We start from the raw sequence: 57,671 nt of genomic DNA, 5'->3' as shown, positions 1-57,671 counted from the left end.
CGATGGTCGGCGCCGGTCTCGGCGTGGCCCTGCGCTTCGGAGTGAAACTTCATGGATAAGCTCATCGTCGACGATCTGCACCTCAGCTACGGCGCCAACCCGATCCTCAAGGGCGTGTCGTTCGAACTGAAGGCCGGCGAAGTCGTGTGCCTGCTCGGCGCGTCGGGCAGCGGCAAGACCACGCTGCTGCGCGCGGTGGCCGGCCTCGAACAGCCGTCCGACGGGCGCATCCAGCTCGACGAGCGCGTGTTCTTCGACGGTGCGCAGCGCATCGACCTGCCCGTCGAACAACGTTCGCTCGGCCTCGTGTTCCAGTCGTACGCGCTGTGGCCGCACCGCACCGTCGCCGACAACGTCGGCTACGGCCTCAAGCTGCGCCGCGTGGCGCCGGCCGAACAGAAGCGCCGCGTGCAGACCGCGCTCGATCAGTTGGGCCTCGGCCATCTCGCCGAACGCTTTCCGCATCAGCTGTCGGGCGGCCAGCAGCAGCGTGTCGCGATCGCCCGCGCGCTCGTCTACAACCCGCCGGTGATCCTGCTCGACGAGCCGCTGTCGAACCTCGACGCGAAGCTGCGCGAGGAAGCGCGTGCGTGGCTGCGCGAGCTGATCGTGTCGCTCGGGCTGTCGGCGCTGTGCGTGACGCACGACCAGACCGAGGCGATGGCGATGTCCGATCGCATCCTGCTGCTGCGCAACGGCCGCATCGAGCAGGAAGGCACGCCGGCCGAGCTGTACGGCGCGCCGCGCTCGCTGTACACCGCCGAATTCATGGGCAGCAACAACCGGATCGACGCGCGCGTCGCCGCGATCGACGGCGAATGCGTGACGCTCGCCGGCGACGGCTGGGAGCTGCGCGCCGTCGCCCGCGACACGCTCGCGCCGGGCCAGGACGCCCAGGCCGTGATTCGTCTCGAACGCGTGCAGGTCGCCGACGGCCCGGGCGCGAACCGGCTGCAGGCCGACCTCGTCACGTCGATGTATCTCGGCGACCGCTGGGAATACCTGTTCCATTGCGGCGACATGCGCCTGCGCGCGTTCGGCCATGTGCCGCGCGCGGCCGGCAAGCACTGGATCGAATTCCCGACCAACGACTGCTGGGCGTTCGCGAAAGCGGGCTGACCCGATCGCGGCGGCTCGTGTGCCGCCGCGCAGGCAGTCGAGCGCGCCTCCCTTTTCGACCTTTGCAGCTCGCATCGGCGGACGCTTGATGGCGTCCGCCGATGGCGCGCCGCATACCCGTTTTCTGTTTCAACCCGCCTAAAACAACCAAGGAGACACCGTCAACATGAAGTCACGCACAGAACGTTCTATTCGAGCAGTAGTCCTCACCGGTTCGGCTGCAGCCGTCTGTATCGCCGTGCCGGTCGCGCACGCGCAGTCGTCGGTCACGATATACGGGATCATGGACGCCGGCATCGAATACGCGAACCATGCGGCGCCGGATGGCGGCAATTCGTTCAAGCTGAAGTCGGGCAACAAGAACACGTCGCGCTGGGGCTTGCGCGGCGTCGAGGATCTCGGCGGCGGATTGAAGGCGGTGTTCCGCCTCGAAAGCGGGATCGATCTCGCGAACGGCGCGTCCGACGACGGCCCCGACTCGATCTTCGCGCGCCGTGCGACGGTGGGCCTGAAAGGCAAATGGGGCGAGCTGACGCTGGGCCGCAACTTCACCGTCACGTACGACTACATGCTGCCGTTCGACCCGATGGGTTACGCGCAGAACTACTCGTGGGCGACCTCGTCGATGGCGACCGGCGGCCGCAAGGACGGCCTGTTCACGCGCTCGTCGAACGCGGTGCGCTACGACGGCGAATTCAGCGGCTTCAAGTTCGGCGCGCTGTACGGTTTCGGCAACGTGCCGGGCAGCGTGAAGACCAGCTCCAAGTACGATTTCGCGATCGGTTACGAAACGGGGCCGTTCGCCGCCGTCGTCACGTTCGACCGGCAGAACGGCGCGGCCGACAGCGTCACGCCGGCCGATACCGTCAACTACATTCAGGGCATCCATGCGGGCCTGAGCTACGACTTCGGCAACCTGAAAACGATGGCCGGATACCGCAATTACAAGCGCACGTTCCGCACCACGGCGGCGAACCAGTTGAGCGACATGGTCTGGCTCGGCGGGTCGTACCAGTTCACGCCGACGTTCTCGCTGATCGCGGCCGTCTATCACCAGAACATCAAGGGCGGCACGGACGCCGATCCGACGCTGGTGTCGGTGCGTGCGCAGTACGCGCTGTCGAAGCGCACGGTGCTGTACGCGGCAGGGGCGTTCGCGATCGCGAAGCACGATCAGAAGGTCGGCGTGTCGCGCGATTTCAATGGGTACGGCACCACGCAGGTCGGGGTCACGGCGGGGATTCAGCAGCGGTTTTGATCGTTGCGTGGCCCGGGCGGCGGCGCGCGGTCGGCCGCCCGACCGACCGCTCTCACGCCACACGCGACGGCACGACAGCAAACGGCCAGCCGCCGCTGAGCGACTCGATCTTCACATCGCATCCGGTCCGCCGTCTGGCGATGCGCCGCTCACTAGCCGCGCATCGTGAACACCAACCGCACGGCGCTGCTCGTATCGCTCCAATGTTCACCGACCGCCGACAGCGGCACCGTGCGCGTGTCGATCGTCAGGCCCGCCGGCGCAGCGGCATCGAACACACCACGGATGGCACCCAGCAAGCGCGGCAGCGACACGCTGCCGATCCCGCTGCCCATCAGCTCGATCGCCGTCGCCCGCAGCACGGCGCCGGGCACCAGCAAGTCCGCGCCGCCGATCGAGCCGATCTGCACGAAACGCAGCCGCCGCCCGTTGGGTGTCGCTTTCGCGGCCGCGCCCAGCAGCGTCTGCGCGCTGGCGCCCCACACATAATCGAGCACGACATCCACGCCCACACGGAAATGCGGTTCGAGCGCCCGCGCCAGATCGGCGTCGTCCTGCTGCAGCGACACGACGGCGTCCGCGCCGGCCTTCAGCAGCGCCTGCAACGCGGTCGCGTTGCGGCCCGTCGCGATCACCTTCGCCGCACCGAGATGCTTCGCGATCCGCACCGCGAGCCGCCCCGACGTGCCCGTTGCGCCGTTGACGAGCACCGTCTCGCCCGCGACGAACCGCGCGCGTTCGGTCAGCGCCGCCCACGACGACATCCCGGGAATCGCGATCGCCGCGGCGGTGACATCGTCAAGCGTGTCCGGCAGCGGCACGCACTGTGTATCGGGCACGATCGTGCGTTCGGCCATCGCGCCGAACGGCGCGGGCGCACCGAAGAAGTAGACGCGCCGACCGTCGTCGAGACGCCCCACGCCGTCGACACCGACGACGAACGGATAACCGCCAACGGAGGAGTAATGCGTGCCCGCCGCGCGCCCCTGCGCGATGCGGCTCAGCGCGGACGCCGTCACGTCAATCAGGCTGTGGCCCGGCATCGCGCGAGGCGGTTCGAACTCCGTATAAATCGGGCGCTGTCCAGCGCCTTCAACGACTGCTGCTTTCATGGTGGTTCCTTCAATCCTGGACGGTTGACCTTTACCGGGCATCGAGCCACGCGCGCAGCGCGGGATCGCGGACTTCCAGCACGTCGAACAGGCCGAGCGCGCGCAATGCAGGCAACGCATCGATCGCATCGGCCTCCGCGCGCGCCCTTTCGGCCGGCGCGGCGTTCGGATCGGTCAACACACGCGCGTTGACCAGAAACGCGCCAACGGTCCCCTTGCGGATCGTCGTTCCGCCGGCATCGATTTGATTGGCATGGTCGGGAAGCATCTGTTCGGCTCGCATCGCGTCTTACTCCGGTTGTCATCGATGGACGCAGTGTAGGCGTGCGAAATCGGCCAATCTCCGGTATAACGGCCATTCGATACCGACATCCGGCCATGTCCGATCCGCTCCTGCCCGCCCGCTTCGTCACATCCGACGACGGCCCGTTCGTGGTCGCCGCCGTCCTGTCGCAACGCGACCCGCGCATCACCGCGCCGCATTCGCATGCGCGCGGCCAGCTCGTCGGCGCGCTGAGCGGGCTGGTGACGATCGGCCTCGACGACCAGGAATGGGTCGTGCCGGCGATCCACGCGATCTGGATTCCGCCGCACTGCCGGCATTCGCTGCGCTCGTTCGGGCCGATTTCGGGCTGGTCGGCGTTCGTCGCCGAAGCCCGCTGCGCGGCGCTGCCGGCGACGCCGCGCGCGATCCGCACGACGCCGCTGCTGCGCGAAGCCGTGCAGCGCGCCGCAAGCTGGGACGACTCGGAACTGGATGCCGCGCAAGCCCGGATCGCCGACGTGATCCTCGATGAAATCGCGGCATCGGAAGCCGAGGCGCTGGGGCTGGTCCGGCCGCGCGACCCGCGGCTCGTGAAGATCACCGATGCGCTGGCCGCGGATCTCGCGAACGACCGGCGGCTGGAGGAATGGGCCGAATGGGCCGGCATCGGCGCACGGACGATGAGCCGCCGCTTCGTCGCCGAGACGGGGCTGACGTTCGCTCAGTGGCGTCAGCAGGCCAGGCTGCTGCGAGCTCTGGAGCGTATCGCCGACGGCGTGCCGGTGACGACGATCGCGCTCGATCTCGGGTACGACAACGTGAGCGCGTTCATCGATATGTTCCGGCGTGCGCTGGGGACGACGCCGGGGAAGTATATGGAGACGGGAAGGCGAGCGGAGGAATAGATACGGCCATGCGCGTGCATGAAGCAGCACGGCGAACGGCCGGCGGTCAGCAGACAAAAACCGCCCGCCACTACGTCAATACGTGCCGTCGCCCTTCTTCAAGACATCGCCGCCGTTCCCCTTGAACTGCGCGGCAAGCCGCTCCGCGCTCCGTGCCAGCAGCGTCGTATCGACGCCGACCGCGACGAACAACGCGCCCGCTTCCAGATAGCGCCGCGCGGCCGCTTCATCCGCGCTCAGGATGCCCGGCGCCTTGCCGGCCGCCTTGATCGCGCGGATCGCGCCGTCGATCGCGGCCTGCACGTCCGGGTGCCCGGGGTGGCCGAGATGACCGAGATCGGCCGCGAGATCGGCCGGGCCAATGAACACGCCATCGACGCCGTCGACCCGCGCAATCGCATCGATCGCTTCCAGCCCCGCGCGCGTCTCGACCTGCACGAGCACGGCCATCTCGTCGTTCGCGCGATGCAGGTACTCGCCGACGCGATTCCACCGCGACGCGCGCGCGAGCGCACTGCCGACGCCGCGCATCCCGTGCGGCGGGTAACGCGTCGCGGCCACCGCCGCACGCGCTTCGTCGGCGCTCTGCACCATCGGCACGAGCAGCGTCTGCGCGCCGAGATCGAGCACCTGCTTGACGATCACCGGATCGTTCCACGGCACGCGCACGACCGGATGCGACGGATACGGCGCGATGGCCTGCAATTGCGCGAGGATCGTCGGCACCGTATTCGGCGCATGTTCGCCGTCGATCAGCAGCCAGTCGAAACCGGCGCCCGCGACCACCTCGGCGCTGTACGGATTCGCGAGGCCGAGCCACAGGCCGACCTGCGCGTCGCCGCGTGCGAGCGCGGCCTTGAAGACATTCGACGGAATCTGCATCGTTCGCTCACCTCACTCGAAGTAGCACTGGATCGTCCCGAGCGGGCCGTAGTCGACGCTGAACGTATCGCCCGGACGCGCCGCGCACGGCCGCGTAAACGACCCGCCGAGCACGATCTGCCCCGGCTCCAGCGCGACGTCGAAGCGCGACAACCGGTTCGCGAGCCATGCGACGCCGTTCGCCGGATGGTTCAGCACGCCGGCCGCAACCCCGGTTTCCTCGACCACGCCGTTGCGCGACATGATCGCCGCGACCCAGCGCAAATCGACGTCCTGTGGGCGCACCGGCCGGCCGCCGATCACGACGCCCGCGTTCGCCGCGTTGTCGGCGATCGTGTCGAACACCTTGCGCGGTCGTTTCGTGTCGGGGTCGATCGACTGGCTGCGCGCGTCGATGATCTCGAGCGCCGGCACGACGTAATCGACCGCGTCGTACACGTCGAAGATCGTGCAGTTCGGGCCGGTGAGCCGCTTGCCGAGCACGAACGCGAGCTCGACCTCGACGCGCGGCACGATGAAGCGGCCGGTCGGGATCGTGCCGCCGTCTTCGAAGAACATGTCGTCGAGCAGCGCGCCGTAGTCGGGTTCGTCGATCTGCGACGTGTTCTGCATCGCCTTCGACGTCAGGCCGATCTTGTGCCCCTTCAGCGTACGGCCTTCCGCGAGCTTGAGGGTCACCCACGCGCGCTGGATCGCATACGCGTCGTCGATCGTGATGTCGGGATGGTCGAGCGAGATCTGGCGGATCTGCGTGCGTGCGCGCTCGGCGTCGTGCAGACGGTGCGCGAGCTGGTCGATGATGGCGGGTTCGAGCATGGTCGGATCGGGAATGGGGTTCAGCCGGCCCGCTTGTAGCGGGCGTGGATGTTGTTGTGCTTGTACGAGCCGCTTTCGCTGAACTCGGTCAGTTCCATCGACAGCGCGAGATAGCGTTTCGCGTACAACTCGGCGAAATGGGCCTTGATCGCGTCGAACAGTGCGTCGCACGCGGCTTTCTTCGTTTCGTCGCTGCGGCCCGCGCCGATCTTCAGCGTCACGTGGACGAACGCGTCGTCCTCCGTGCCGTCGGCGACGCAGTAGTCGTGCAGCTCGATCGCGCGCGAACGGATGCCGCCGGTCGGGAACACGCCGCCCTGCGCGATCAGCGTCGCGTTGATCGTGCGCAGCAGCGCGGGAATGCGCGCGTCGTCGCGGATGTTCGCGGTGTATTCGACGACGATGTGTGGCATGGCAACGCTCCAGTCGGTTTCGAAGGCATGGTGAACGGCAAACGCTCAGGGCAACGGGAAGATCGCGTTGATCTGCCCGGTGCCCGAGCTCGCGAAATAGTCGGTGACGATCTCGACGGGCTGGTCGTAACGATCCCAGCCGAGCAGCCCGAGCAGCATCGCCGTGTCGTGCATCCCGCCTTCGCCGTGGCAATGCACGTTGTACTCGGGCAGCATCGCGCAGAAGGTCTTGAAATCGCCCTGCTTCCACAGCTCGACCACGCGCAGGTCGACCTGCCGGAAGAATTCGCGGCTGATCTGGTGGATCGATTCCTCGGGGCTGCCGTTGTCGTTGAAACGATGCGACAGCGACCCGCTCGCGAGGAACGCGACGTTCGAATCGCTCTTCTCGATCGCCTCGAGCAGCGCCTCGCCGAAGCGCCGGCTTTCGTCGAGCTGATGCCACATGCACCAGCCGGCGATCGACACGACCTTGAAGTGCTGGTCGCCGTTCATGTAGCGCATCGGCACGAGCGTGCCGTATTCGAGTTCGAGGCTGTCGATCTCGTGCGCACGCGTCGCGACGCCGCGCTCGGTGGCCGTTTCCGCGATCAGCCGGCCGAGCGCCGGGTTGCCCGGATACGCGTACTGCATGTCGCGGATGAAATGCGGCAGCTCGTTGCTCGTATAGGTGCCCGCGAACCGCGCATTGCAGTTCACGTGATAGCCCGCGTTGACGAGCCAGTGCACGTCCGACACGACGATCGTGTCGACGCCGAGCGCACGGCAGCGCTCGCCGATCAGCCGGTGGCCGCGGATCGCCGCTTCACGGCAGCCGTGATGCTTGCCGGGCAATTCCGACAGGTACATCGACGGCACGTGCGTGATCTTCGCGGCGAGGGACAGTTTGCCCATCGTTCAAGTCTCCGTATGGTTCTTTGCGGCGCAACGACCCGCTCCGGTTACACGCCCCAGCGCGGAACGTGATGCGAACCCATCGAGATGCACACGTTCTTGATCTCCGCGAACACCTCGAAACTGTACTCGCCGCCCTCGCGCCCGGTGCCCGACTCCTTCACGCCGCCGAACGGCTGGCGCAGGTCGCGCACGTTCTGGCTGTTCACGAACACCATCCCGGCCTCGATGCCGCGCGCGAGCCGATGCACCTTGCCGACGTCCTGCGTCCAGATGTACGACGCGAGGCCGTACGCCGTATCGTTCGCGAGCCGCAGCCCGTCGTCTTCGTCGTCGAACGGGATGATGCACGCGACCGGCCCGAAGATCTCTTCCTGCGCGATGCGCATCCGGTTGTCGACGTCGGCGAACACGGTCGGCCGCACGAAGTTGCCGTTGCGCAGATGATCGGGCAGCCCGGCCGGCTTGTCCGCGCCGCCCGCGACCACGCGCGCGCCTTCCTGCTCGCCGATGCGGATATAGCCCGTCACCTTCTCCCAGTGCTGGCGCGTGATCATCGCGCCGAGGTTGGTGCCCGGATCGGTCGGATCGCCGACCACCAGGTTGTTCGCACGGCGCGCGAATTCCTGCACGAAGCGATCGTAGATCGTGCGCTGCACGAAGATCCGCGAGCCCGCGGTGCAGCGTTCGCCGTTGATCGAGAAGATCGTGAACAGCGACGCGTCGAGCGCGCGGTCGAAATCGGCGTCGTCGAAGATCAGCACCGGCGACTTGCCGCCAAGTTCCATCGAATACTTCTTGAGGCCCGCGCGCTCCATGATCCGCTTGCCGGTGACGGTGCCGCCGGTAAACGACACCGCGCGCACGTCAGGATGCCGCACGAGCGCGTCGCCGGCCGTCGCGCCGTAACCCTGCACGACGTTCAGCACACCGGGCGGGATGCCGGCTTCGAGCGCGAGCCGGCCGAGCTGGTCGGCCGTCAGCGGCGACAGCTCGGACATCTTCAGCACAGCCGTGTTGCCGAGCGCGAGACACGGCGCCGTTTTCCACGTGGCCGTCATGAACGGCACGTTCCACGGCGACACCAGTGCGCACACGCCGACCGGCTGGTACAGCGTGTAGTTCAGCATCTGGTCGTCGACCGGATAGGTGCGGCCGTTCATCTGCACGCACACTTCCGCGAAGAAGTTGAAGTTCTCGGACGCGCGCGGAATCAGCTGCTTGCTCGTCTGCGCGATCGGCAGGCCGGTGTCCTGCGTCTCCAGCGCCGCGAGCATCGGCACGTTCTTCTCGATCAGCTCGCCGAGCTTGCGCATCAGCTTCGCGCGCGCCTTCGCCGGCGTGTTCGCCCATTTCGGGAACGCGTCCTTCGCCGCGCGCACGGCCGCGTCGACCTCGGCCTCGCCGCCCGATGCGACGTCGGTGATGACGTCGCCCGTCGCCGGGTTCAGCGTCGTGAAAGTGTCGCGGCTCTCCACTTCGCGGCCGCCGATCCAGTGCTTGATGGTCATGTGCTCTCCTTCCTTGGCGACGGCCTCAGCCGGCGCGATAGTAGTCCGCTTCGCCGACGATCGTGTTCACGAGCCGGCCGATTCCTTCGATTTCGGTCACGACCTCGTCGCCCGGCTGCGTGTCCGCCAGCCCCTCGGGCGTGCCGGTCAGGATCAGGTCGCCCGGCAAGAGCGTCATGAAGCTGCTGATGTGCTCGATCAGCGCCGGCACGTCGAACACCATGTCGCGCGTGCTGCCGCGTTGCGTCTCGCGACCGTTCACGGTCGTGCGCAGCGTCAGGTCGGCCGCGTCGCCGATCTCGTCGCGACTCACGAACCACGGCCCGAGCGGCGTGCAGGTGTCGCGGTTCTTCACGCGCAGGTTCGGGCGGTAGTAGTTTTCGAGGTAATCGCGGATCGCGTAGTCGTTCGCGACCGTATAGCCGGCCACGTAGTCGATCGCCTGCGCGCGGCTCACGTGGCGCGCGGGCCGGCCGATCACGACGGCCAGTTCGCACTCGTAGTGCATGTGCGTGGCGTCCGCCGGGCGCACCGTGAGCGAGCGGTGGCCGACGAACGTGTTCGGCCCCTTCAGGAAGATCAGCGGTTCGCTCGGCGCGTTGAACGCGAGTTCCTTCGCATGGTCGGCGTAGTTCAGGCCGAGCGCGAACGTCGTGCGCGGCGCGACGGGCGGCAGCCACGCCACCGCGTCCTCGGCCACCACGCGCCCCGTATCGAGGCGGATCGCGCCGTCGCCGGCCGGTTCGGCCGCATGCGGTGCGCCGTTGTAGATCACGCGCGCCGTCTTCATGAAAATGTACTCCGAGAAGCCCCACCATTTCCCTGAACGGGACTTCCTTTGGAGCGGATGGCTGGAAGGAAAGGAGTACTGTTGACAGGCAGCTTCTTCCACGGGTTAGGATCACCTGCATGATCCTTGTCTACCGCTACCGGGTGAAATCGCTCAACGGACTGCTCAACAAGCAGAGCCGTGCGGTGAACTACGTCTGGAACTTCTGCAACGACACGCAGAAGCACGCGCTCAAGTGGGGCAAGAAGTGGCCGACGGGATTCGATCTGAACGTGCTGACGACGGGGAGCAGCAAGGAACTCGGCATCCACTCCGGTACGGTCAACGCAGCCTGTGAGCAATACGCGAAGTCGCGCAGCCAGCACCGACGCCCCTACCTGCGCTATCGCGGCAGGAAATCGCTGGGCTGGGTGCCGCTGAAGGGGCGTGACCTGAAGCGCGAGGGTGACGCGTTCCGTTTCGCCGGCAACACGTTTCGCGTGTTCAACAGCCGACCGCTTCCCGAAGGCAAGATCAAGGACGGGACCAACTTTGCGCAGGATGCACGCGGCAACTGGTTTCTCAACATCGTGATCGAGATGCCGGATGTTCCGGCCCGCCCGATTCGTTCCGGTGTCGGCATCGATCTCGGCCTGAAAGACTTCGCCACACTTTCGACGGGCGAGAAACTGCCGAACGACCGATTCGGCCGACGCGCGGCAGACAAGCTGGCGAAAGCGCAACGGGCGCGAAAGCACAAGCGGCATATCGCGAAGCTGCACGCCAAGGTGGCGAATGCCCGCGCCGACTTCCAGCACAAGCTCGCGCTCGATCTGGTGCGGCGCTTCGATTACATCGCGGTCGGCAATGTATCTGCCGTCAAACTCGCCAGAACCAGGATGGCGAAGAGCGTCTACGACGCATCCTGGTCGTCCTTCCGAGACAAGCTCCGCTACAAAGCGATCGCGCACGGAGTCACGTTCGAGGAAGTCGACGAAAGCGGTTCCACCCAGTCCTGTTCGTCGTGCGGGTCGAAAGGCAGCACGACGCGGCCGAAAGGTATCGCGGGACTGCGAGTAAGAGAGTGGGCCTGCAGTGGATGTGGTGTCGTGCATGATCGTGATATCAACGCTGCTCTAAACATTCTCCGATGCGGACGTGCATCGCCAGCTGTGGGAATCGCCTCCCTTTAGGGTGGCGAGGACGTCAACGTGCTTCCTCCGCCATCAGCGTATGCCGCAGCCTGCCGATGCCGGCCGCGGCGATCTCGATCGTACTGCCCGCGCGGGCAAGCGGTGCGCCGCCCGCAACGCCGAGCAGCAGCACGTCGCCCGCGTCGAACGACATGAAGGCCGTCACGTCGGCGATCAGCTCGCGCACCGGGCAAATCAGCGTCGCGGTCGACGCGGATGCGGCCACCTTGCCGTCGATCCGCACCGTCAGCCCGATCGCGTCGACATCGGCGAGCGCGGCGGCCGGCACGATCGCCGGGCCGAGCGGGCAGAAGCCGTCACGGCACTTGAAGCGCACGGCCGGACGGTAGTAATCGGGATGCGGCACCGACACGTCGCTCGCGAGCGTGAAGCCGTGCACGTAGTCGAGCGCGCGCGCGGCCGCCACGCGCGTCGCGCGCCGCGCGAACACGACGGCCACCGACGCACCGATTTCCAGCGCGTCGACGCCGGCCGGCACGACGACGACGGCGCCATCGGCCGCATGCGTGTTGGCCGATTTGATGTACAGGACCGGCGCCTGCGGCGGACGGCCGTAAGGCGGTGCGTTCACGGCGTCGCCGAGTGCGGCGAGCGCCGCGCGCTCGTTGAGCAGCGCGCCGTAGACGGTACCGATGGCGACCGGCAACGGCGGCGCCGCGGCGGTCGTGCAAGACAGCTCCATGCGTCATTCCCCTGCCGCGCGTCGCGGCGCATCGTCAATAGTTAATATCTTAAGTAAACAATCGGGCGCTGACAACCTCGATTACCCTGATACGCGAAATTCATCAGCTTCGGCTGTTAAGATTGATGCGTCCCCGTCCTCTGCTCACCCCGATGAACCGTACGCTCGACCATCGCAACCTGGCCATGCTGCTGCTCGAGGCCCGCGAAACGCTGATGGGCCTGTTTCGCCCCATTCTCAAGGAATTCTCGCTGACCGAACAGCAATGGCGGATCATCCGCGTGCTCGACGGCGAACCGGCGCAGGCGCTCGAAGCCGGGCAGATCGCGAAACGCTGCTGCATCCTGAGCCCGAGCCTGACCGGCGTGCTGGAGCGGATGGAGCGCGACGGCCTGATCACGCGCACGCGCGCGCAGGAGGATCAGCGCCGGCTGCTGGTCAGCCTGACGCCGCAAAGCAGGAAACTGGTGACGGAAATCGGTCCGCGCATCGACGAGCAATATCGTCAGCTCGAAGCGCGATTCGGCGAGGACGGCCTCGACGACATCTACCGCGCGCTCGACCGGCTCATCGAGCTCGGCAACCAGGCATGAAGACGGCGCCCGCGCCCGCCATGGGCGGGAACGGGCGCCGGGGCGATGCGGCCGGTTAGTGGACCGCGCCGCGCATCAGCTCGGTCACCGCCACGCCGCGCGACGTGCGCATGCACTCCTCGACGTAATCGATGAACGGCAGCGGCTCGAAATCGATTTCGTCGCGCACGCGGCGGTTGTCGAACACGCGATCGACCGTCGCGAATTCGCCGCAGCGCTGCAGCGCCCGGCCGATCACGCGCTCGAGCGCCGGATCGGGCCGCCCGAGCACGTCGCGCACGACGAGCGGCAGCTCGGCCGGCGCGCATGCCGCGTAGCGCGGCGCGCCGGTCATGCCCGCCGCCTCGTCCATCGCGCGCACGATCTGCGCGACCTGCGGCGCCTCGTCGCCGGCCGACACATGATAGACGTCGTGCGCGAGCGTCGGCTTGACGGCCAGCAGCATCGTCGCGCGCGCCACGTCGTCCACCGACACGATGTCGATGCGCGTCATCGGCCGCGCGGTGAAGCGGCGCGCCGCATGCGCGAGCCGGAACATCCAGAACGAATTCGGCGCGGGCCGCGTACCGAGCACCGTATGGCCGACGACGTGCGACGGCCGCACGACGACGAGCGGCAGCCCGAGCGCGCGCAGGCGCTGCTCCGTCTCCGCCTTCGCGTGCAGATAGTCGGCCGCGAGCACCGCGCCCGGCAGGCCGTCGTCGGCCCGCGGCGCGATGTCGTTCCCGTTCCCCGCGCGCTCCCCCTCTTCCTGCACGATCCCGCCGCGGCCCGCATGCGCGTAGGCCGTGCCGACGTACACGAAGCGTTGCAGGCGCGGCGCGCGCGCAAAGCGTTCGGCGAAGCGCACCGCATCGGCGATGTCGGCCCGCAGGTGCGCGCCGTCGGCCGGCGACGCATGGCCCGCGCAATGAATCACGTGCGTCGCGCCGGCCAGGCGCGATGCATCGGCGCCGTGCCACACATCGCCGAGCGCGCCGACGATCACGTTCGCGTCGGTCAGGCGCGACGCCCAGTACGGCGTGAGCCCCGCGCGCAACGCGGCTTCACGCAGCCGCGCGACCGCATGGCCGCGGTCCTGCGCGCGCACGACGCAGACGATGCGTTCGAGCAGCCCTGCATTGACGAGCGCCGTCAGCACGGTACTGCCGATGAAGCCGGTGGCGCCGGTCAGCACCAGCCGTCCGACGTTCGCCGCCGCGACCGGTGCGCTGGCCGGCGACACGAGGCTCGTCCGCCAGTTGAGCGACAACGCGGTTTTCCAGATCAGCACGATAGTCTCCTTCGAAGAATCGGCCGGGGCGGCGCGGCGCCCGCGGTTGCGGGCGCCGCCCGGCTCGCCGGCCGGGCCGGGGCCGACGCGGGCCCCGGCGGCTCCCGATCGGGCGTGCGGCCTGCGATCGCGTCGATCGCGCTCTGGCACGAGGCGGCGGCAGCCGGCGCGGACGGGCGTCCGCGGCACAGGATCGGGAAGTTCCCAGTGTGGGGCCCGACCGCATGCAAGTCTGTCCCGAAAGTTTCGTGAAAGTGTGCCGATTTGTACGCGATTGTCGGAGTGTGTCGTGCCGGTCGTCGGATCAAAACGACGAAACGTTCGGTCGGCTGCATTCGACCGGTGCCGAAACGCGCGATCGACCCGGTCGTGATGGCAGCCGGTGCGCGACAGATCGACGCGGCCGGCGGCCCTGTCATCCCATGTCTGGACCGCGGCGCGTGCCCGAGCGGCCACGGCTATCGCCGGTATCGCGCGCCTGTGCTGACGCGTCGGGAATGACCATGAATCGTCAGACGTCCTTTCATCTGGAATCGAAATGGGCTCTATATAAATTTATTGCGGATTATCACTTGCGTTTCACACCAGTCTATCTAGACTGTTCAAGTTCAAACGGTCGAATGTGTCTTTTTTTAAGGAGACGATGCAATGCGCCTCACCATTCGGATTAATGGCAGCGAATCGGCAACCCGGCATTCCTTCGCAGTCTTGTGGGTCGATACCGACGAGGGTCTGTGGTCGCGCGAGGCACATCAGGGCATCGACCTTCCGACCTGGGGCAAGGTCCGCGACATCGAGGGTGCGATGGCGCTCTGTGCAGCCGACAGCGGCCATGCCGTCTGTCAACTGAAGGGGCTGTCGTTCGACGCGATGCGCCGCGAACAGGGCCCCGCGGTGCTCGCCGGCGATCATCCCGACGGCGCATGGCGCCTGCAGGCGGTCGATACCTGCACGACCCAGCCGGAATACCGGGAATTTATTTCCGTTGCCCGCTAGGTATTATTGACATGAATCGTCTGCGGTTTTCGGGTTTATTCCGGTAGTAGTGATATTCATTTCGATATTCAGCATGAATGGCGCCTCCGTTCGAGGCGCTTTTTATTTTCGAGATTAAAGAAATAATCGTCGTGCGGGCAATTGATCGCGCGTCGGAACGGTCGCGATCGCGCGATGGCGGAGACCGCGTGTCCGGCTCCGCTCGCGACGGATCGCCCGTGTTTCATCCTCCGCAGCCGCCGCGGCATCCTACGTCGCCCCGCCTTGCTGCGCTTTCCTCCGTTTTCCAGACGACCGACCCTTCGTCTTTTTGCGGGGCCGGATCATACTTTCCTCACACGGTGTTTACTCATTTATTACAATCGCATTATTCAGACTGACCCGCCGCCGTCCGGCGGCCCCACCCGGCCATTGCATGAGCGTGAAAAAGAAGACCCACCCTGCCGATCCGTATGCAGCGGCGACCAAGAATCCAATGCTCGCCGCGCGCCTGCCGATGTGGCGCTCGCGGCTGATCGTGGTCGTCGTGTTCCTCGCATTCGCCGCGCTGATCGCGCGCGCGTTCTGGGTGCAGGTCGCGAACCAGGATTTCTACGTCGGCCAGGGCCAGAAGCGCTATCAGCGCACGATCGAGCTCGACGCGATGCGCGGACGCATCGTCGACCGCAACGGCGCGATGCTCGCGGTCAGCCTGTCGACCTATGAAATCTGGGCGAACCCGAAACAGGTCGCCGACACCGATTACCCGCAGCTCGCGAAGCTGCTCGACCTGCCGCTCGCCGAGGTGAAGCGGCGTCTCGGCAACGACAAGACGTTCGTGCTGCTCAAGCGGCAGGTCGACGCGGACACCGCCAGCCGGCTCGACAAGCTCGCGATCGACGGCATCACTCAGATCGCCGACTCGAAACGCTTCTACCCGGAAGGCGAATCGGCCGCACACGTGGTCGGCTTCACGAACGTCGAGGACAAGGGCCAGGAAGGCGTCGAACTCGCGGCGAATGCGCGCCTGCAGGGCACGTCCGGCCAGCGCGAGGTGATCCGCGACCGGCTCGGCCGCATCGTGTCGGACACACGCCCGCTCGTCCCCGCGCAGCACGGCGCGACGATCGAACTGACGATCGACCGCCGCATCCAGCAACTCGCGTTCAGCCAGCTCAAGGCGGCCGTGATCGAGAACAATGCGCTGGCCGGCAGCGTCGTCGTGCTCGACGCGCAGAACGGCGAGATCCTCGCGCTCGCGAACTATCCGACCTTCGACCCGAACGACCGCGCCCGCCTCACCGGCCAGCAACTGCGCAACCGCGCGGTGATCGACACGTTCGAACCGGGCTCGACGATCAAGCCGCTCGTCGTCGCGCTGTCGATCGACGAGCGCAAGGTCACGCCGAACACGATCATCAACACGTCGCCGGGCACCTACAAGATCGGCCCGGCGGTGATCCACGACACGTCGAACCACGGGTCGCTGACGGTATCGCAAGCGCTGCAGAAGTCGAGCAACGTCGCGCTCGCGAAACTGGCGCTGAACCTGCCCGCCGAAACGATCTGGAACAAATACCAGGAGTACGGGATCGGCCGCGCGCCGGAACTGACGTTCCCGGGCGTCGCGTCGGGCCGGCTGCGCGGCTACAAGCGCTGGCGGCCGATCGAGCAGGCGACGATGGCGTACGGCTACGGGTTGTCGATGTCGCTGCTGCAGATCGCGCAGACCTACACGGCCTATGCGGGCGACGGCACGCTGCACCCGGTATCGCTGCTGAAGAACGGCACCGACCAGCAGACGATCGACGCGCACCGCGGCCATCGCGTGACGTCGCCGCAAACGGCCGCCGCGATCCGCTCGATGCTCGAGATGGCGGTCGGCGAAGGCGGCACGGGGCGCCGCGCGCGCGTCGACGGCTACCGGATCGGCGGCAAGACGGGGACCGCGCGCAAGCAGGTCGGCGCGAGTTATGCGAAGGGCAAGTACCGCGCGCTGTTCGCGGGGATGGCGCCGATGAGCAACCCGCGCCTGATCGTCGCGGTGATGATCGACGAGCCGCGCGGCAAGGGCTACTACGGCGGCACGGTGGCCGGCCCGGTGTTCGCGTCGGTCACGAGCGGCTCGCTGCAGTTGCTCGGCGTGCCGCCCGACGCGCCGGTCGAACCGGAAAAGAATGCGCCGGCGCAGGCCGCCGCGGCGCAGAAAACGGTCGCGGCGCCGAAAGCTGCGGCATCGTTGAAGACGACCGCGCAATCCGGCACTCCCGCGCCCGCGAAGACCGCTACCGCAGGCTGACGATGCGAGGCGCGATGCCGCGCGCCGTCAATGCGCGGCCGCGACCGGCTTCGCCATCCGGCCGAGCACGTGCTCGGTCATCCCGCGCGCGAGTTCGGTCTCGCCCATGAACACGGTGCCGATGCCCTCGCTCGACAGCAGCGCGGCCTCGTCCCCGCTGTTCGTGCACAGCACGACCTCGAGCGTCGGGTTGAGCGTGCGCGAGATCTCGACGATCTGCCGCACGTCGAACACGTCGGGCAGCGTGACGACCAGCATCCCGGCGCGCGCGATATGCGCCTGCACGAGCACGATCGGCTCGATCGCGTCGCCCGACACGGCCGCGGTGCCGTCCGCGCGCAGCTTCTCGACGAGCTCGCGATTCTGCTCGACGACGACATAGGCGATCCCGCGCTCGTCCAGCGCATGCGCGATCCGCGTGCCGACCTTGCCGTAGCCGACGATCACGACCTGCCCGGTCAGATGCGTCTGCGGCGTCGACATCGGCAGCGCGGCGAGCGGATCGTCGCGCGCCTCGAGCTTGCGCGCGAACGCCGAATGCTTGCGGATCCACGCGAGCGCCGGATCGATCATCGCGAACAGCAGCGTGTTCATCGCGATCGAGATCAGCGCGACCGCGAGAATCAGGCTCTGCCCCTCGGCCGACAGCAGCCCGAGCGCACGGCCGAGCCCCGCGAGGATGAACGAGAATTCGCCGATCTGCGCAAGGCCCGCGCCGACCGTCAGCGCGGTATTCAGCGGATAGCGGAACGCGATCACGAGCGCGACGGCCGCGAGCGTCTTGCCGACCAGCACGATCGCCGCGACCTCGATCACGTGCAGCGGCTCTTCGATCAGCACCTTCGGGTCGAACAGCATGCCGACCGAGATGAAGAACAGCACCGAGAACGCGTCGCGCAACGGCAGCGTCTCGTCGGCCGCGCGCCGGCTGAACTCCGACTCGCGCATCATCATCCCCGCGAAGAACGCGCCGAGCGCGAACGACACGTCGAACAGCTTCGCCGCGCCGAACGCGATGCCGACCGCCGCGGCAATCATGCAAAGCGTAAACAATTCGCGCGAACCCGTGCGCGCGACGAGCCACAGAATGCGCGGGAACACGCGCTTGCCGACCACCAGCATCAGCGCGATGAACGCGGCGACCTTCAGCATCGTGACGCCGAGTGTGCCCCACACGCTGCTGCCGGCCGCATGCGCGTCGCCGGGCGGCGTGCCGCCGAGCAGCCCCGCCACCGGCGGCAGCAGCACCAGCACGAGCACCATCACGAGATCCTCGACGACCAGCCAGCCCACCGCGATGCGCCCGTTGACCGTCTCGACGAGCCCGCGCCCTTCGAGCGCGCGCAGCAGCACGACGGTACTCGCGACCGACAGCGCGAGCCCGAACACGAGCGCCGCACCGAGGCTCCAGCCCCAGGTGAGCGCGAGCCCGCCGCCGAGCAGCGTCGCGACGGTAATCTGGACGATCGCCCCCGGCAGCGCGATCTTGCGCACCGCGAGGAGATCGCCGAGCGAGAAATGCAGGCCGACGCCGAACATCAGCAGCATCACGCCGACTTCGGCGAGCTGCTGCGCGAGCGACAGATCGCCGACGAAACCGGGCGTGCCGGGGCCGATCACGATCCCGGCGAGCAGATAGCCGACGAGCGGCGGCATTTTCAGCAGCGACGCGAGGTAACCGAAGATCATCGCGAGACCGAAACCGGCCGCGAGCAACGCAATCAGGCTGACGTCATGAGGCATCCCCCCTCCCAAGCTCTTGTAACTATTTAGTAAGGTTCAAGAGTGAAAGGATAAGGGATGAGGCGGAAGAATGGCGCGCAGCCGCGAAAATTTCACGCCGCTGCGCGCGGTGCGGGGTACAACCCCGGCGAAGGGAAAGGCGTCGCGCGGACCCGCCGCGCGTGGGCGCCAACACAGCAGCAGGCGGGGGCTCGCGCCCCGCCGCTCGGGTCAGCGCGACGCTTGCGGGAACCGCGCGCCCGGCGGCGGCTCGGGCCGCGTCGACGGCACGCTCTTGCGTACTTTCGCGACCTGCGCGGCCGTCACCGGCGCGCCCGTGTTGCCCCAGCTCGTGCGCACGAAGTTCGACACGTCCGCGACTTCCTGGTCCGACAGCCGCCAGCCGAACGGCGGCATCGTGAAGGTCGACGGCGCGGTGCGCGTGCCCTGCAGCGCGCTGCCTTCCAGCACGACGTGGATCAGCGACGTCGGATCGTCGCCCTGCACGACCGGGTTGCCGGCGAGCGCCGGAAACACGCGCGTGTAGCCGTGGCCGTCGCTGCGGTGGCAGGCCATGCAGTTGTCGCGATAGACGGCCGCGCCCGGCTTGCTCGCGTCGCCGGTCTGCAGCGCCTTCGCCGCGGCCGCGTCGTACACGTGCGGCTGCTCGCCCTGCACGCGCGGCGGCAACGTCTTCAGGTAGCGCGCGATCGCGTTCAGGTCGTCGTCGGTCATGTGCTGCATGCTGTGGCCGACCACGTCCGTCATCCCGCCGAACGCGGCCGTGCGCAGCGTGCGGCCGGTTTTCAGGAACTGCACGATCTCGGTTTCGTTCCACGCGCCCAGGCCAGTGCGCGGCTCGCCGCGCAGGCTCGTCGGCACCCAGCCGTCGATCGCCGCACCGCCGGCCAGGAAGTCGAGGCCATCGGCGTCGGTCAGCCCGCGCTCCTGCATCGTCGGCGCGCGCGGCGTGTGGCATGCGCCGCAGTGGCCGAGCCCCTGCACCAGATACGCGCCGCGCGCGACCACCGGGTCGGGGTACGACGCCGCGTCGAACGGCTTCGGCGACGGCGCGAACAGCTTGCGCCAGATGCCGAGCGGCCAGCGCATCGACAGCGGCCACACGATGTCGACCTTGCGGTTCTCGTGCTCGACCGGCGCGACGCCGTGCATGAAGTACGCGTACAGCGCCTTCATGTCGTCGTCGGTCAGCCGCGCGTACGACGGGAACGGCATCGCCGGATACATCGTGTCGCCGTTCTTGCGCACGCCTTCGCGTACTGCACGGGTAAAGTCCTCGTAGGTCCAGCCGCCGAGGCCCGTCTTCGCGTCCGGCGTGATGTTCGTCGAGTAGATCGCGCCGATCGGCGTGTCGAACTTCAGCCCGCCCGCGAACGGCTTGCCGCCGCTCGCGGTGTGGCAGGCGATGCAGTCGCCGGCGCGCGCAAGATATTCGCCGCGCTTGATGAGGGTCGCGTCGGCCGACTGGGCGGCAGGTGCTGCCGCCGGGCCCGAAGCCGCGGTCGGCGCGGACGCCGGCTGTGCGAACGCGGTTCCGCCCGCGAGGCCGAATGCCGCCCATGCCGAGCCGATCGCCAGCGCGCGCTGCAGCGGAGAAACGCGGCGCGCGGCGTTGTGGTGGTTCATCGTCCTCTTCATACGGTCACCAGCGGGGCGGGATTTTTCAGGTATTGCTCGCGAATCGCGCGGGCCGACCAGTAGGCCAGCGCCGCGATGATCCCGGTCGGGTTGTAGCCGATGCCCTGCGGCAGCGCCGATGCGCCCATCACGAACACGTTGTGCACGTCCCAGCACTGCAGGTAGCGGTTCAGCACGCTCGTCTTCGGGTCGGTGCCCATGATCGCGCCGCCGACGAGGTGGGTCGTCTGGTACTGGCGCGAGTCGAAGTGCTTGCCGAACTCGCGCGTCGACACGCCGATCGCCTTCGGCCCCATCGCTTCCGCGATCTTCTTCATCTGGCCGGTCACGTACTGCGCCATCTTGATGTCGTTGTCCTTCCAGTCGAACGTCATCCGCAACAGCGGCTGGCCGTACGAATCGCGATAGGTCGGATCGAGGTCGAGATACACGTCGCGGTACGACATGTTGGTGCCGTGCGCATCCATCGAGATCGTGTGCGCGTAGTTGTCCTTGACGGCCTTCTTCCACGCCGAGCCCCACTGCGGCGTGCCGGGCGGCGTCGCGATGCCGCTGATCGGCTTCACGCCGGCCTGGTTCACCCACAGCGGCGAGCCGCCGACGAAACCGAGCGGGCCGTGGTCGAAGTTGTCCGCGTTGAAGTCGTCCACCGCGACGCCGTTGCCACCCGCGCCGATGAACGGATTCGTGTAGGTGTCCTTGTCGAAGAACGCCTTGATCGTCGACAGGTTCTGGTACGCGAAATTGCGGCCGACCACGCCTTCGCCCGAGATCGGGTCGTACGGCTTGCCGATGCCCGACAGCAGCAGCAGGTGCACGTTGTGATACTGGAACGCGGCCACGATCACGAGATCGGCCGGCTGGTGCACCTCGCGCCCGGCCGGATCGACGTAGGTCACGCCGGTCGCGCGCTTCTTCGTGTCGTCGAGGTCGACGCGCAGCACGTGGCACTTCGAGCGCAGCTCGAAGTTCGGCGCCTGCTTCAGCGCGGGCAGGATGTTCAGGTTCGGCGACGCCTTCGAATACATGTAGCACGCGTAGCCGCTGCAGTAGCCGCAGAAGTTGCACGGGCCCATCTGCACGCCGTACGGGTTCGTGTACGGGCCCGACGTGTTGGCCGACGGCAGCCGGTACGGATGCAGCCCGAGCGAGTGCGCGGCATCGAAGAAGCGCTGCGCCGAATACGTATTGAGCTGCGCGGGCAGCGGGAAATTGTCGCTGCGGTTCGCCTCGAACACGTTGCCGTCGCCGACCACCTTGCCGCCGACCTTGTACGCCTGCCCTGACGTGCCGAACACCTTCTCGGCGAAATCGAAATGCGGCTCGAGCTCGTCGTACGTGACGCCCGTATCCTGGATCGTCATCCCTTCGGGGATGAACTTCTTGCCGTAGCGCTCTTCATAGTGGCTGCGCAGGCGCAGCTCTTCCGGCGTGATCCGGAAGTGCACGCCCGACCAGTGCAGCCCCGCGCCGCCGACGCCTTCGCCCGGCAGGAACGCGGCGAGCTGCCGGTACGGCAGCGCGGTGTCCTGCAGGCCGTGGCGGATCGACACGGTCGTCTTCGACAGGTCGAGGAACAGCTTCTTGCGGATGTTGTAGGTCAGCTCGTCGATCGTGTTCGGATACGCGCCGTCCGGGTAGGTGTCGCGATATTCGCCGCGCTCGAGCGCGACGACGTTCAGGCCCGCTTCGGTCAGTTCCTTCGCGAGAATCGCGCCGGTCCAGCCGAAGCCGACGATTACCGCATCGACATGCGGCTTCTTGTCTGCGGCCATCAGCTGCGCTCCCCGTTGATCGAGACGGGGCCGTACGGATAGGGCTTGCCGCTCTGGTTGACGAAATCCATGAAGTCCGCGCGCGCGCCCGGGAAGCCGATCATTTTCCACGCGGCCATGTCGCGATTGCCGCCATGCACCGGATCGCAGAAGTAGCCTTCGCGCGTGTTCTGCAGCAACTGGCCGAGGAACACGCCGGGCGGGACGTCGTCGATCTGCGCGCCGCCTTTCTCCAGCGCGCCGAGCACGGTGTCGCGCGTCGGTGCGTCGAGATCCGCGAACGCCTTGCCGTGTGCCTTTTCGCAATAGCGGTTGACCGCCGCGATGCCGAGCCGGTAGATGTCGCGCGGCACCAGTTTCAACTGGTAGCCAAGCTCGGGCACGCCCTGCTGGAACGGCCCCTGCATGTACCACGTCGCGCCGTGCGCATACGGCGTCTCCATCTGGCGATCGATGAATTCGGGCACGCCCGCTTCGAGCGCGCCGGGGCCTTCGGCGTCGGCCGGAATCAGCCGGTCGACCGCGGCCTGGACGAACGCCCATTCCTTCGCATCGAAAAAGGTCGGCTTGTACGGCGCGCGGTCGGCGCTGGCCGACGCAGCGGACGCGTTGCCGGCCGTCGTCGCGGACGGCGACGACGACGAGCGCAGGTCGCAACCGGCGACCGACGCGATCGGCACGAGCGCGACCGATGTGCGCAGGAAACGGCGACGCGAATTGGGTTTGTCAGGTGGCGTGGACATGGTCGGATGTTGATCGTTGGGGATCGGGGTTCGGACGCGCGCATTCCGCATGCAGCGTACCCGGCAGGCAGCCGTGCCGCAGGCGGCCGGTCGCCCTGTTCTTTCGTGTGTTGCGCACAACCTCGATGCTGGCGGCCAGCCGGGATTCGGGGGGACGCCCTCGTTGCGGCCGCGCGGCGCCGCGGATGCCGGCGGCGCGCTGCGCGGATCGACCTCTTCCGGGCCTATCGTCGGACAAATACCGGCATCGGCTTGCATCTGCCCGTCATCGCCCATGACCCTTGTTCAACTTAGACGTCGCGTCTGCCCACGGCAAGCGCAACGCGCACGACCTCTTTCGGATCCGGCGACGAGTGCGGCCGAATTATAGCTGGAACCGGTTCCATTGCCAGGGGGTTCAATGCAATTCAGTGCATCGAAATTAGCAACAATGGGAAATTCGGAAGCCGGAATGTGCAAGGATGGCGAGATAGCGGACAGCGTCGCCGGCCGGCGGACGATCAGCTGCGGCGCGCGCGTGTCGCTTTCCGGCGACGTCCGGACAGATGACGGTATCGAGTTGCAGCGCGCTCTGGTAGCCTCCGCATCTCATGAATACCCAGAAAAACAAACAGCCGGCGCCCGATGCGACCGGCATCAGCAAATATCTGAGCTACCTGCTGCGCCACGAGCCGCAGGCCATCGGTCTCCAACTGGACGCCGAAGGCTGGGCCGACATCGACGAACTGATCGCCGGCGCCGCCCGTCACGGACGCCAGCTCGATCGCGCGACGATCGAAAGCGTGTGCGCAACCAGCGACAAGCAGCGCTTCGCGCTGTCGGATGACGGTCAACGCATCCGCGCGGTGCAAGGCCATTCGACGGCCGCCGTGCAGCGCCAATATCCGGCCGCGCAACCGCCCGAGCGCCTCTATCACGGCACGGCGACGCGCTTCCTCGATTCGATTCGCGCGCAAGGGCTGAAACCCGGCGCCCGTCATCACGTACACCTGTCGGCGGACGTCCGCACGGCGCTGGCCGTCGGCGCGCGCTACGGCGTGCCCGCGATCCTCGCAGTCGATGCGCGGCGCATGCATCGGCAGGGCCATACGTTCTTCGTCGCCGAAAACGGCGTCTGGCTGACCGATGCCGTGCCGGCCGAATACCTAGCGTTGATCGACGATACGCGCACGGAGTGAGCCGTGCGCCGGCCGCCGCTCACCACGGCCAGAACATCGACGCGATCGACAACGCCAGCGCCGCGCACAGCGGCGAGTAATACAGCGTGTCCATCCGCGCGAAACGCGACCCGCGAATCCGCTTGAAGAAGCCGACGTAGCGGAAATCGCCGACGGCCCGCACCGCGAAGATCAATGCGAGCGCAACGACCGCGAACGCGATCGTGCAGGGATACGCGTTGCGCCCGAGCCAGCCGGCACGCGCGGCGACCACGCCTGCGCCGCCCAGCAGTGCCGCCGCGACGGCAAGCGTGCCGACGGCAGTCGGCCGCAACAGCGGTACGCCGTCCTGCTCGGGAATCGCCGCGCGCTTGCCCAGCCGCCCGCCGAACCCCCAGTAGACGTGCACGAGCGCGATGGCGCAAAGCGTCGGCACGCTGAAATACGCACTGGTCATGTCGATCGATGTCCTCGTCTCGTTGTGTTGCCGAAAGGATTCGGCACGCGGCCCCGGCCCGCGCCACGCACGACGATACCGAAACCCGGCCACGCGCGCATTGCGACGTCCGGTCGCAACCGGTCGCCGCGCCTGCTGCGCTGCAGTGCGGACGCGTCGTCGCGCAAGCCTGCGGCTTGACTTCCCTCCGCGCGCCACTACGCTGTTATTCCAGTACTGCGATCGGCACGCCGCTGTGCAACCGGCTGCCCGCACGCCGACGATAACGAAGGCCATGGAGGCGACTCATGCTGATCGGTGTGCCGAAAGAGATCAAGAACCACGAATACCGCGTCGGCCTCACGCCGGCCGGCGCGCGCGAACTCACGCGGCACGGCCATCGCGTGCTCGTGCAGCGCGGTGCGGGCACGGCGATCGGCCTGCTCGACGACGACTACACGGCCGCGGGCGCATTGCTCAGCGACGGCGCGGACGAAATCTTCGCGCGCGCCGACATGATCATCAAGGTCAAGGAGCCGCAGCCGGCCGAATGCGCGATGCTGCGGCGCGGCCAGATCCTCTACACGTATCTGCATCTCGCGCCCGATCCCGATCAGGCCGCCGCGCTCGTGAAATCCGGCGCGGTCTGCATCGCCTACGAAACCGTGACGGGCCCCGGCGGCGGCCTGCCGTTGCTCGCACCGATGAGCGAAGTCGCGGGGCGCATGTCGATCCAGGTCGCGGCGACCCACCTCGAAAGCCCGCGCGGTGGCCGCGGCGTGCTGACGGCCGGCGTGCCGGGCGTGCCGGCCGCGCACGTCGTCGTGCTCGGCGCGGGTGTGGTGGGCACCGGCGCGCTGCAGATGGCGGTGGGCCTGGGTGCGCGCGTCACCGTGCTCGACACCAACGTGAACCGGCTGCGCCAGCTCGATCTCGTGTTCGCCAACCGGATCGCGACCGTCTGCTCGAATGCGCATACGGTCGACGAAGCCGTGCGCGATGCCGACGTCGTGATCGGCGCCGTGCTCGTGCCGGGCGCATCGGCGCCGCGGCTCGTCACGCGCGACATGATCGCGACGATGCGCAAGGGGGCGGTCGTCGTCGACGTCGCGATCGACCAGGGCGGATGCTTCGAGACTTCGCATGCGACCACGCATGCTGCGCCGACCTTCGTCGTCGACGGGGTAGTCCACTACTGTGTCGCGAACATGCCCGGCGCGGTCGCGCGCACGTCGACCTTTGCGCTGAACAATGCAACACTCGGCCATGCGCTCGCGCTCGCCGACAAGGGCTGGAAACAGGCGATGCTCGACGATCCGCATCTGCGCGCGGGCCTGAACGTGTGCGACGGCCACATCACGTATGAAGCGGTCGCGCTGGCGCTCGGGCGGCCCTACGTCCCGGCGACCGGCGTACTCGGATGACCTTGCCGGCATGAGTCGAACGCGTCGCGTGCGGCCGCGCCGCGTTCACGCGCCCGTCGACCGACTCCGCTTCGTGCCGCCGCCGGCGCTCGCCTGCAGCGGCCGCAGTTGGGCGAGCGTGCGCGTGTCCAGCACATGATGCCGCGTCAGCCAGCCGTGCCGCGCCCGATCGTCGGAATCTTCCCGGGATCGTCGCCGTTCGCACTCATCGTCGGGATGACGAGGCCATAGCCGGCGATCGTACGCACGCACGACGTCAGAGCGATGCGCGCGGTGTCGTCGCGTAGCGACGCTCGTAGAGCGACTGACAATGCGTGCAGCGTTCGGCGGTCGGGCGCGCCAGCAGGCGCTCGTAGCCGACCGAGCCGTCGCAGTCGATGCATTCGCCGTAACTGCCGTCGCGCATCCGCTGCTGCGCGCGGCCGACCGCGCGCAGCTCGGTCAGCTTCATGCCGATCAACGCATGGTCGACGTCGACGAAGAGGTCCGCGTTCGCCTCGTCGCCCTCGTCCGGCGCCGCGCCGGCAAGCTCCGCATAGGATTCCGACGCGCGCTGGTCTTCGCTCGCGCGGATCTCCGCACGCAACGCCTGCTCGCTCTCGTTCAGCCGCTGCTTCAGCGTCTGCCGTTGTTGTGGGTCGAGCGACATGGCCGTCTCTCCTGTTCCGGGTTCCGCGCGAAACAAGAGCGGCGCGCGGTATCGCACCGGTGCGCGGCGCGCAGGCATGACCTGCGCGGTCGCATCCGGATGGGCGGCCGGACGCGAAACGCCGGACGCATTCGACGCAGGATAAACCCATTGAACACGCGTGTGTTGACCGGAATCAGCGTGCCGTTCACGCAGCGGCAGCGGTGCGGAAACTGGGGACGGACGCGCAATCTCCGCCTTGCGGCGCGTGCGGCGCAGCGCGTCGGCACAACCGCAGCGCAGCAATTTCCCGTGCGGTCGCCGCGGTTCTTTCCGCGCCCGCGGACCGGCATCGCGCGGTCGATACGATCGCTCGCGCAGCGCTGCTGCAATCATTCGGGATCCTCAGAACGCGTTGCGCCCGATGAAGCCGCGCACCACCGTCAGCAGGATGATCTTGATGTCGAACCAGAAGCTCCAGTTCTGCATGTAGAACAGATCGAACTTCACGCGCGCCGCCATCGCCTCGACCTTGCGCGTTTCACCGCGATAGCCGTTCACCTGCGCCCATCCGGTGATGCCGGGCCGCACGCGGTAGCGGTACATGTAGCAGTCGATCAGTTGCCGATACAAGTCGTCGTGTTCGATCGCGTGCGGACGCGGGCCGACCACCGACATCTGCCCGAACAGCACGTTGAAGAACTGCGGCAACTCGTCGAGCGACGTGCGCCGCAGGAATGCGCCGACGCGCGTGATGCGCGAATCGTTGCGCGACGCCTGCCGCACGATGCCCGGCTGCGCGCGATGCACGCGCATCGTCCGGAACTTCAGGATGTCGAACTCGCGGCCGTCGACGCCCTTGCGGCGCTGCCTGAACAGCACGGGCCCCGGCGACGACAACTTGACCGCGATCGCGAGCATCGTCAGCAGCGGCAGCAACGGAATCAGCACGCCGAACGCGAACAGCCGGTCGAACGCGAACTTGGCCCACAGCTCAGGCGCGGAGCGCGGCGTGGTCGCGAGATTGATCGCCGGCATGCCGAGCACGTCGGTCGCGGAGCGATCGACGACCGCCATCTGCCGCACGTCGGGCAACAGCCGCAACTCGACGAACTCGTCGCGCAACTCGCGCACGATGCGCTGGATTCGCCACTCGTGCGACATCGGCAGCGTGAGCCATACCTCGTCGATGTCGCCGCCGCGAATCCGCTCGCGCAACGCGTTCCAGTCGTCGATCACCGGTACGCCGCCGATGCCGCCCGCGGCGGCCGGCGCATCGTCGTCGAATACGCACGCGGCCGCGAACGGGCCGTTCGGCGCGAGCTGCATCCGCTCGATCGCCACGCGCCCGTATGCCGTCGCGCCGACGATGGCGACGCGGCGCTGCCGCGCACGCGGGTCGCCGCGTGTCAGCGCGAGCGCCAGCAGCGCCGCGCGGCCGAGCAGCAGCGCCGTGTCGCCGGCCAGCACCGTGCGCGCGATCCAGCGGGTCGTCACCGTGCCGCCGCGATTCATGATCCACATCGTGCCGGCCACCGTCAGCACGCTCGCACACACCACGGCCACCAGCGTGTGTGTCAACACATGCGCACCGCCCTGCACCGCCACGCCGCCGCGCACGGTGCGCAGGTAGCGCGGCAGCAGCGCCACCGTCAGCACGCACAGCAGCGCGATCGCGCCGCGCTGCGCGTCGGACAGCGCATGCCAACCGAGCCCCGACGCCGCCTGCGCGGCGAGCGCCCCGGCCAGCACGAGCACGGCGTCGGCCGCCGCGATCGCGGCACGCCGGATCGCATTCGTTCCACCGGACATCGACTGCATCGTCACGCACCATGTGCGGGGAATCCGCGGTACGCGTCCGGCATGCGCGGGCGAATCGTCGCCGGCCTCGCATGCTCGCGCGTGCCGAGCAACCGCCGATAGTCGGCGCGAATCAGGCTGTAGCATTCGCACGCGTGATGTTCGAGGCCGTCGCGGTCGAGCACCGTGATGCGGCCGCGGCGTTGCCGGATCAGCCCGGCTTCCTGCAGGTTCCCGGCCGCTTCCGTCACGCCTTCGCGCCGCACGCCGAGCATGTTCGCGATCGTCTGCTGCGTGACGGCCAGCTCGTCGCCGTCGATCCGGTCGTGCGCGAGCAGCAGCCAGCGGCTGAGCTGCTCGCTGACCGAGTGATGCCGGTTGCACAGCGCGCTGCGCGAGATCTGCGCCATCGTCGCCTGGCAGATGTTGAGCAACAGCCGGTAGGTCTGCGCCGACCGCTCGAATTCGGCGCGCATCACGCAACTCGGCACGCGATAGGCCATTCCGCCGATGCGCACTTCGACCCGGCTCGACGCGGCGATACCGCCGACCAGCGTCCCCAGCCCGACCACACCCTCGCGGCCGACCACCGCCACCTCGACCATCGCACCGTCCTCCATCAGGTGCTGCACCGACATCATCGCCGTCGTCGGAAAATGCAGATGACGCATCGGCTCGCCGACCCGGTCGAGCATCCCGACCTTGATCCTGACCAGTTCGAGATGCGGGGCGATGGCGCGGATGCTGTCCTCCGGGAGGGCAGCAAGAATGGCGTTCGCCGAATAGCTCGAGTGAAGATGAAGCATGTCTGTATCCCTTTTATCGTCCGCGCCGCCAGCGGCAAGCACGGAACTCGTTATCGCGATGCGCGCCAGGACATTGACAGCGGTTGCGGCCCACAACCCTGAATCCGACTGATCATCGGCTTGTCAACGCCGAATTGAGTCGACTGCCCCGTTTCGACACGCCAGCCCGAATAAGCGATTTACGTGCCAATAGCCGCCCGTCCTTAATATATGAATCACATCCGATTTAGAGCCCCCGAATAACCGACCCCAAAACCAAAAAAACGTCTCATTTCCGGACACTCCCCCATACGGCGGACACAGCACGCATTCGACTGATCAATTCCCGCGCGCCGGCTCGGGACGCCGGCGTTGCGGTCGCGATGCTTATCGTTCAAATACTTACAGCCGATTTTCAATTGTTTCCGTGATGTGCAGCGCAGCATTTCCCGGCCTCGCCGCACCGCACACGCTCGTTTCAAACTGTCTCAAATTTGAATCGGCACACTAATTCCCGGCTCTGTCCACCACCGCACATATCGCCCGCAAGCAGTTGATATAAATACAAAATCTGGCTGACCCCATTTATTTGTCAAATAATGTTCAATGTCTTCCCGCCACTTTCGCTGTAGGATTCGTCACGTTGTCCGATTGATTCCGGTCGACATAGAATGACAAGCAGGTTCACGATTCCATTTCCGGATGATTAATTCCGGAGAAAGGAATTCTTAAATCGACATAACGTTTGCGCGTAGTCGAAATCGTCAAACTTTGTGAAATGGCAAAAGGGCGAATTGGCCGAATTCAATTGCGTGCTAGCCTTTTTCGCGAGTATCGTCATTCCGTTTTTTGATCAACAAAGTCCGCACGATCGTGCGATTTCCATTCCGGATTCGCCGCAACGACGCGCGACCGCCCACCTGCGAGGATGCGCCGTGACTCATCAGGCCACCGACGCCGTCGCTTATGCGAACGGCATGATCGAGCTTTCCCACAGCTTCGACGCCAACCGGTTTCTCGCGGCCATCGACCGCGACGAACTCGCCACGCTGACGCCCCACCTGCAACTCGTTCACCTGAAATCCGGGCAAGTGCTGTGCGAACCCGGCGAAATGCTCGCCGCCGTCTACCTGCCGGTCACGACCGCGATTTCGCTGCAGTACGTGTCGTCCGGCGGCATGACACTGGAAGTCGCGGAGATCGGCAGCGAAAGCGTGGTCTGCGACGACGTGATCGGTGGCAGCGGCCGGATGCCCTGCCGCGCGGTCGCGTGCCGCGACGGCTTCGTCTACCGGCTCGACCGGCGCGTCTTCGCGACCGCGTTCGAGGCGTCGCCGGTGATCCGCCATCTCGTGTTCGTCTGCGTGCGGCTGCTGATGGCGCAGGTCGCGCAGATCACGTTCTGCAGCCGTCATCACGTGCTCAAACATCAGTTATGCAGATGGTTCCTGCTCGCGTTCGACCGCACGCGCAGCATCGAGATCCAGGTGACGCACAGCATGCTCGCGCAAATGCTCGGCGTACGACGCGAAACGGTCACGGACGCCGCCGGCGAAATCCAGAAGCTCGGCCTGATCCGGCAATACCGCAGCTCGATCGAGCTCGCGGACCTCGACGGCCTCGAAAAAATGTCGTGCGGCTGCCGCGCGATCGTGCGCGACGAGATGAAGCGCATCCTGTCGGCCGACTCCGGCGTGCCGGCCGCGTCGCGCGCGTGATCGGCGCGCCGGCTCGGGGCGGCGCTTCGGCGTCGCCCGCGTGCCGGGTCAGCCGTTTGTAGGGTGGCGAACAGAACGCCGGGGCTGCCGATGGTCTACTGATGCCGGACTGCCGGGGGGATGTCAGCGCTTATCGCGCGTCTGCCCGAGCGGACGACACCACGCACGCCGGAGCAGCACGTGAAAAACGAAATCAGAACCATCCTGAAGCACGTCGCCCACCTCGAAGCCGCGATCGACTCGATCGGCGACGGGGACGACCTCTACGAAGCGGGCCTCTCCTCGCTCGATACGATCCAGCTGATGCTCGCGATCGAAAAGCAGTTCAACATCGAGATTCCCGACGAGATGCTGAACCGCAACCTGTTCCGCAGCATCGACGCGCTCGCGGACACGATCGCCACGCTGCAACGCACCGAGCACTCCGCATGAGCGCGCTGCTTCCCGAACTCGCGTCCGACAGCGATTCGCATCGGCTCGACGAGGCCGCGCATGCCGTCGCGCAGATCGCCGCGCAGCATGCCGATGCGGTCGATCGCGACGCGCGCTGCCCCGTCGAGGCAATCGAGGCGATGCGCGCGCGCCGGCTGCTCGGCGCGATGGTGCCGGCCCATCTCGGCGGCGCTGGCGCGTCGCTGGAAGACATCGCGTCGGCCTGCTCGATCCTCGGCCAGGCGTGCGCGTCGTCGGCGATGGTGTTCGCGATGCACCAGATCCAGGTGGCGTGCATCGTCGACCATGCCGCCGACCAGGGCTGGCACAAGCTGTTCCTGCAGCAGCTCGTGCGTCACCAGTGGCTGCTCGCGTCGGCCACGTCGGAAGACGGCGTCGGCGGCAACCTGCGCGCGAGCCAGTGCGCGCTCGAAATCGACGGCGGCGGGTTCCGGCTGCACAAATCCGCGCCGACGATCTCGTACGGCGACTACGCGGACGGCATTCTCGCCACCGCGCGACGCGATGCGGACGCGCCGGCTTCCGAGCAGGTGCTCGTCACGCTGCTGCGCGACGGCTACACGCTCACGCGCCGCGGCGAATGGGACACGCTCGGCATGCGAGGCACGTGCAGCAACGGCTTCGTGCTCGACGCGCAGGGCGCCGCCGTGCAATGCCTGCCGGTGCCGTTCGCGAAGATCGCCGAGGAAACGATGGTGCCGGTCTCGCACATCCTGTGGGCCGCGGTGTGGATCGGCGTGGCCGGCGACGCGTTCCATCGCGCGCACCAGTTCTTCCGCACGCAGGCGCGCCAGACCGATGGCGCGCCGTCGCCCGCCGCGCGGCGCATCGCCGAATCGCTCGCGCTGATGCAGGCGATGCAGGCGCGCGTCGACAACGTGCTGCGCCTCCACGCGAACGCGTCGGCCCGCTCGTGGTCGGCCGGCATGGCGTGGGCCGCCGAGATCAATACGCTGAAGACCTACGTGTCGGCGACCGCGCTCGAGGTCGCGCACCAGGCGATGATGATCTGCGGGATGGCCGGCTACAAGCAAGGCACGCCGTTCAGCATCGGCCGCCACATTCGCGACCTGCACGCGGCGCCGCTGATGATCAGCAACGACCGCATTGCCGCCAACACTGCGAGCCTGTTGCTCGCGCTGCGTCCCGCGACGCTGGAGAAACATACGTGAACGATCGCCTCGCCGTGCCCACCGCCCCCTCCGTTCCCGCCGACGCACCGCTCGACCGCGCGGGCTTCAATCCGCTGCGCGACGCGCTGATCGATGCGGGCCTGCTGGTCTCGACCGGCATCCAGGGCCTGTTCGGCCGCAGCGAACGATTCGAGCGCGTGGTCGAAGCGCTCGACGCGTTCGTCACGCGCCTCGGCGCCGACCAGCAGGCCGAAGTGCTGCGCTTCCCGCCGGCGATGAGCCGCACCGAGTTCGAGCGCAGCGAATACATGAAGAGCTTTCCGCAACTGGCGGGCAGCGTGCATGCGTTCTGCGGCGACGAACGCCAGCATCAGCGCGTGCTGCAATGCCTCGATCGCGGCGACGACTGGACCGAAAACCAGAAGCCGACCTACGTCGTGATGACGCCGGCCGCGTGCTATCCCGTGTATCCCGTCGTCGCGCGCGCCGGCGCGCTGCCCGCCGACGGCCGGATCGTCGACGTGTTCTCGTACTGCTTCCGTCACGAACCGTCGCTCGACCCGACCCGCATGCAGTTGTTCCGGATGCGCGAGTACGTGCGGATCGGCACGCCCGAGCAGATCGTCTCGTTCCGCGAGACATGGATCGAACGCGGCACGCGGATGATCGACGCGCTGCGCCTGCCGAATGCGATCGATCTCGCGAACGACCCGTTCTTCGGGCGCGGCGGCAAGATCGTCGCGGACAGCCAGCGCGAGCAGAACCTGAAGTTCGAGCTGCTGATTCCGATCGAGCACGACGACCGGCAGACCGCGTGCCTGAGCTTCAACTACCACATGGACCACTTCGGGCTGCTGTGGGACATCCGCACCGCGACCGGCGACGTCGCGCACACGGGCTGCGTCGGCTTCGGCCTCGAGCGGCTCACGCTCGCGCTGTTCCGCCACCACGGCTTCGACATCGACGCATGGCCGAGCGACGTGCGCGACGTGCTGTGGGGCGCGCGATGAGGTTCGTCTCCCGCGACGGCGAAGACGCGTCGTTCGAGGGCGTGCGCCACCGCGCGCGCCACTACCGGCCGCACCCGCTGCACAGTCAGGAGATGGTCTGGAAGCAGACCAACTGCTACGTCGACATGTGGCTCGAGGTGCTCCGCTGGTGGGGCCTCAATCCGTATGCGGCGCTGCCGTTTACGATCGCGCTCGATTTCGAGGGCGACCAGTTCACGTTCTTCAAGTTTCCGCACGACGAACTGGAGCGGCTCTACGGGATCGTCGTGCAGGAGCATTCGATCTACGAGCCGCTCGACCAGCACATCGAGACGCAGGTCGCGCGTGGCCACCTGATGATCGTCGAGGTCGACGCGTGGTTCCTGCCCGATACGCGCGGCACCAGCTACCGCACGCAGCATACGAAGACGACGATCGGCATCGACGCGATCGACCGCGAGAAGCACCAGATCGGCTACTTCCACAACAGCGGCTATTACGTTGCCGAGGATTTCGACTACAACGGGCTCATCGGCGCGAGTTCGCCGATGATGCTGCCGCCGTACGTCGAATGCGCGAAGCGACGCTTTGCGCCGCTCGACGAGCGCGCGCTGTGCGAAGCCTCGCTCGCCGCGTTGCAGCGCCACCTGCGGCGCCTGCCGGTCGTCGATCCGATCGCGGCGTTCCGCCGGCAGTTGCAGACCGATGCGCAGATCCTCGCGGAAGCGCCGCTCGAACGCTTCCACGCATACTCGTTCAATTCGGTGCGGCAGCTCGGCGCGAATTTCGAACTGTTCGGCCACTATGCGCGCTGGCTGCACGCGAGCGGCTGCACCGGGCCGTTCGCCGAGATCCGCGCCGCGTGCGATCGCATCGCGTCCGAAGCGATGGTGCTCGAATTTCGGCTCGCGCGCGCGTGCGCACGCGGCAAGGAAGAACGCGGCGATGCGACGCTCGAAGCGATCGAGGCCGCGTACGCCGACCTCGTCGCGTGCGCGCGGCAGATCGGCGCGCCGCTGCGGCACGTGACGCCCGTGCGCGCCGACGCGGCGCCCGTGCCGGCCATGCGGTGACGCGCGCGCGCACGCTGCCCGCGTGGTCGATGCGGGCGACGGTCGCGGGCGCCGTGCGCGAGCCGCGCGACCTCCCGGCCGACCACGACGGCTGGATCGCGGCGCCGGTGCCCGGCACGGTCGCGCAGGCGCTTGCGCTGGCCGGCCGGCTCGACGAAGCCGCATCGCTCGACGAGCGCGACCACTGGTATCGGCTCGAGCTGCGCGGGCGCGGGCCGCGCATCCTGCGCTTTCACGGCCTCGCGACGCTCGCGCAGGCCTGGCTCGACGACACGCCGATCCACTGCTCGGACAGCATGTTCATCGCGCACGACGTGCCCGTGTCGCTCGACGGCACGCACCGGCTAACCGTCTGTTTCCGCGCGCTCGCGCCGCACCTGCGCGACGCGCGCGCGACGCGCCGTGCACGCTGGCGCACGCGGCTGGCCGAACCGGCCACGCTGCGCACGATCCGCACGTCGCTGTTCGGCCATATGCCGGGCTGGTTCCCGCCGTATGTGCCCACCGGCCCATGGCGGCCCATCGACGTGCTCGATCCGTCCGACGGGCCCATTCTTACCGATTGCAAACTGCATGCACGCGTCGAAGGCGACACGGGCTGGCTCGATGCGGAACTGACGTTCGCCGCGCCGCTGCCCGACATGTTCGCGGCGCGGCTGTCGTGCGGCGAACATCACGCGACGCTCGAACGCGCCGGCGCCGACCGGCTGCGCACGAGCGTCGCGATACCGAACGTGCGCCGCTGGTGGCCGCATACGCACGGTGAACCGGCGCTCTACGAGATCGCGCTGCATATCGGCGATGCGCGCCGGTCGCTGGGCTCGACGGGTTTTCGCACGATCGACGTCGACGCCGGCGCGGACGGCAAGGGTTTCGGACTGCGCATCAACGGCGTGCCCGTATTCGCGCGCGGCGCATGCTGGAGCAGCGCCGCGCCGCTCGCGCTGCACGCGGACGACGCGACCTACGGCCGCCTGCTGGGGCTCGCGCGCGACGCCGGCTTCAACATGATTCGCGTCGGCGGCACGATGACCTACGAGGCCGACGCGTTCCACGCATGGTGCGACCGGCTCGGGCTGCTGGTCTGGCAGGACTTCGGTTTCGCGAACTTCGATTACGCGCTCGACGACCCCGCGTTCGCAGCCAACGTCGATCGCGAAGCGAGCCAGTTCCTGTCGCGTCACGGCGCTTCGCCGTCGCTTGCGGTGCTGTGCGGCGGCAGCGAGATCGCGCAGCAGGCCGCGATGTCGGGGCTCGGGCCGAAGCAGCGCTTCCTCGAGCTGACCGCCGACCGGCTGGCCGGCCACGCGGCCGCGCACCGCCCCGACGTCCCGTACGTGCCCGATTCGCCCGACGGCGGCGTGCTGCCGTTCATGCCGCGCGAACGCGTGTCGCACTACTACGGCGTCGGCGCGTATCTGCGCCCGCTCGACGACGCGCGCCGCGCGGACGTGCGCTTTGCGAGCGAATGCCTCGCGTTCGCGAACGTGCCGGGCGATGCGACGCTCGCGGAGCTCGGCTGGCCGGGCGTGCACGAACCGCGCTGGAAGGCGGCCGTGCCGCGCGACCCCGGCACGTCGTGGGATTTCGACGATATCCGCGACCATTATCTGCAGACGCTGTACGACGTCGTGCCCGACCGGCTGCGGCGCGAGGACCCGGCGCGCTACCTCGAGCTGTCGCGTGCGGTGATCGCGGACGTGATGCGCGAGACGTTTTCCGAATGGCGGCGCACCGGTTCGCGTTGCGCGGGCGCGCTCGTGTGGCAGTTCCAGGACGTGATGCCGGGCGCCGGATGGGGCGTGATCGACGCCGCGCACCGGCCGAAATCGGCGTGGTATGCGCTGCGTCAGGTACTGCAGCCGATCCAGGTGCTGCTCGTCGACGAAGGCTTGAACGGGCTCGACGTGCATGTGGTCAACGAACGCCCGGCGCCGCTGTCGGCCGCGATCGAGCTGGTCGCGCTGCGCGACGGCCGCACGCCGGTCGCGCGGGCCGGCTGCCCGGTGCGGATCGCCGCGCACGACACGGTACGGCTCGGCTCGGCCGAGCTGCTCGGCCGCTTCTTCGACTGGACCTACGCGTACCGCTTCGGCCCCTGCGAACACGATACGGTCGTAGCGACCTTACGCGCCGACGACGGCACGCTACTGTCGCAGGCGTTCCATTTTCCGTCCCGCACGCATCCGGCCGTGCTGGCGCGTCGCGAACCGGGGATCGAGGCATGCGTGTCGCGCACCGGCGCGACCTGGCACGTCGACATCGACACGCGACACGTCGCCCGCCACGTGCAGATCGACGCGCCGGGCTTCATGCCGAGCGACGACTGGTTCCATCTCGCGCCCGGCACGCCGGCACGCATCGCGCTCATTCCTTTGCGAACCGACGGGAAGCCTGCGATGGATGACGACAACGTGCCGCCCACGGTCGAAATCCGGGCCGTCAACGCCGCGCGCGCGGTGCGGGCCACGCAGGCCGGCTGACACGACGCTCGCGGCCGGCGCGAGCGTCATGCTGGCGCATATCAGTCGGACGAGCCCGTTCCGCGCGGTCGCTCGATGCCGTACGCCTCCATCCAGCGATACAGCGTCGCGCGCGACACGCCGAGCTCGCGCGCCGAAGCGGCGACGCGTCCGCGCGTCCGCAATAACGCGGTTTCGATCGCCTCGCGCTCGATCGACTTGCGGATGTCGGCGACCGACGGCGATGCCGCATCGAGACAGTATTCGAGCTCGAGATCCTGCGCGGTGATCAGGCGCCCCTCCGTCATCACGACCGCACGGCGCACGCGGTTGATCAGTTCGCGGACATTGCCCGGCCAGTCGTGCTTGTAGAGCGCCGTGATCGCGTCCGTCGAAAAGCCGCGCACGCGATGGCGCGCATCGCCGCGGAAGCGTTCGAGCATGTGGTGTGCGAGCAGTTCGATATCCTTGCCGCGCGCGCGCAGCGGCGGCTGGTCGATGCGCATCACGCACAGCCGGTGGAACAGGTCGGCGCGGAAACGCCCTTCCTCCATCGCGTCGCGCAGGTCGACGTGCGTCGCCGACACGATCCGGACATCGACCGGCACCGGATCGCTGCCGCCAAGACGATGAATCGAACGTTCCTGCAGAAACCGCAGCAGACTCGCCTGGCTTTCATGCGGCAGATCGCCGATTTCGTCGAGCAGCAGCGTGCCGCCGTTCGCGGCCTCGACGTAGCCGATCTTGCGCGCGTTCGCGCCGGTAAACGCACCGCGCTCATAGCCGAACAGTTCGGACTGCAGCAGATGCGGCGGAATCGCGCCGCAGTTGACCGCGACGAACGGGCCGTTGCGCCGCTCCGAATGACGGTGGATCGCGACGGCCGTGAGTTCCTTGCCGGTTCCCGTTTCGCCGAACACGAACACCGGTGCGTCGGTGCGCGCGAAACGCCGCACCGTATCGAACAGCCGCAGCATCGCGCTGCAGGTGCCGACGATGCCCTTTTCCTCCGATTCGAGCTGTTCGCGATCGCGCGCGAACAGGCACTCCATGCCGTACGCATGGCCGACCGTATCGGCGATCCGCTGGTGCGACGCCGGCAGCGTCACGTAGTCGAAGCAGTAGTCGCGCAACAGCGCGCGCACGTTCGGCGACGCCGTCTGGCCGACGTCCACGAGCGCGACCCAGACGACGTCGCGCATCGACGCGCAGGTCGACGCGATGCTGCCGATCGCATCGGCATGGCCGCCGCTCAGATCGAGAATGCCGCAGGTAATTTCGCCGGACGTGTCGCGCAGGTCGTTCGCATGCGCGACGACCGTCACTTTCCAGTCGCGGCGCGACAATTCCTTTCGCAGCATCACGGACGGCGACTGCGTCCAGTAAATCAGCGGACGCTGCCCGTTACCGCTCCCCGCGCCGGCGCTCTTATCGCGCGTTATTGGCATATTCATAACGAACCGTCACTCTCTGCACTCCGCGAACCGTCCGCGTGCGCTGCGGCCGGCGGCGCATGGCCGCCCTTCCGCGCTGCGTTTCCGCAGCCTTGGCGAAGATCGAAACTGCACACGGCGAAAACCCCCGGAGGTCGAGCCGGATGTCATCCGGCCTCGTTGTCATCGAACTCGAACGGAATGCGCGGCTGCGGGAGCCATGACATTCCGGCTTTGAAGCGACCCGCCGTCAGGCGGGGCACGCCGGCAAACGGACATTCCGTCCGCATGTGCGTCGCGTCGTACACGACAGTCGCGCCCGATGCTGAACCAGAGAGCGGCCAAACCGCGCCCGGATTGACCGCCCCATTTCATCCGCACCTGAATCTACACCCCGTTTCGAGATGACCTTGTTACCAAAAGATAATCCTGAATCAGTCGGTTACGCTGCCCGTGGCTCCGCGCTGCGCGCTTTTGACCACTGAGATTTGATTATCTCCGACCATTCCCGTCAATCAGTGGCAAATACTACTTTTCCGCAAGATTGATACGATTGATTACCCGCGATTTTCACCGAAATCTCCCAAAAGTGCGTGGGACCGCGCGTCCGGACCGCATAATCGCGCGCGCCGACGGGTCGCCGCATCGCCTTGCGCCGGCGCGCGGGCCGCCCGGCCGTTACACGTCGTAATCACGGACATCGCGCCGCGCAGCCTCTTTTCGGCGAATTCCCCGCCGACAGGCTCGGGTGCCGGGCACCGGGCATCGGACGCACGCCCGCGCGCCGTGCGGTGCAGCATGACGGCCCTCCCGGCGCGATCGGCCACCGCGCACGTCTCGACCGGAAGCAAACGCACCGGCCGATCACCACGACGGTGCAAGCGCGCGACCGGCCGGTCGCGAACCACCGCAATCTTCGGTCCCGCGTCCCGGTGACCCGGTGACCCGTTTTGCGCGCGATGTCGGCCGCGCTTCATTGCAGGCCGCCACGATGAAGCAATTATGAAAAGGCACCGGCCGCGACGGTGTGTGCTACCGCACATTGCGACGCTCCGGTGACGCGCACGTCGCGTCGTATCCCGCGCCGGGCATGCAAATCCGGAGCGTGAGTACGCTTTCGAACAGACCGCCACACCCCGCATCCGGATGATGAAGATCGCCGCGCCGCACGGAACGATCGCGTCCGTGCGGCGCGGCGTGCCGAAGGCATCACGCGAGGACCGCATCATGGAATGGCATTGTTGTGAATTCGAACACCTGAGCGCCGTCGATCTCTACGCAATCCTGCGCGCGCGCAACGCCGTGCTGGTGGTCGAGGATGCGCACACGCATCTCGACATCGACGGCAAGGACGCGGGCGCGCTGCACGTCTATGCGAGCGTGCGCAACGGCGACACGACGGAAGTCGCCGCGTACGCGCGCATCCTGCCCGGCGACGACATCGATCCGGACGTCGTGATCGACAAGGTGCTGACGAGCGAAAGCTGCCGCGACGACGACACGCTCGAACGCCTGATCGGGCGCGCGCTCACCGCCGCACAGGCCGCATGGCCGGACACCGCGGTGCGCACGCACGTCCCCGCGCCGCGTCAGGCGTTCTACAAACAGTTCGGATTCCGCAAGGCCTACGGCCCGTATCTCGAACAGGGTGCGCCGTTCGTCGGCCTGGTACGGTCGGCCGACCGTGCAGCCGGCGCGCTGCGTCACCTGCTGTCGCGGGCCGTTTCGGTCTCGCGCAACGACGACGCGCGCGCCGACGGCCGCGCGCGCGCCCGGCTACCCGCCGATACCGGAGCGAACCGATGACCCCTACCCTTCGCCCGGTTCCAGAGCCCGATCTGCCGAGCATCCTGCCGGTGATTCTCGCCGGCGGCTCCGGCACGCGGCTGTGGCCGCTGTCGCGCGAGCAGTATCCGAAGCAACTGATCGAGCTGGTCTCGAACGAGTCGCCACTGTCGGCGACGGCGCGCCGCCTGAACGGCATCGCGAACGCGTCGCTCGGCGATACGCTGCTGCTCGTCTGCGGCGAACAGCATCGCTTCATGAGCGCCGAGCAGGTGCACGGCCGCTCGGCGCCCGCCCGCATCCTGCTGGAGCCGGCCGCGCGCAACACCGCGCCCGCGCTGACGCTGGCCGCGTTCGACGCGAGCGCGCTCGCGGACGACCCCGTGCTCGCCGTGATGCCGGCCGATCACGTCATCGTCGACGTCGGCGCGTTCCAGGACGCGATCGCACGCGCGGCGCGCTATGCGCAGGAAGGCGCGATCGTCACGCTCGGCGTGCTGCCGCGCCGCGCGGAGACGGGCTACGGCTACATCCAGGTGGGCGAGCCGCGCTCGGGCCGCCACGGCAGCCAGGGCGGCTACGCGATTGGGCGTTTCGTCGAAAAACCCGATGCGGCGCTGGCCGAACGCTATCTGCAATCGGGCGATTACTGGTGGAACAGCGGGATCTTCGTCACGCGCGCATCGGTCTGGCTGAAGGCGATCGGCGCGCTCGCGCCGGACATCCACGCCGCCTGCGAGAACGCATGGCGCGCGGGCGTCGCCGACGATCCGTTCTTCCGGATCGATGCGGCGGCCTTCGACGCGTGCCCGTCGGATTCGATCGACTATGCGGTGATGGAGCGCCTCGCGCAACACGGCGAGCTCGGCATCGAAGGCATCGTGGTGCCGCTCGCGGCCGGCTGGTCGGACGTCGGCACGTGGGACGCGATCTGGGAAATCATGCCGAAGGACGATCAGGGCAACGTCGCGCGCGGGCCGATCGTGTTCGAGGATACGCAGGACAGCCTCGTGCGCTCCGAAGGCCGCCTCATCGCGTGCGTCGGGATGAAGGACGTCGTCGTGATCGAGACGGCCGATGCGGTGCTGGTCGCGAACAAGCACGACGTGCAGCGCGTGAAGAACATCGTCGCGCGCCTGAAGACCGACCAGCGCCCGCAAGCGAGCGAGCACCGCAAGGTGCAGCGGCCGTGGGGCCATTACGATTCGATCGATTTCGGCGAGCGCTTCCAGGTGAAACGGATCGTCGTCGAACCCGGCAGGCAGTTGTCGTTGCAGATGCATTATCACCGTGCCGAGCACTGGATCGTCGTGCGCGGCACCGCGAAGGTCACGCGCGGCGCCGAGACGTTCCTGCTGTGCGAGAACGAATCGACGTATATCGCCGTCGGCGAAGTGCATCGACTCGAGAATCCCGGTCGGATTCCGCTCGAAATCATCGAGGTGCAATCGGGCAACTATCTCGGCGAGGACGATATCGTGCGGTTCGACGATCAGTACGGGCGGGCGGTCGTCGGGACGGTTCAGCCATCGTCAAGGACGACTTCCGCGCAACCCGCGCCGGTCGTATCGCTCTCGGCCGGAGAACCAGGTTAGCCCGACGAGCGTCGGACAGGTGCATGCGAATCGCGCCGGCGCGTTGGCCGCGCCCCGCACGATCAATCGGCGCCGCGTTGGGACCAGCGCGCCCGTCTGACGGATTCGCGCACGCGTGGCAGCAGTGACGTATCGGCGCCGACGGCGTCGGGCGCGCCCGGCCGAGACAGGCGCGTGCTCGTGCACGGCGCGCCCCTTGCCCGATGGTTCGCGGCCGGGCCCGCGGACGCGCCGGCTGCGCAATCCGGTTCAGGTCCGACCCGCACCGGCATGCCGCCGATCCCCGACAGCTGATTGTCCGCCAGCCGTATGTCCGACACGTTGCCCCACAACCGAATGCCATCGAATCGCGCATTCGAAACGCGATTGCCGATCACGGTCACGCGCGACACCGAACCGGACCACGTGCTGACCTCGATCGCCGCTTGCTGCGTGAGCGGACGCGAATCGGTCCGACCTGTCGCCGTCTGGATATCGGCAATCACGTTGCGCTCGATCCGGACGTCAGACGAGCCGACCGTGCGGTTGCTGTCTTCCTGCGCGACGAGAATCCCGGCGCTGACCTGCACGTTGCGCACGATGTTGTCTGAAATCGTCACGTTCGCGCCGCCGACGACGGTGATGCCACGGCCCCACGGGTTGCCCTCCAGGGAGTTGCCGGTAATCATCACGTTGCGGGTCAGCACGCCTTCCGCCTGGTAGCTCACCACGGCGATCATGTCGTCGCCCGTCCCACGCACGACGTTGCCCTGCACCAGCACGTTGTGCGAACCGTGCGTCATGTGAATGCCGTCCGCCAGCGTCGACAGCACCTCGTTGCCGACGATCGCGACATCCGCACCGCCGAACACGAAAATGCCCGCGCCCGCGCCGCCGTCGACGATGTTGTCGAGCACCTGCACGTCGCGCCCCGTTACCTCGATCTTCGTCGACTCCGGCGTCGTGAGACGCGTGGTGCCGGTTCCCGTGAGCCGGAACCCGACGAGCGTCGTACCGTTGCCGCGCAACTCGATCGTCTGATCGTTCGGCGCTGTCGCGATCAGCGTCGCGCCGAATCCCGTCAGCACCACACGTGCCTGCCGCACGACGAGCGACCGGCCGACGACATACCGCCCCGGTGCGAATACGAGCCGTTGCCCCGGCCGCAGCGCGTCGAGCGCGCGTTGCAGCGCGTCGCCCTGATCGGCCGCGGCGGGGTCCGGACGCACGTACGCGTCCGGTACCGCCGCATCAAGCGCGGCCGGTTGGGTTGCGGAGGTGGCGGGCGCGGCGAGTGCCGGCCACGATAGCGCGCCCGCCATGCACATGCCGGCGACCACAATGCGCAACAGGCGTTGCAATTCATGCATATCGTATCGTTCCCTGGCAAGTCTTCGTGCACGTCGAACCGCACGTATTGACGGCCGGCTGCATGGCCTGTCCGCCAAGCCGACGAAAGCGGCGACGCTCCAACCTTGATTAGATCAGCGGCTCCGAACGGCTTCGGTGCGTCATCAGACCATGCGCTCCAGTACTGCATCGACGACGCGATATGCCATACGCGCGCGCATTCCCGAACGGTAGGCTCGCGAACTGTGCGCAGCCGCGCGATCCGTATCATGACCCCGATCGTCCGCGCGCCCGCCCGACTTCCGCACATGACCGACCTGACCATCGCAATCTGCAACTACAACCACGGCAAGTACCTGCGCGACGCGATCGACTCGGCGCTCGCGCAGACCGCGCACGGCGTCCGCGTTCTGATCGTCGACGACGGGTCGACCGACGATTCGCGCGACATCATTCGCTCGTACGGCGAGCGCATTGCCGCGGTGTTCCAGGAGAATCGCGGTCAGGTTGCCGCGTACAACCGCGCGCTGGAGCACGTCACGTCGCGCTACGTCATCCTGCTCGACGCGGACGACCTGCTCTATGCCGACGCCGCGGCACGCGTGCTCGCCGCGTTCGCATCCGGCGATTTCGTGAAGGTCCATTTCCGGCTCGACGTGATCGCGCACGATGGCGCGCGAACCGGCGCGAGCGTGCCGCAGTCGGTGGTCGATACGGATTGCGGCCGCCTGTTGCGCGCGGGCTGGCTGTACCCGTCGCCGCCTGCATCGGGCAATGCGTACCTGGTCGCTGCGCTGAAACGCATTTTTCCGGTGCCCGTCACTGCCGACAATCTCCATGGCGCCGATTTCTACGCGATCTACGGCATCGCGCTGCTCGGCGCCGTCCACATGATCGATGCGACGCTCGGCGGCTATCGCATGCACCAGCAGTCGAACGCAAGCGCGGCCGACGGCCCGGCCCTCGCGCTCGCCAACTCGGAAGACGCGGCAACCGGTGCATTGAAGGCCGAACGCCGCTGGTCGATCCTGCGCACGCTTGCCGGTACGCAGTTGCGGGAAGCGCTGCCGATGGCCCCGCTCGACTTCGCCATCGAGAAGGCGCGCTTCGCGAGCACGCTGTATCGCGCGCCGCTCGCGCGGCGCTGGCGCTGGTTCCTGTGCGAATCGGGACGCTACTGGCACACCGTGCTGCGCAACCCGTTCTGGCGCCCGGCCAAGAAGGCGGCGGTCACCGTGTTGTCGCTCGCGTGTTTGCTGCCCTCGTCAACGCTGAGCAATCGCGCGATCCGCTATCTGTCCAATCCGCTCGCTCGCGTACGCAAGTCGCCCGACCAACGCGCCGGCGCGCGATGAATCCCATCCGGACGCGACTGCGGCCGCCGATTCGCTTGTTCGGTTAGCCATCGCACCGAGTGCGTGCGGCGTGCGCTTCACAATGGTCCGGACCAGTTGATGCAGGTGTGGCGCGTAGATGTTCGCCGCCACGTGGCGTATTCGCGCGATCAAGTCCGACAGACCGGAAACAATGGCGGAGGCGATCGTGCATCAATCAATCAGGAATGCGTAATTGATCGGACGTACGGTATGCGTGGCCCGCTGACGACTTGACGATACGCCGCCCCCATCGCCGCACTGGGTAACGAACAGCGCGACCGAATCGACAGACCGAGAGATGACCCAAGAAAAGATCGTTCATATTGCCGAAGCATTCGGCGGCGGCGTGCTGTCGATGCTCACCTATCTCGCCAACCATGCCGCCGCGGCCGGCGTGGACGTGACGGTGCTGCACGCGATCCGGCCGGAAACGCCGGCCGATTTCTCGACGCTGTTCCGGCCCGACGTGAAGCTGGTCTATGTCGACATGGTGCGCGAGGTCAACGTCCGGCAGGATCTGCGGAGCGTGCACGCGCTCGTCCGTACCCTGCGCGACTGCAAGCCGACCGCGATTCATCTGCACTCGTCGAAGGCCGGCGTGCTGGGACGTATCGCTGCCCGGATCGCCGCCCCGAATGCAACGGTTCTCTACTCGCCACACGGCCTGTCATTCCTGCGCTGCGACGTGTCGCCCATCAAGCAGTTCGCTTATCTGAGCTTCGAGCGCATCGCGGCGCGCATCGGCGGCACCATTGTCGCGTGCTCGGGCAGCGAGCTCGGCGAGATCAACGGAAAAGTCAGGCCAAGATCGGCGGTCCTGGTGGAAAACGGCGTGAACGTCGCGGAGATTCCGGCCCGCCGTACGCGCGACGACCACAAGGTCGTGATCGGGATGAGCGGCCGCGCGTCGTTCCAGAAGAACCATGAAGCATTCGTGCGACTCGCCGACATGTTGCACGGCGCCAGCGTCGAGTTTTTGTGGATCGGCGGCAACGCGGCCGAGATCCCGGATTCCGCCGCGCGCGAGGCCGTCGCATGCAGCGGCTGGGTAACCCGCGAACGCGCGCTGGCGCTGACGTCGGAACTCGACATCTATGTCCAGACCTCGCGCTGGGAAGGCATGCCGGTCGCGCTGATCGAAGCGCAGGTTGCCGGAATTCCGGCCGTCGTGACGAACGTTGTCGGCAATCGCGACGTGGTCATTCACGGTGTGACGGGCTATGTCGCGTCAACCGCCGACGAGATGGTCGAGTACGTGAGCGCCCTTCGCGACGATCGGCAGCTTCGCGAGCGGATGGGTGAAGCCGCGCGAAAGCGGGCCATTCAGCGGTTTTCGATGAGCGCGATCTTCCGGCAATGGCATGCGCTTTACGGACTCGGCACCGACGAGCCGCGCGTCGACACGCGCGAGTTCAAGCCGGTTGCAGCGGATCACGTCAAAGCCTGATTTCGATATCCCCTTATGGACATGATCTCGTTCAAGAAACCGAAGCCACTCGTATACAACGGCCGATTCACCACGCAGAAGACAACCGGGGTGCAACGCGTCGCACGCGAGCTGATCGCCGCATTGATCCAGTTTCAGCCGCAGGATCCGGTAACCGTGCTGGTGCCTCCGCAGCCGGGCATCGAGGTAAGCGGAGCGAAGACGGTCAAAGTCGGCTTTTACAAGGGCGTGGTGTGGGAACAGCTGGTGCTCCCGTTGTTCGCACGCCGCGGCCGCATCGTCAATCTCAGCAATTCGGCATCCATTTTCATCGGCAAGCAGATCATCTACATGCACGACGCGGCCGTATTCGACACCCCCGCGCATTTCTCCCGCCCGTTTCGCATGTGGTACCGGATCATGTTCTGGATCCTGGCGCGAACCTCCGTCTGCGTGCTGACCAACTCCTATTTCTCGCGGGATCGCCTCGCGCATCACTGCGGGGTTGCCGCGGAGAAGATCAGCGTCGTGCCGCTCGGTGCGGATCATCTCGACACCCTGGAACCGGACACCAGCGTGCTCGACACGCATGCGCTGACACCGAACCGGTTCGTGCTCGCGGTCAGCAGCATGAATCCCACCAAGAACTTCGGCCGGCTGATCGCGGCGTTCAGGCAGATCGACGATCCGTCGGTCGATCTCGTCATCGTCGGGATGCAGAACACCACCGTGTTCGGCAAACAGGACCTCATGGCGGCGGCGGAACCGAACGTCAAGTACGTCGGCTATATCAGCGACGAACAATTGAAGGCGCTGTATCAGAACGCCGCATGCTTCCTGTATCCGTCGATCTACGAAGGCTTCGGCATACCGCCTCTCGAGGCAATGCGCTACGGCTGCCCGGTCGTAGTCGGAAAATCGGCGGCCCTGCCGGAAGTCTGTGCCGATGCGGCGCTGTACTGCGATCCGTATTCGCAGGACGACATCGCGCGGAAATTGCGGAGCCTGCTCGATTCCGACGCACTCAGGGCCGAGCTCAAACGCAAGGGAAGCCTGCACGCGGAGAAGTATCGCTGGAGCCGAAGCGCCGAGATGATGAAGGCGATATTCGAGGGGCTGTAGGACATCCGTCGGGCTGCACGACGACCCACTGTCGCCCACCGCACTGTCCTGCGCATCGGCCCGCCATACAGTGAACGACTGTCCGATATCCCGGCGGTGCGGAACCTGACGGGCCGACCGCCCCTTCATCATGACTGCTCGCGAAACCAGCCTCGATGTCGCCCGCGGCGCGGGAATCATTCTTGTCGTATACGGCCACGTGCTGCGCGGTGCCGTTTCCGCCGACCTTGTGCCGACAGGCGCGGCCGACACGGCATTCGCGTGGAACGACTACGTGATCTACACGTTCCACATGCCGTTGTTCTTCTTCCTGTCCGGCCTGCACGTCTGCAGCTCGCTGCGCCGCGCGCCGGACGGCTTCTTGTGGTCGAAGGTCAGGACGATCGTGTATCCGTACCTGCTGTGGTCGATCGCGCAGGGCGCCGTGCAGATTGCAATGGCGTCGCACGGCACCAATCATCCGTTCACGCTGGACGACCTGCTGGCGATCGGCTGGCGACCGTTCGCACAGTTCTGGTTCCTGTACGCGCTGATGCTCTGCATGCTCGGCATCCGGGCTTTCGCGGCGGCCGTGCCGAATGCGACGCGTTCACCCATGCCATCGCGGGCGCGCGGCTGGCTCGCCGGATGCGCGGTGCTCGGGCTGGTGCTCGGCGCGGCGACGCAGTGGGGCATCCTGTCGATCACGCTGATGAACGCACCGTTCTTCGTGGCGGGCGTCCTTGCGTCGCAGGCGTTGCCCGGCTGGCTCGCGCGCAACAGCGGGCCAACCGCATGCGCCGCCACGGCAACGGCATTCGTCGCCGCAGTTGTATTCGCTCACAGCTTCGGTGGCGCGACGAGCATCTGGGCGCTTCCCGCCGCGTTCTCGGGCATCGCGCTGACGCTGCAACTCGCGCATCGGTATGCGTCGCAGCCGGCACGCGCGGCATGGCTGGCGGCAATCGGTTGCGCATCGATGCCGATCTACCTGACCCACATCTTCGCGATGGCGGCCGTACGGATCGTGCTGATGCGCGCCGGCATCACCGATCTCGCCTTACACCTCGTACTCGGCACGCTGGCCGGTGTCGCGATCCCGATCGTCGTCTATCTGGTCGCATTGCGGACAGGCTTCGCGCACATTGCCGGCTTCCCGGCGTGGCCAGGACGCGACACGGCGGTACGAACGCGTACCGCTTGAGCTTCAGGATCATCTCGAGGCCACGACATCCTGCGAGCTGCTATGCCGTTGCACTGCCGTCCCGCTCGTTCGTTTCCGCGGCGCGCGTCCCGCGTCCGGATCCGGTATGCCCGGAAGGCCCAACGCCGGCCGGGCGCTTCCCGAACCAATGGAACACGATGATCGGCAGCACGATCGGCAGGAAATTGCGTCCACTGAACAGATTCGGTGTCCGCATGATTTCCATCAGTGACACGTAGAGCACCGCGTGCGCGCAGCACCAGAATCCGTTGCCGCTGCGCCAGCCCGCATAGCTGCGGCCAATCATCCAGCCGAGCACGGCCGCGTCGAGCAGCCCGAACCAGCCCCATTCATAGAAGTGGACGAAGATCCCGGACGGATTGTTGAATTCCGGGTCCGCGTAGCTGTTCAGAAACAGGTTGAAGCTGTCGCTTGAATCGAACCACGGCTGGAACGTCGCGCCGATCACCGGAAAGCGCATCAGCCAATCGAACGTGAACATCGGATGGCCCTGCCCCCAGCCGAGCACGGCGAGCATCCCCGCACCGTTGTTCAGCGACGTCGAATAGTACAGGCCGAGCCGTTCGAGCGCGAAGTCGAAGATGTTGTCGTAGATGTTGACGTAATAGGCTTCCCATGAACGGTTGTACTCGTTCGCGATAAACAGCGCGAACAACAGCGGGATCGCCGCGTACGGCCCGAGCGTCAGCAGCCGCGCATACCGGCCGTGCAACCGGAACCGCACGACCATCAGCGCGAGCGGCATCACCATTTCGATCAACGCGAGGCGCTCCGCGAAGAGGAAGCTGCGCAGCAGCGTCAGCACCGCGAGCACGGCCATGTAGATCTTGTAGCGGTTCAGGCCCTTCACCGGTGTTCGGAACACGTAGAAATAGAGCGCGACGAACGGCGCCGTCGCCTGCGTGAACGAGCTCAACCCGGTGATCCGACCGATCTGCTGGAGCATGTCGTACGCGGTAGCCTGTCCGTGCAGGAATTCGAGCAGCAGCGCCGGACGCGCGATGACCCCGCTCATCATCACGAGATTGCCGAACAGCGCGAGTGCAAACAGGCAATCGAGCACGCGCGGCGGCACCTCGACGGGCGTTTCCGGCGGCCCGCGCCGCGTCCGTGCTTCGGTCGTCGCGAGCCACGCCGTCGCCGCCACCACCATCAGGAACAGCGCGCCGACGAACGCGTAGTAGCCGTCGAAATAGATTCGCGCGATCGACTTCTGGTCGCCCAGCAAGCTGAGCGACAGCAATCCGTACAACGGCAGGATGAACATCAGCACGAGCCGGGCCGGATCTTCCCACCAGTAGCCCGTATAACCGCCCGCCGCACCGCGCCCGCGCGCCATCCCGCGCAACGTCGCGAGGCCTCGCGGCCCGGCCCCAACCCTGCCCGCTCGCCGGTTCATGACGGGCGTTCCGCCCGTTGCCGCGACGCCATCATCCCCGTCAACCCGGACGTGGCCTGATGCGTGTTCGCATCGTTGTAGCCGTAGTCGTACCGTCCCGGCGCGCCCTTGTAGTCGTTCAGGATCACGCCGCGCACGCCGATATGCGCGTGCTCGAGCCGCCGCGCGCTTTCGTCGAGTTCCGTCAACGTCGTCACGCCGCTCCGCGCGACGAGGAACACGGTGCCCGCCAGGCGCCCCAGCACCAGCGCATCGGCGACCGGGAGCAACGGCGGGCCGTCGAGCACGACCATGTCGTAGCGAGACGCGACCCGCTCGATCAGTTCGGCGAGCGCGGGCTGCAGCAGCAGTTCGCCCGGATCGGGAACGACGTTGCCCATCGCGATGAAATCCAGGCCCGGTGCGACGCCGCGCTTGATTGCGTCGTCGAGCGTGTGGGTGCCCGCCACCACGTCGGACAGCCCTGGCGCACGGCTATAGCGGAACCGGTCGTGCAGCGAGCCCTTGCGCAAGTCGGCATCGATCAGCAGGACGCGCCGCTTCGCGGCGCCCACGAGCGACGCGATGTTGGCCGCGACGAACGACTTGCCGACGCCCGTCGTCGGGCCGGAAATCAGCACGACGGAATTCGATGCGGCGGGCATCGACAGTTGCAGCGACGCCCGGAAATTACGCAGGCTTTCGAGCGCCGCGTCCTGCCCCTCGGCCTGGGCCTGCGTCGCCAGCATGCGCTGGCCGCGCCGGCGCACCTTTGACCGCAGCTCCGCTTGTGCCGCGACGGCGCTGTGCGGGACCGTCGCGAACACCGGCAAACCCGTCGCCCACTCGATTTCCTCCGCGTCGCCGATCGTGCCGACGACACGCTGCCGGGCGACCACGATCGCCGCGCCCGCCAGCAGGCCGACCATCAGCAAGCCGACCACCGCGACCCCGCGATGCGGACCGATCGGTTGCTCGGCGACCTTCGCCGTATCGACGATCCGCACGGTGCCCGTCTTGCTGGCTCGCGCGAGGACCATCTGCTGGCGCGTATTGAGCAGGTTCGTGTACAGCGCGGTGTCGACGGCCACGTCGCGCTGCAGTTGCAGCACGCCCTGCTCGACGGTCGGCAGTTGCTGGATCTGCTTGCGGGCCGTGTCGAGCGAGCGCTGCGCATCGGCGAGCTGCGCATCGACGGCCACGATGGCCGGATGCTTCGGCATGAAGCGCGTCAGCAGTTCCTCGCGCCGCTGCTGCAGCGTTTGCACGCGCGTCTCGATGTCGACCGACTGTTGACGCAATGCCAGTGCCTCATCGCTCGTATTGACCGTCCCGTGCGATGCACGGAATGCGTTGAAGCGGCTCTCCGCCGCTTCCAGCTGCGCCTTCAATTGCGGCAACTGGCCGTCCATGTATCGGATCAGCTTGTCGGCCGCCTCGGACTTGCGCTGCGTGTTCTGCGCCAGATACGCATCTCCGATCGCGTTCAGCACGCGGCTGTCGTGCACGGGATCGATGCCGTCGAGCGTCACGCCGATCATGTTCGACTGCTTGCCGCGCTCCGAGATCAGCGCGTTCTTCTGCAGCCACGTCGTCGCCTCCTCGTCGCTGTAGCGCGTCAGGTCGAAGCGTGCGCCGGGCTGGCCGGCCACGTCGCGCACGAACACGTCGATCGGCCCTTGCGGCGTCTCGACGTGCAGCGGCTGGCCGATGCGGCCCTGCCATGCCGGTCCTTTCCGGCCGAAAAATCCCGTGCGCTGCAGCGTGTAGGCGCCGTCGTCGCCGACGGTCAGCGCGAAGCGCTTGCCGAGCAGGCGCTTGGGCACGTCGAAGGTCGGCACGTCGATGCGCTCGGTGCCATACACATATCCGCCCGGCAACGGCGACGACAACCCGTCGGCCGCGTTCACGAAGCGCCAGCCGATCAGCGGCAGGTAATGCGGCCGTGCGTCGAGGGCGAGGTTCGTGCTCTGGATCGCGCGGTCGAGCACCGCACGGGATTTGAGCACCTCGATCTCGGTCGATGCATCGGTCTTCAGATCGAACACCGACGACGGATCGCCGGGCGGCGACGTCTGCTTCGAATCGGTCTGGCTTTGCTCGACCTGGAACAGGATGTCGGAGCGGTAAACGGGGGCCGCGAACAGCGCATATAGGCCACCCGCGAGCGCGCCCGCGAGCGCCGTGCAGACGATCAGTCGCCGGCCGCCATACAGCATGCTCCAGTAGCGGCGCACCGGATAGGACGGCCGCAGAATGCGCCCGCTGTGCGGGTCAGGCAGGGTCGAAGTGTTCATACAGCATCAGTCCCGTATGGCGCGACGCACGGTCGCGGTCACGAAATCCGCCTCGGGCATCACGGCGAAATGGCTTTCGCCGTCAGCGCACCTTGCGCGGACGACGGAATCAGCAGGTTCACGACGCGGCTCCAGCGCACCAGCGACGACGCATCGACGAACACGACGTCGCGCCGCTCGAGCGGAAACTGGTCGGCGAGCGCGAACGACGCGGGCGAGCTGCCGTCGAGGTGGTACACCCGCGGGCGATTGTCGGGGCCGCGGCGCACGACGAACACCTGGCGCGCATCCGACGTGTACTGACTCACGCCGCCCGTGTCGCCGAGCGCTTCGCCGAGGCTCATCCGGCCGTCGGTCAACGTCAGCGTCGCGGGCCGCGATACCTCGCCGAGCACGAATACCTTCGCGTCGCTCGCCGCACGCACGCGCACGAGATCGCCGTCGCGCAACAGGATGTTCGACGGATTCACGCCCGCCGCGATCAGGGCAGGCAGGCTCACGTTCACGGTCGTGTCGCCGCGCGTCACCGAGACCTGCGACCGATCCGCCGTCGGGGTGAAACCGCCCGCGCGGTCGATCGCCTCGGGCAGCGTCATCGGCATGTCGTTGACGATCTGCAGGCCCGGCGTGCGCACCTCGCCGTCGAGATAGACCCGCTTGCTGCGGTAGCTCTGCACGCGCAGCGCGAGCTGCGGCTTGCGCACGTATTCGCCGAGCCGCTTCGTCAGCAGCGCGCGCGCCTGTGCCTCGGTCAATCCCGCCACGTGCACGAGGCCCGCGTACGCGAACTGAACGTTGCCGGTCGCGTCGACCGTATAGCCCGTCGCGACCGAGCTGGCGCCGACGCCATCGCCGCCGCCGAGCGTCTGTGTCGTCGGCAGGTTCAATTCGGGGTGGTCCCATACGACGATGCCCAGCACGTCGCCGGGGCCGATCGTGTACGGCGTCGGCTTGCCGAACAGCCGGCGGATCTCCGCGTCGACATTGGCCGACCGCCCCGCCTGGTGCTGGGCGACGAATGCCGGCGTGATCTCGATCAGATCCTCGCTCGACACGTTCTGCACGCCGTCGAGGCCGCCCGAACCCGATGCGTCGGCGCTCACGCGCGCATTCGCGTCGCGCTCCGCCGGCGCGCGGTAAGTCATGCCCGGCGACAGCGCACATGCGCTCAGCGCGCATGCGGCCGCCACGATCGCCATGCGCGACAGCCACGGTGCGCGACGGGCGCCGGGCCGCGGCGTGCCGCGCGTCGATTCCGGTTGCGTGGTGATTGACATGGTGTCCTTCCAAAACTGTGCGGTAACCCGCCGAACGCGGCGAATTCCGGCATTACGCTTGCCCAGCGCGGCTTGCATTGCAGCTTGCAGCCGCACCACCCTCTTCACCGCACGTCATTCCGTACGATCCGTCATGAACTTCTCTTCGTCGCTTGCGCCGTTCGTCTGCATCGTGTCGACCGGCTTCCTCTGTACCGCCGGTGCGCAAACGCTGTCCGGCATGCCTGCCGACACAGCGCCCTTCGCGTCGTCGACGCTCGTTGCGCCGGTGCCGCCACAACGCTCGGCGCAAGCCGCCGGCGCGAGCGCGGCCGCCGAACCCGCCGCGACTGCGTCCGCGGCTGCATCTGCGGCAACAGCACCCGCGATCGCTCGTTCAGCCGCGAGCGCCGCCGTCCAGCCCGACACGCGGGCCCGCATCGCGTTGCGCCGGCCGCTCGTGCCGACGCGGCCACATCGCGCGCAGGTCGCCCATGCGCCCGCCGACGACGTATGGCGCAGCGACACGTTGTACGCATCGCCCTACGCGAAATCACCCTATGCGGAGCCGGGCGATCGCGACTGACCCGTCCCGGCCGGTCATGCCGCGGCACGACCGTGCATGCATCGATAAGGGATTGGACACCACGGCGAACGGCGCGTCTGTGAGCGACCCCACCGAACGTCGATCTTCATACGAAGCGTGGATCGCGCCCCAAAGCGCCGACGCATGCGGCACCGCGCGCATCACGGGCTGCCGACCGATACGTTTGCGTACGATCCCGCAGCCGCTTCACGCGCGACGGGATCGGCAACGTGCACGGCCGGCCTCATCAAGTCGCGGCCGAGCGCCTGCAAGCACCGCTCGATCACGATGTCCGTGCCGACCGCGCCGTACACAGCGTGATCGACCTGCGGCTCGAGGTGCAGCCGCACGTGACGCGAGCATCTGAAGGCGTGCTCGATCGCGCCGAAGTGGCGCCGGACATCGTCGATGCCGGGATCGAGCGCGCCATATACCAGGGTCGTGCGGACATTGCGTTGCGCAAGCACGTGCATCACGCCGCGTGGGGTGCCGGCGCGCGGCTTCCAGCCGACGCGCGCGGCCGCCTCCTTCACCGGCACGCTGACTCGCGCGATCGCATTGGCGGCGACGGCGCGCGCGATCGGCCGCAAATCGCGCCGTTCGCGCACGAGGCGTTTCCACTTCTGCCAGTCGCGCACCGACAGCCAGTAGCCGCGCACCGAGTTGTTCCGCTGCTTCTGTACCGCGTCGAGCGAGAGCCCGGCCGGCCACACGAAGCGCGCCAGGTTTATCGCGATCACGCCGCCGAGCGACGGCGTCTTCACGGCCGCATGCAATGCCGCATAGGCGCCGGAACAGATGCCGGCCGCGACCACGTCAGGATGGCCGAGCGCACGCAGCCAGTCGGCGGCGGCCGCCACGTCGTCGCTCGATTGCGCCGAATACACGACGCATGACTGGTCGTCGAGCGCGGCCGCGCCGCTGTCGCCGACGCCGTTCACGTCGATCCGCAGCGTCGTGACGCCGGCGCGTGCGAGCGTCCGCGCGAGGCGCACGCTGAAGCGCCCTTCGCCGCTTCGCGGATTCGTCGACGTGTTCGCGATCACGAGCGCCGGAGCGGCGGGATTCGCCGGCCCCGTATCGGCGGGACGGCACAGTACGCCGACCAACCGGTCCGGCCCGACCGCGACGACCTGCTCGGTCATGTCGGTCATGTCGAGCGCGGCGGCCGATTCGCCGTTCCAGGGTGGATCATGCCGCCACATCGGGTCGACGCCGGCGGCCGTGCGCGGCACGCATTCGCCGATCCAGCGCGCGAGCGTGTCGATGGCGGCCAGCGGCAGGCGCGAGCGCGTACCGTCCAGCATCGTCGTCGACCATTCGCGGAACGGATCGGCCGCCACGTTCACACCCCGCGCGAGCAGCGCATCGCGCAACGCAGGTCCGTCCTGATCGGGCTGAATCAGCAGCATCGCGCGAGGCAGCCTCGGCGCATCGCGCACGACGTCGCACAGATCGACCGCCTTCAACGCGGCGACGAAATCGTCCGGAAAGCGGTGCCCGAGCACGTTCATGCAGGGCTCGTCACGATGGGCGATGCGAATCGCAGGCGACGTGACGTCGAGCCACTGGCGATGCACGAACGACAGCTCGCGAAGGTAAGCGCGTCCGCGCACGGCCGGCGCGAGCGCCACCAATGCGTCGACGCGCGGCGACGGGTGCTGCCCGTCGCCCGCGGCGGCCAGCATCGCGAACAGCGCGCCCGCGCGGATTCCGACGAGCGTCAGCGATGCGACACCGACCTGGTCGCGCAGCAGATCGATCGCATCGTGAATGCTGCCGACGGTCGCGGCGTACCGATCGGCGTCACGGTCGTCACCCGCGGAATCGCCGGTGCACGGATAGTTGAATCGCAACACCGTGACGCCGTCGCGGGCAAGGCGCTCGGCGATCGCCCGCATGAGCTTGTGCGTCCACGATGCCTCGTGTCCCAGCGATTCGCACAGGATCACACCTTGTGTCGTCTGTCCTTCGTGCAGCCACCCCACGCAGCTGCCGAACGTAATCGGCTTCAATCGGTACTCCTCGGATCGGTATTTTTATCGGACGCCGACACGCGTTCGGGCCGCTCCACCGGAACGAACGATCCACGATCGTGCGACTCGTCGATGAACGCGCGGCAGCGGCCCCCGCCGCGCCCCTGCGCGGCCCGCCCGGTTCCATGCGTTGCCCTGCTCCCCATGCCCGCGGGAGGTGATGTTGCGTGCCCGAGGCATCGTCGGGCGGTTTGCACCGTGAACCAAAACAGTGCGATCGATTAAAGCACCCGGTTCGAGCGTCCTTCGGTGCGGCAGCTTACAAATAGATTCATCGCTGTCGCGAGACGACAACGCACGACGACGCGCGCGGTGTCGGGACTCATGCCGCGCGCACGAACGGAATCCGCGAACGGTAGGCTCGCGAACATAGTCGTCCCGCGCGGCCCGTATCATGGCCGCCATACGATGTGATGTGGCCGTGCCCGGCGACGCCGGATGCGCCACCCACCCATGCAACCCGGGTCAGCGCCGACCGGATGCACGCGCGCACCACGGCCCCATGCGGCCGCACCGCGACACTCACGGCGCCGACCGAGCGAATGTCAAACCTCAAGAAGAATTTCCTGCTGCTGCTGACGCTGCAGATTTCGATGTACGCCGTGCCGCTGCTGATCGCACCGCTGCTGACGCACGCCCTCGGCCCCGAAGGCTACGGGCAGCTCGCGTTCTCGCTCGCCGTCATCGCGTATCTCACCAACTGCACGAGCTACAGCTTCGACCTGACCGCCACGCCGCGCATCGCGCTCGCGCGCGACAACCGCGCCGAACGCTCGCGCATCTTCTGGGCGACGCTCTACGCGCAGATCGGCATCGCGGTGATCTGCTTCGTCGTGCTCGTCGCGCTGACCTTTGCGGTCGAGCGCTTCGGCGAAGACCGCGACCTGCTGCTGATCGGGTTCGGGATGGTCGCCGGCGTGGCGTTCACGCCGGGCTGGTATTTCCAGGGAATGGAAAAGCTGCGCGCGCTCAGCATGATCCTGTTCGTCGGGCGCATCCTGAGCCTGCCGGCCATGTTCGCGCTCGTGCACAGCCCGGCGGACATCGACCGCGCGATGATCGTCAACGCAGCGGTGCCGACGCTGTCCGCGATCGCGTTGGCGGCCTATCTGTACCTCAACCGTGAAATCGACTTCGTGCGCGTCGGCGCGGCCGACATCGCCGAATCGCTGAAAGGCGGCTGGCAGGTGTTTCTGGCGTCGACGTCGATCGCGTTCTACGCGTCGACCAACACCGTGCTGCTCGGCTTCGTCTCGGGCAACGTCGCGGCCGGCTACTTCGCCGCCGGCGACAAGCTGATCCGCGCGGCGCTCAGCATGCTGCAGCCGCTGAAGGCCGCCACCTATCCGCGCATCAGCTACCTGATGCGGCACGCGCGCAACGACGCGTTCTCGTTCCTGCGCAAGCTGTTCGTCGTGCAGGTCGCGATGGTGCTCGGCATCTCGCTCGCGATTTTCTTCGGCGCGCCGCTCGCCGTGCGAATCCTGTATGGCCCTTCGTACGAACCGACGGTCCAGGTGCTGCGCTGGATGGCCTTCATTCCGTTCATGGCCGGCATGACCGACCTGTTCGGTGTGCAGACGATGCTGCCGCTCGGAATGAAGTCGGCATTCACGCGAATCCTGATGTCGTCGGGCATTCTGAACATCGTGCTGGTGCCCGTGCTCGCCAGGTATTTCGCCGAGCGGGGCGCCGCCGTCGCCGTGCTGATGGCCGAGGCCGCAGTCGCCGCGGCACTCGCCACCGTCGTCTATCGCGCCGGGATTCCGATGCCCGGCAGTCCGGTCGCTCGACGCGGCTAGCTGTGAAGCTTCAATAGGTTGTATCGATGGTTCATCCGGACTGAGTCTGGGAGACTGGAAGTCGCCAAACACCCAACCTTCCAGGAACCCAGCCGGATGAACACCCATA

The 57,671-nt window shown here is 67.3% G+C and carries 47 protein-coding genes and 1 pseudogene (1 of these 48 running past the window's edge); 24 read left to right on the top strand and 24 right to left on the bottom strand.

The window, feature by feature from the left end:
- From HWX55_RS13935 to HWX55_RS13925, 3 genes and pseudogenes are all read left to right on the top strand, one after another.
- Nucleotides 1-59 carry the end of an iron ABC transporter permease gene (locus HWX55_RS13935; RefSeq protein WP_089489304.1) on the top strand. The gene continues 1,714 nt to the left of window position 1, outside the view, so only the last 59 of its 1,773 coding nucleotides appear in the window; the start codon falls outside the window, past its left edge; it ends in the stop codon at nt 57-59.
- Nucleotides 52-1,119 carry an ABC transporter ATP-binding protein gene (locus HWX55_RS13930; protein ID WP_069616423.1) on the top strand — a complete coding sequence of 356 codons (1,068 nt, stop codon included), beginning with the start codon at nt 52-54 and terminating at the stop codon, nt 1,117-1,119. Before HWX55_RS13935 ends, HWX55_RS13930 begins: the two co-directional genes overlap by 8 nt.
- Before the next feature lie 253 nt (nt 1,120-1,372).
- Nucleotides 1,373-2,377 (top strand): annotated as a pseudogene (locus HWX55_RS13925) (porin); the annotation flags it as partial.
- Between the two features lie 152 nt (nt 2,378-2,529).
- On the opposite strand, the gene HWX55_RS13920 reads toward HWX55_RS13925, so the two are convergent.
- Both HWX55_RS13920 and HWX55_RS13915 read right to left on the bottom strand, forming a co-directional pair.
- Complete coding sequence (locus HWX55_RS13920) at nt 2,530-3,489, bottom strand: zinc-binding alcohol dehydrogenase family protein (RefSeq protein ID WP_175976095.1); 960 nt, start codon at nt 3,487-3,489, stop codon at nt 2,530-2,532.
- A gap of 31 nt (nt 3,490-3,520) precedes the next feature.
- Nucleotides 3,521-3,772: a hypothetical protein gene (locus HWX55_RS13915; protein ID WP_050010900.1), complete on the bottom strand. Its 252-nt coding sequence runs from the start codon at nt 3,770-3,772 to the stop codon at nt 3,521-3,523.
- A 95-nt stretch (nt 3,773-3,867) separates the two neighbouring features.
- Here HWX55_RS13915 and HWX55_RS13910 point away from each other — a divergent pair, with 95 nt between their 5' ends.
- Nucleotides 3,868-4,659, top strand: coding sequence for a helix-turn-helix transcriptional regulator (locus HWX55_RS13910; protein ID WP_175976094.1), 792 nt, complete (start codon nt 3,868-3,870; stop codon nt 4,657-4,659).
- A gap of 75 nt (nt 4,660-4,734) precedes the next feature.
- On the opposite strand, the gene hpaI is transcribed toward HWX55_RS13910, so the two are convergent.
- Genes hpaI through HWX55_RS13880 form a run of 6 tightly spaced genes read right to left on the bottom strand, consistent with a single transcriptional unit; the run spans nt 4,735 to nt 9,965 of the window.
- Nucleotides 4,735-5,541 (bottom strand): 4-hydroxy-2-oxoheptanedioate aldolase, encoded by an 807-nt coding sequence (gene hpaI, locus HWX55_RS13905; protein WP_175976093.1) that lies wholly within the window; start codon nt 5,539-5,541, stop codon nt 4,735-4,737.
- A gap of 12 nt (nt 5,542-5,553) precedes the next feature.
- Entirely contained in the window at nt 5,554-6,357 is an 804-nt protein-coding gene (hpaH, locus tag HWX55_RS13900; RefSeq protein WP_175976092.1) for a 2-oxo-hept-4-ene-1,7-dioate hydratase, read from the bottom strand.
- 20 nt (nt 6,358-6,377) lie between these two features.
- On the bottom strand, nt 6,378-6,770 hold the full coding sequence (locus tag HWX55_RS13895; RefSeq protein WP_175976091.1) for a 5-carboxymethyl-2-hydroxymuconate Delta-isomerase: 393 nt from the start codon (nt 6,768-6,770) through the stop codon (nt 6,378-6,380).
- 45 nt (nt 6,771-6,815) lie between these two features.
- The gene (gene hpaD, locus HWX55_RS13890) at nt 6,816-7,664 is read right to left on the bottom strand and encodes a 3,4-dihydroxyphenylacetate 2,3-dioxygenase (protein ID WP_124547653.1); all 849 of its coding nucleotides are present in this window, start codon (nt 7,662-7,664) and stop codon (nt 6,816-6,818) included.
- A gap of 47 nt (nt 7,665-7,711) precedes the next feature.
- Nucleotides 7,712-9,175 (bottom strand): 5-carboxymethyl-2-hydroxymuconate semialdehyde dehydrogenase, encoded by a 1,464-nt coding sequence (gene hpaE / locus HWX55_RS13885; protein WP_175976090.1) that lies wholly within the window; start codon nt 9,173-9,175, stop codon nt 7,712-7,714.
- A 25-nt stretch (nt 9,176-9,200) separates the two neighbouring features.
- The gene (locus HWX55_RS13880; RefSeq protein WP_175976089.1) at nt 9,201-9,965 is read right to left on the bottom strand and encodes a fumarylacetoacetate hydrolase family protein; all 765 of its coding nucleotides are present in this window, start codon (nt 9,963-9,965) and stop codon (nt 9,201-9,203) included.
- A 119-nt stretch (nt 9,966-10,084) separates the two neighbouring features.
- Here HWX55_RS13880 and HWX55_RS13875 point away from each other — a divergent pair, with 119 nt between their 5' ends.
- Nucleotides 10,085-11,137, top strand: coding sequence for an RNA-guided endonuclease TnpB family protein (locus HWX55_RS13875; RefSeq protein WP_175976088.1), 1,053 nt, complete (start codon nt 10,085-10,087; stop codon nt 11,135-11,137).
- Between the two features lie 13 nt (nt 11,138-11,150).
- Here HWX55_RS13875 and HWX55_RS13870 read toward each other — a convergent pair whose 3' ends face one another.
- Nucleotides 11,151-11,840: a fumarylacetoacetate hydrolase family protein gene (locus HWX55_RS13870; protein ID WP_175976087.1), complete on the bottom strand. Its 690-nt coding sequence runs from the start codon at nt 11,838-11,840 to the stop codon at nt 11,151-11,153.
- A 152-nt stretch (nt 11,841-11,992) separates the two neighbouring features.
- On the opposite strand from HWX55_RS13870, the gene hpaR reads away from it, so the two are divergent.
- Nucleotides 11,993-12,433, top strand: coding sequence for a homoprotocatechuate degradation operon regulator HpaR (gene hpaR, locus HWX55_RS13865; protein WP_050010892.1), 441 nt, complete (start codon nt 11,993-11,995; stop codon nt 12,431-12,433).
- Between the two features lie 55 nt (nt 12,434-12,488).
- On the opposite strand, the gene HWX55_RS13860 is transcribed toward hpaR, so the two are convergent.
- Nucleotides 12,489-13,706: an SDR family oxidoreductase gene (locus tag HWX55_RS13860; protein ID WP_175976086.1), complete on the bottom strand. Its 1,218-nt coding sequence runs from the start codon at nt 13,704-13,706 to the stop codon at nt 12,489-12,491.
- Between the two features lie 648 nt (nt 13,707-14,354).
- Between HWX55_RS13860 and HWX55_RS13855 the strand changes: the two genes are divergently transcribed.
- Nucleotides 14,355-14,702, top strand: a complete 348-nt coding sequence (locus tag HWX55_RS13855; RefSeq protein ID WP_175976085.1) for a DUF3564 family protein — start codon at nt 14,355-14,357, stop codon at nt 14,700-14,702.
- A 415-nt stretch (nt 14,703-15,117) separates the two neighbouring features.
- The gene (locus tag HWX55_RS13850; protein WP_175976084.1) at nt 15,118-16,980 is read left to right on the top strand and encodes a penicillin-binding protein 2; all 1,863 of its coding nucleotides are present in this window, start codon (nt 15,118-15,120) and stop codon (nt 16,978-16,980) included.
- 27 nt (nt 16,981-17,007) lie between these two features.
- Here the strand turns inward: HWX55_RS13850 and HWX55_RS13845 are convergent, their stop codons facing one another.
- The 4 genes from HWX55_RS13845 to HWX55_RS13830 all read right to left on the bottom strand — a co-directional run bounded on the left by HWX55_RS13845 (nt 17,008) and on the right by HWX55_RS13830 (nt 22,879).
- Nucleotides 17,008-18,723: a cation:proton antiporter gene (locus HWX55_RS13845; RefSeq protein WP_175976083.1), complete on the bottom strand. Its 1,716-nt coding sequence runs from the start codon at nt 18,721-18,723 to the stop codon at nt 17,008-17,010.
- Between the two features lie 210 nt (nt 18,724-18,933).
- The gene (locus HWX55_RS13840) at nt 18,934-20,361 is read right to left on the bottom strand and encodes a cytochrome c (RefSeq protein WP_175976082.1); all 1,428 of its coding nucleotides are present in this window, start codon (nt 20,359-20,361) and stop codon (nt 18,934-18,936) included.
- Nucleotides 20,358-22,136: a GMC family oxidoreductase gene (locus tag HWX55_RS13835; protein WP_011547848.1), complete on the bottom strand. Its 1,779-nt coding sequence runs from the start codon at nt 22,134-22,136 to the stop codon at nt 20,358-20,360. Before HWX55_RS13835 ends, HWX55_RS13840 begins: the two co-directional genes overlap by 4 nt.
- Nucleotides 22,136-22,879 carry a gluconate 2-dehydrogenase subunit 3 family protein gene (locus HWX55_RS13830; RefSeq protein WP_175976081.1) on the bottom strand — a complete coding sequence of 248 codons (744 nt, stop codon included), beginning with the start codon at nt 22,877-22,879 and terminating at the stop codon, nt 22,136-22,138. Before HWX55_RS13830 ends, HWX55_RS13835 begins: the two co-directional genes overlap by 1 nt.
- 590 nt (nt 22,880-23,469) lie before the next feature.
- On the opposite strand from HWX55_RS13830, the gene HWX55_RS13825 reads away from it, so the two are divergent.
- Nucleotides 23,470-24,057, top strand: a complete 588-nt coding sequence (locus HWX55_RS13825) for an RNA 2'-phosphotransferase (protein WP_175976080.1) — start codon at nt 23,470-23,472, stop codon at nt 24,055-24,057.
- A 19-nt stretch (nt 24,058-24,076) separates the two neighbouring features.
- Here the strand turns inward: HWX55_RS13825 and HWX55_RS13820 are convergent, their stop codons facing one another.
- Nucleotides 24,077-24,493 (bottom strand): DUF3995 domain-containing protein, encoded by a 417-nt coding sequence (locus tag HWX55_RS13820; protein WP_175976079.1) that lies wholly within the window; start codon nt 24,491-24,493, stop codon nt 24,077-24,079.
- 287 nt (nt 24,494-24,780) lie between these two features.
- On the opposite strand from HWX55_RS13820, the gene ald reads away from it, so the two are divergent.
- Nucleotides 24,781-25,896, top strand: a complete 1,116-nt coding sequence (ald, locus tag HWX55_RS13815) for an alanine dehydrogenase (RefSeq protein WP_175976078.1) — start codon at nt 24,781-24,783, stop codon at nt 25,894-25,896.
- Nucleotides 25,897-26,152: 256 nt separating this feature from the next.
- On the opposite strand, the gene HWX55_RS13810 is transcribed toward ald, so the two are convergent.
- From HWX55_RS13810 to HWX55_RS13800, 3 genes are all read right to left on the bottom strand, one after another.
- Nucleotides 26,153-26,545, bottom strand: a complete 393-nt coding sequence (locus HWX55_RS13810) for a TraR/DksA family transcriptional regulator (RefSeq protein WP_069616397.1) — start codon at nt 26,543-26,545, stop codon at nt 26,153-26,155.
- A gap of 384 nt (nt 26,546-26,929) precedes the next feature.
- Nucleotides 26,930-28,336 carry an undecaprenyl-phosphate glucose phosphotransferase gene (locus HWX55_RS13805; RefSeq protein WP_175976077.1) on the bottom strand — a complete coding sequence of 469 codons (1,407 nt, stop codon included), beginning with the start codon at nt 28,334-28,336 and terminating at the stop codon, nt 26,930-26,932.
- Nucleotides 28,337-28,347: 11 nt separating this feature from the next.
- Entirely contained in the window at nt 28,348-29,130 is a 783-nt protein-coding gene (locus tag HWX55_RS13800; RefSeq protein ID WP_175976076.1) for a Crp/Fnr family transcriptional regulator, read from the bottom strand.
- 914 nt (nt 29,131-30,044) lie between these two features.
- On the opposite strand from HWX55_RS13800, the gene HWX55_RS13795 reads away from it, so the two are divergent.
- The 6 genes from HWX55_RS13795 to HWX55_RS13770 all read left to right on the top strand — a co-directional run bounded on the left by HWX55_RS13795 (nt 30,045) and on the right by HWX55_RS13770 (nt 36,958).
- Nucleotides 30,045-30,827 (top strand): Crp/Fnr family transcriptional regulator, encoded by a 783-nt coding sequence (locus HWX55_RS13795; RefSeq protein ID WP_175976075.1) that lies wholly within the window; start codon nt 30,045-30,047, stop codon nt 30,825-30,827.
- 180 nt (nt 30,828-31,007) lie between these two features.
- A complete protein-coding gene (locus HWX55_RS13790) occupies nt 31,008-31,259 on the top strand; it encodes an acyl carrier protein (protein ID WP_006490451.1) in 252 nt (83 codons plus the stop codon).
- The gene (locus tag HWX55_RS13785) at nt 31,256-32,452 is read left to right on the top strand and encodes an acyl-CoA dehydrogenase family protein (protein ID WP_175976074.1); all 1,197 of its coding nucleotides are present in this window, start codon (nt 31,256-31,258) and stop codon (nt 32,450-32,452) included. Before HWX55_RS13790 ends, HWX55_RS13785 begins: the two co-directional genes overlap by 4 nt.
- The gene (locus HWX55_RS13780) at nt 32,449-33,423 is read left to right on the top strand and encodes an amino acid--[acyl-carrier-protein] ligase (RefSeq protein ID WP_175976073.1); all 975 of its coding nucleotides are present in this window, start codon (nt 32,449-32,451) and stop codon (nt 33,421-33,423) included. The genes HWX55_RS13785 and HWX55_RS13780 overlap by 4 nt, the downstream gene beginning before the upstream one ends.
- Nucleotides 33,420-34,475, top strand: a complete 1,056-nt coding sequence (locus HWX55_RS13775; RefSeq protein WP_175976072.1) for a DUF1839 family protein — start codon at nt 33,420-33,422, stop codon at nt 34,473-34,475. The genes HWX55_RS13780 and HWX55_RS13775 overlap by 4 nt, the downstream gene beginning before the upstream one ends.
- Complete coding sequence (locus HWX55_RS13770; RefSeq protein WP_175976071.1) at nt 34,472-36,958, top strand: glycoside hydrolase family 2 protein; 2,487 nt, start codon at nt 34,472-34,474, stop codon at nt 36,956-36,958. Before HWX55_RS13775 ends, HWX55_RS13770 begins: the two co-directional genes overlap by 4 nt.
- A 41-nt stretch (nt 36,959-36,999) precedes the next feature.
- Here HWX55_RS13770 and HWX55_RS13765 read toward each other — a convergent pair whose 3' ends face one another.
- Nucleotides 37,000-38,391 carry a sigma-54 dependent transcriptional regulator gene (locus tag HWX55_RS13765; RefSeq protein WP_175976070.1) on the bottom strand — a complete coding sequence of 464 codons (1,392 nt, stop codon included), beginning with the start codon at nt 38,389-38,391 and terminating at the stop codon, nt 37,000-37,002.
- 1,206 nt (nt 38,392-39,597) lie between these two features.
- On the opposite strand from HWX55_RS13765, the gene HWX55_RS13760 reads away from it, so the two are divergent.
- Both HWX55_RS13760 and HWX55_RS13755 read left to right on the top strand, forming a co-directional pair.
- Nucleotides 39,598-40,176 carry a drug:proton antiporter gene (locus tag HWX55_RS13760; RefSeq protein ID WP_175976069.1) on the top strand — a complete coding sequence of 193 codons (579 nt, stop codon included), beginning with the start codon at nt 39,598-39,600 and terminating at the stop codon, nt 40,174-40,176.
- Nucleotides 40,173-41,750, top strand: coding sequence for a mannose-1-phosphate guanylyltransferase/mannose-6-phosphate isomerase (locus HWX55_RS13755; RefSeq protein ID WP_175976068.1), 1,578 nt, complete (start codon nt 40,173-40,175; stop codon nt 41,748-41,750). The genes HWX55_RS13760 and HWX55_RS13755 overlap by 4 nt, the downstream gene beginning before the upstream one ends.
- A gap of 62 nt (nt 41,751-41,812) precedes the next feature.
- Here HWX55_RS13755 and HWX55_RS13750 read toward each other — a convergent pair whose 3' ends face one another.
- Nucleotides 41,813-43,099 carry a right-handed parallel beta-helix repeat-containing protein gene (locus tag HWX55_RS13750; protein WP_175976179.1) on the bottom strand — a complete coding sequence of 429 codons (1,287 nt, stop codon included), beginning with the start codon at nt 43,097-43,099 and terminating at the stop codon, nt 41,813-41,815.
- A gap of 288 nt (nt 43,100-43,387) precedes the next feature.
- Between HWX55_RS13750 and HWX55_RS13745 the strand changes: the two genes are divergently transcribed.
- From HWX55_RS13745 to HWX55_RS13730, 4 genes are all read left to right on the top strand, one after another.
- Nucleotides 43,388-44,434 carry a glycosyltransferase family A protein gene (locus tag HWX55_RS13745; protein ID WP_175976067.1) on the top strand — a complete coding sequence of 349 codons (1,047 nt, stop codon included), beginning with the start codon at nt 43,388-43,390 and terminating at the stop codon, nt 44,432-44,434.
- A 319-nt stretch (nt 44,435-44,753) separates the two neighbouring features.
- The gene (locus HWX55_RS13740) at nt 44,754-45,902 is read left to right on the top strand and encodes a glycosyltransferase (protein ID WP_124554161.1); all 1,149 of its coding nucleotides are present in this window, start codon (nt 44,754-44,756) and stop codon (nt 45,900-45,902) included.
- 21 nt (nt 45,903-45,923) lie between these two features.
- The gene (locus HWX55_RS13735) at nt 45,924-47,003 is read left to right on the top strand and encodes a glycosyltransferase family 1 protein (protein ID WP_175976178.1); all 1,080 of its coding nucleotides are present in this window, start codon (nt 45,924-45,926) and stop codon (nt 47,001-47,003) included.
- A 130-nt stretch (nt 47,004-47,133) separates the two neighbouring features.
- A complete protein-coding gene (locus tag HWX55_RS13730; protein WP_175976066.1) occupies nt 47,134-48,186 on the top strand; it encodes an acyltransferase in 1,053 nt (350 codons plus the stop codon).
- 40 nt (nt 48,187-48,226) lie between these two features.
- Here the strand turns inward: HWX55_RS13730 and HWX55_RS13725 are convergent, their stop codons facing one another.
- The 3 genes from HWX55_RS13725 to HWX55_RS13715 are packed head-to-tail and all read right to left on the bottom strand — an operon-like array spanning nt 48,227 to nt 53,159.
- Nucleotides 48,227-49,606, bottom strand: coding sequence for an oligosaccharide repeat unit polymerase (locus HWX55_RS13725; RefSeq protein ID WP_175976065.1), 1,380 nt, complete (start codon nt 49,604-49,606; stop codon nt 48,227-48,229).
- On the bottom strand, nt 49,603-51,882 hold the full coding sequence (locus HWX55_RS13720; RefSeq protein WP_175976064.1) for a polysaccharide biosynthesis tyrosine autokinase: 2,280 nt from the start codon (nt 51,880-51,882) through the stop codon (nt 49,603-49,605). The genes HWX55_RS13725 and HWX55_RS13720 overlap by 4 nt, the downstream gene beginning before the upstream one ends.
- A gap of 59 nt (nt 51,883-51,941) precedes the next feature.
- Nucleotides 51,942-53,159 (bottom strand): polysaccharide biosynthesis/export family protein, encoded by a 1,218-nt coding sequence (locus HWX55_RS13715; RefSeq protein ID WP_050010859.1) that lies wholly within the window; start codon nt 53,157-53,159, stop codon nt 51,942-51,944.
- On the opposite strand from HWX55_RS13715, the gene HWX55_RS13710 reads away from it, so the two are divergent.
- Entirely contained in the window at nt 53,158-53,724 is a 567-nt protein-coding gene (locus HWX55_RS13710) for a hypothetical protein (RefSeq protein ID WP_244140563.1), read from the top strand. The genes HWX55_RS13715 and HWX55_RS13710 overlap by 2 nt on opposite strands.
- Before the next feature lie 161 nt (nt 53,725-53,885).
- On the opposite strand, the gene HWX55_RS13705 is transcribed toward HWX55_RS13710, so the two are convergent.
- Nucleotides 53,886-55,739: an alpha/beta hydrolase gene (locus tag HWX55_RS13705; RefSeq protein WP_175976063.1), complete on the bottom strand. Its 1,854-nt coding sequence runs from the start codon at nt 55,737-55,739 to the stop codon at nt 53,886-53,888.
- Between the two features lie 563 nt (nt 55,740-56,302).
- Between HWX55_RS13705 and HWX55_RS13700 the strand changes: the two genes are divergently transcribed.
- A complete protein-coding gene (locus tag HWX55_RS13700) occupies nt 56,303-57,562 on the top strand; it encodes an oligosaccharide flippase family protein (protein WP_050010854.1) in 1,260 nt (419 codons plus the stop codon).
- The last annotated feature ends 109 nt before the right edge of the window (nt 57,563-57,671 follow it).

It is taken from the genome of Burkholderia sp. BCC1047 (genome assembly GCF_902833155.1).
In the GTDB taxonomy this organism is placed as follows: Bacteria; Pseudomonadota; Gammaproteobacteria; order Burkholderiales; family Burkholderiaceae; genus Burkholderia; species Burkholderia sola.
Note: the sequence above shows the minus strand (reverse complement) of the source record. Positions and strands in the feature narration are given on the sequence as shown.

Bases quoted from the DNA above. Each gene is read 5' to 3' on its own strand.
- HWX55_RS13895 (WP_175976091.1), bottom strand. From the start codon at position 6,770: ATGCCACACATCGTCGTCGAATACACCGCGAACATCCGCGACGACGCG.
- HWX55_RS13805 (WP_175976077.1), bottom strand. From the start codon at position 28,336: ATGTCCGGTGGAACGAATGCGATCCGGCGTGCCGCGATCGCGGCGGCC.
- hpaR (WP_050010892.1), top strand. From the start codon at position 11,993: ATGAACCGTACGCTCGACCATCGCAACCTGGCCATGCTGCTGCTCGAG.
- HWX55_RS13750 (WP_175976179.1), bottom strand. From the start codon at position 43,099: ATGCATGAATTGCAACGCCTGTTGCGCATTGTGGTCGCCGGCATGTGC.
- HWX55_RS13835 (WP_011547848.1), bottom strand. From the start codon at position 22,136: ATGGCCGCAGACAAGAAGCCGCATGTCGATGCGGTAATCGTCGGCTTC.
- HWX55_RS13820 (WP_175976079.1), bottom strand. From the start codon at position 24,493: ATGACCAGTGCGTATTTCAGCGTGCCGACGCTTTGCGCCATCGCGCTC.
- HWX55_RS13760 (WP_175976069.1), top strand. From the start codon at position 39,598: ATGGAATGGCATTGTTGTGAATTCGAACACCTGAGCGCCGTCGATCTC.
- HWX55_RS13725 (WP_175976065.1), bottom strand. From the start codon at position 49,606: ATGAACCGGCGAGCGGGCAGGGTTGGGGCCGGGCCGCGAGGCCTCGCG.
- HWX55_RS13745 (WP_175976067.1), top strand. From the start codon at position 43,388: ATGACCGACCTGACCATCGCAATCTGCAACTACAACCACGGCAAGTAC.
- HWX55_RS13730 (WP_175976066.1), top strand. From the start codon at position 47,134: ATGACTGCTCGCGAAACCAGCCTCGATGTCGCCCGCGGCGCGGGAATC.
- HWX55_RS13845 (WP_175976083.1), bottom strand. From the start codon at position 18,723: ATGCCTCATGACGTCAGCCTGATTGCGTTGCTCGCGGCCGGTTTCGGT.
- HWX55_RS13720 (WP_175976064.1), bottom strand. From the start codon at position 51,882: ATGAACACTTCGACCCTGCCTGACCCGCACAGCGGGCGCATTCTGCGG.
- HWX55_RS13710 (WP_244140563.1), top strand. From the start codon at position 53,158: ATGGTGTCCTTCCAAAACTGTGCGGTAACCCGCCGAACGCGGCGAATT.
- HWX55_RS13810 (WP_069616397.1), bottom strand. From the start codon at position 26,545: ATGTCGCTCGACCCACAACAACGGCAGACGCTGAAGCAGCGGCTGAAC.
- HWX55_RS13920 (WP_175976095.1), bottom strand. From the start codon at position 3,489: ATGAAAGCAGCAGTCGTTGAAGGCGCTGGACAGCGCCCGATTTATACG.
- HWX55_RS13775 (WP_175976072.1), top strand. From the start codon at position 33,420: ATGAGGTTCGTCTCCCGCGACGGCGAAGACGCGTCGTTCGAGGGCGTG.
- HWX55_RS13840 (WP_175976082.1), bottom strand. From the start codon at position 20,361: ATGAAGAGGACGATGAACCACCACAACGCCGCGCGCCGCGTTTCTCCG.
- ald (WP_175976078.1), top strand. From the start codon at position 24,781: ATGCTGATCGGTGTGCCGAAAGAGATCAAGAACCACGAATACCGCGTC.
- HWX55_RS13855 (WP_175976085.1), top strand. From the start codon at position 14,355: ATGCGCCTCACCATTCGGATTAATGGCAGCGAATCGGCAACCCGGCAT.
- HWX55_RS13880 (WP_175976089.1), bottom strand. From the start codon at position 9,965: ATGAAGACGGCGCGCGTGATCTACAACGGCGCACCGCATGCGGCCGAA.
- hpaE (WP_175976090.1), bottom strand. From the start codon at position 9,175: ATGACCATCAAGCACTGGATCGGCGGCCGCGAAGTGGAGAGCCGCGAC.
- HWX55_RS13765 (WP_175976070.1), bottom strand. From the start codon at position 38,391: ATGAATATGCCAATAACGCGCGATAAGAGCGCCGGCGCGGGGAGCGGT.
- HWX55_RS13930 (WP_069616423.1), top strand. From the start codon at position 52: ATGGATAAGCTCATCGTCGACGATCTGCACCTCAGCTACGGCGCCAAC.
- HWX55_RS13715 (WP_050010859.1), bottom strand. From the start codon at position 53,159: ATGTCAATCACCACGCAACCGGAATCGACGCGCGGCACGCCGCGGCCC.
- HWX55_RS13740 (WP_124554161.1), top strand. From the start codon at position 44,754: ATGACCCAAGAAAAGATCGTTCATATTGCCGAAGCATTCGGCGGCGGC.
- HWX55_RS13755 (WP_175976068.1), top strand. From the start codon at position 40,173: ATGACCCCTACCCTTCGCCCGGTTCCAGAGCCCGATCTGCCGAGCATC.
- HWX55_RS13910 (WP_175976094.1), top strand. From the start codon at position 3,868: ATGTCCGATCCGCTCCTGCCCGCCCGCTTCGTCACATCCGACGACGGC.
- HWX55_RS13850 (WP_175976084.1), top strand. From the start codon at position 15,118: ATGAGCGTGAAAAAGAAGACCCACCCTGCCGATCCGTATGCAGCGGCG.
- HWX55_RS13915 (WP_050010900.1), bottom strand. From the start codon at position 3,772: ATGCGAGCCGAACAGATGCTTCCCGACCATGCCAATCAAATCGATGCC.
- hpaH (WP_175976092.1), bottom strand. From the start codon at position 6,357: ATGCTCGAACCCGCCATCATCGACCAGCTCGCGCACCGTCTGCACGAC.
- HWX55_RS13700 (WP_050010854.1), top strand. From the start codon at position 56,303: ATGTCAAACCTCAAGAAGAATTTCCTGCTGCTGCTGACGCTGCAGATT.
- HWX55_RS13800 (WP_175976076.1), bottom strand. From the start codon at position 29,130: ATGCTTCATCTTCACTCGAGCTATTCGGCGAACGCCATTCTTGCTGCC.
- HWX55_RS13875 (WP_175976088.1), top strand. From the start codon at position 10,085: ATGATCCTTGTCTACCGCTACCGGGTGAAATCGCTCAACGGACTGCTC.
- hpaD (WP_124547653.1), bottom strand. From the start codon at position 7,664: ATGGGCAAACTGTCCCTCGCCGCGAAGATCACGCACGTGCCGTCGATG.
- HWX55_RS13785 (WP_175976074.1), top strand. From the start codon at position 31,256: ATGAGCGCGCTGCTTCCCGAACTCGCGTCCGACAGCGATTCGCATCGG.
- hpaI (WP_175976093.1), bottom strand. From the start codon at position 5,541: ATGCAGATTCCGTCGAATGTCTTCAAGGCCGCGCTCGCACGCGGCGAC.
- HWX55_RS13870 (WP_175976087.1), bottom strand. From the start codon at position 11,840: ATGGAGCTGTCTTGCACGACCGCCGCGGCGCCGCCGTTGCCGGTCGCC.
- HWX55_RS13735 (WP_175976178.1), top strand. From the start codon at position 45,924: ATGATCTCGTTCAAGAAACCGAAGCCACTCGTATACAACGGCCGATTC.
- HWX55_RS13830 (WP_175976081.1), bottom strand. From the start codon at position 22,879: ATGTCCACGCCACCTGACAAACCCAATTCGCGTCGCCGTTTCCTGCGC.
- HWX55_RS13825 (WP_175976080.1), top strand. From the start codon at position 23,470: ATGAATACCCAGAAAAACAAACAGCCGGCGCCCGATGCGACCGGCATC.